The sequence below is a fragment of the Asticcacaulis tiandongensis genome (genome assembly GCF_006475605.1).
Classification (GTDB): Bacteria; Pseudomonadota; Alphaproteobacteria; order Caulobacterales; family Caulobacteraceae; genus Asticcacaulis; species Asticcacaulis tiandongensis.
On the sequence record NZ_ML636837.1, the window covers coordinates 55918 to 113588 of the forward strand.

General features: G+C 57.0%; 46 protein-coding genes (2 of these 46 only partly in view). 21 read left to right on the forward strand and 25 right to left on the reverse strand.

Going from position 1 to position 57671, the window contains the following annotated elements:
- Nucleotides 1–379 carry the 5' portion of a phosphoribosylanthranilate isomerase gene (locus E5201_RS00305; RefSeq protein WP_140984009.1) on the reverse strand. It extends 284 nt beyond the left edge of the window, so only the first 379 of its 663 coding nucleotides appear in the window; the start codon lies at nt 377–379; its stop codon lies off the left edge, out of view.
- A gap of 177 nt (nt 380–556) precedes the next feature.
- On the opposite strand from E5201_RS00305, the gene E5201_RS00310 reads away from it, so the two are divergent.
- Complete coding sequence (locus E5201_RS00310) at nt 557–1504, forward strand: glucokinase (protein ID WP_140984010.1); 948 nt, start codon at nt 557–559, stop codon at nt 1502–1504.
- Nucleotides 1505–1540: 36 nt separating this feature from the next.
- On the opposite strand, the gene mscL is transcribed toward E5201_RS00310, so the two are convergent.
- The 4 genes from mscL to cmk all read right to left on the reverse strand — a co-directional run bounded on the left by mscL (nt 1541) and on the right by cmk (nt 5087).
- Nucleotides 1541–1951 (reverse strand): large-conductance mechanosensitive channel protein MscL, encoded by a 411-nt coding sequence (mscL, locus tag E5201_RS00315; RefSeq protein ID WP_140984011.1) that lies wholly within the window; start codon nt 1949–1951, stop codon nt 1541–1543.
- A 31-nt stretch (nt 1952–1982) separates the two neighbouring features.
- Nucleotides 1983–2279, reverse strand: a complete 297-nt coding sequence (locus E5201_RS00320) for an integration host factor subunit beta (protein WP_140984012.1) — start codon at nt 2277–2279, stop codon at nt 1983–1985.
- Nucleotides 2280–2555: 276 nt separating this feature from the next.
- Nucleotides 2556–4313 carry a 30S ribosomal protein S1 gene (gene rpsA / locus E5201_RS00325; protein ID WP_281280175.1) on the reverse strand — a complete coding sequence of 586 codons (1758 nt, stop codon included), beginning with the start codon at nt 4311–4313 and terminating at the stop codon, nt 2556–2558.
- 132 nt (nt 4314–4445) lie between these two features.
- Nucleotides 4446–5087, reverse strand: a complete 642-nt coding sequence (gene cmk / locus E5201_RS00330) for a (d)CMP kinase (RefSeq protein WP_140984014.1) — start codon at nt 5085–5087, stop codon at nt 4446–4448.
- Between the two features lie 124 nt (nt 5088–5211).
- Here cmk and glmM point away from each other — a divergent pair, with 124 nt between their 5' ends.
- Entirely contained in the window at nt 5212–6555 is a 1344-nt protein-coding gene (glmM, locus tag E5201_RS00335) for a phosphoglucosamine mutase (RefSeq protein ID WP_140984015.1), read from the forward strand.
- 45 nt (nt 6556–6600) lie between these two features.
- On the opposite strand, the gene rhaM is transcribed toward glmM, so the two are convergent.
- A complete protein-coding gene (rhaM, locus tag E5201_RS00340; protein ID WP_140984016.1) occupies nt 6601–6921 on the reverse strand; it encodes an L-rhamnose mutarotase in 321 nt (106 codons plus the stop codon).
- Between the two features lie 21 nt (nt 6922–6942).
- Complete coding sequence (locus E5201_RS00345; RefSeq protein ID WP_246050335.1) at nt 6943–8160, reverse strand: rhamnogalacturonan acetylesterase; 1218 nt, start codon at nt 8158–8160, stop codon at nt 6943–6945.
- A gap of 302 nt (nt 8161–8462) precedes the next feature.
- Between E5201_RS00345 and E5201_RS00350 the strand changes: the two genes are divergently transcribed.
- From E5201_RS00350 to kduD, 6 genes are all read left to right on the forward strand, one after another.
- Complete coding sequence (locus tag E5201_RS00350) at nt 8463–12434, forward strand: beta-galactosidase (protein WP_140984017.1); 3972 nt, start codon at nt 8463–8465, stop codon at nt 12432–12434.
- Between the two features lie 29 nt (nt 12435–12463).
- Nucleotides 12464–13639 carry a beta-galactosidase BglB gene (gene bglB, locus E5201_RS00355; protein WP_246050336.1) on the forward strand — a complete coding sequence of 392 codons (1176 nt, stop codon included), beginning with the start codon at nt 12464–12466 and terminating at the stop codon, nt 13637–13639.
- A gap of 130 nt (nt 13640–13769) precedes the next feature.
- Nucleotides 13770–15359, forward strand: coding sequence for an MFS transporter (locus E5201_RS00360; RefSeq protein ID WP_140984018.1), 1590 nt, complete (start codon nt 13770–13772; stop codon nt 15357–15359).
- 77 nt (nt 15360–15436) lie between these two features.
- Entirely contained in the window at nt 15437–16201 is a 765-nt protein-coding gene (gene lra1 / locus E5201_RS00365; protein ID WP_140984019.1) for an L-rhamnose 1-dehydrogenase Lra1, read from the forward strand.
- Between the two features lie 127 nt (nt 16202–16328).
- Nucleotides 16329–17177, forward strand: a complete 849-nt coding sequence (kduI, locus tag E5201_RS00370) for a 5-dehydro-4-deoxy-D-glucuronate isomerase (protein WP_219993538.1) — start codon at nt 16329–16331, stop codon at nt 17175–17177.
- Between the two features lie 29 nt (nt 17178–17206).
- Nucleotides 17207–17962 (forward strand): 2-dehydro-3-deoxy-D-gluconate 5-dehydrogenase KduD, encoded by a 756-nt coding sequence (gene kduD, locus E5201_RS00375; protein WP_140984021.1) that lies wholly within the window; start codon nt 17207–17209, stop codon nt 17960–17962.
- 59 nt (nt 17963–18021) lie between these two features.
- Here kduD and acnB read toward each other — a convergent pair whose 3' ends face one another.
- The 4 genes from acnB to E5201_RS00395 all read right to left on the reverse strand — a co-directional run bounded on the left by acnB (nt 18022) and on the right by E5201_RS00395 (nt 26376).
- A complete protein-coding gene (acnB, locus tag E5201_RS00380) occupies nt 18022–20598 on the reverse strand; it encodes a bifunctional aconitate hydratase 2/2-methylisocitrate dehydratase (RefSeq protein WP_140984022.1) in 2577 nt (858 codons plus the stop codon).
- 165 nt (nt 20599–20763) lie between these two features.
- A complete protein-coding gene (locus E5201_RS00385) occupies nt 20764–22521 on the reverse strand; it encodes an ATP-binding protein (protein ID WP_181404493.1) in 1758 nt (585 codons plus the stop codon).
- A 73-nt stretch (nt 22522–22594) separates the two neighbouring features.
- Nucleotides 22595–24484 (reverse strand): M1 family metallopeptidase, encoded by a 1890-nt coding sequence (locus E5201_RS00390; protein WP_246050337.1) that lies wholly within the window; start codon nt 24482–24484, stop codon nt 22595–22597.
- 152 nt (nt 24485–24636) lie between these two features.
- Nucleotides 24637–26376, reverse strand: a complete 1740-nt coding sequence (locus tag E5201_RS00395) for a DEAD/DEAH box helicase (protein ID WP_140984025.1) — start codon at nt 26374–26376, stop codon at nt 24637–24639.
- 513 nt (nt 26377–26889) lie between these two features.
- Between E5201_RS00395 and E5201_RS00400 the strand changes: the two genes are divergently transcribed.
- Nucleotides 26890–27390: a hypothetical protein gene (locus tag E5201_RS00400; protein WP_140984026.1), complete on the forward strand. Its 501-nt coding sequence runs from the start codon at nt 26890–26892 to the stop codon at nt 27388–27390.
- Nucleotides 27391–27453: 63 nt separating this feature from the next.
- On the opposite strand, the gene E5201_RS00405 is transcribed toward E5201_RS00400, so the two are convergent.
- On the reverse strand, nt 27454–28563 hold the full coding sequence (locus E5201_RS00405) for an NAD(P)/FAD-dependent oxidoreductase (protein WP_140984027.1): 1110 nt from the start codon (nt 28561–28563) through the stop codon (nt 27454–27456).
- Nucleotides 28564–28653: 90 nt separating this feature from the next.
- On the opposite strand from E5201_RS00405, the gene gcvA reads away from it, so the two are divergent.
- Nucleotides 28654–29616, forward strand: a complete 963-nt coding sequence (gcvA, locus tag E5201_RS00410; RefSeq protein ID WP_140984028.1) for a transcriptional regulator GcvA — start codon at nt 28654–28656, stop codon at nt 29614–29616.
- Nucleotides 29617–29648: 32 nt separating this feature from the next.
- Here gcvA and E5201_RS00415 read toward each other — a convergent pair whose 3' ends face one another.
- Nucleotides 29649–30656, reverse strand: a complete 1008-nt coding sequence (locus E5201_RS00415; RefSeq protein WP_140984029.1) for a cysteine synthase A — start codon at nt 30654–30656, stop codon at nt 29649–29651.
- Between the two features lie 278 nt (nt 30657–30934).
- On the opposite strand from E5201_RS00415, the gene E5201_RS00420 reads away from it, so the two are divergent.
- Nucleotides 30935–31906: a homoserine kinase gene (locus E5201_RS00420; RefSeq protein WP_140984030.1), complete on the forward strand. Its 972-nt coding sequence runs from the start codon at nt 30935–30937 to the stop codon at nt 31904–31906.
- Here E5201_RS00420 and E5201_RS00425 read toward each other — a convergent pair.
- Entirely contained in the window at nt 31896–32738 is an 843-nt protein-coding gene (locus E5201_RS00425; RefSeq protein ID WP_140984031.1) for an alpha/beta fold hydrolase, read from the reverse strand. The genes E5201_RS00420 and E5201_RS00425 overlap by 11 nt on opposite strands.
- A 131-nt stretch (nt 32739–32869) precedes the next feature.
- On the opposite strand from E5201_RS00425, the gene E5201_RS00430 reads away from it, so the two are divergent.
- The gene (locus E5201_RS00430; RefSeq protein ID WP_140984032.1) at nt 32870–33124 is read left to right on the forward strand and encodes a GlsB/YeaQ/YmgE family stress response membrane protein; all 255 of its coding nucleotides are present in this window, start codon (nt 32870–32872) and stop codon (nt 33122–33124) included.
- A 58-nt stretch (nt 33125–33182) separates the two neighbouring features.
- On the opposite strand, the gene E5201_RS00435 is transcribed toward E5201_RS00430, so the two are convergent.
- Nucleotides 33183–34718, reverse strand: coding sequence for a hypothetical protein (locus tag E5201_RS00435; RefSeq protein WP_140984033.1), 1536 nt, complete (start codon nt 34716–34718; stop codon nt 33183–33185).
- Between the two features lie 202 nt (nt 34719–34920).
- Here E5201_RS00435 and E5201_RS00440 point away from each other — a divergent pair, with 202 nt between their 5' ends.
- Genes E5201_RS00440 through E5201_RS00450 form a run of 3 tightly spaced genes read left to right on the forward strand, consistent with a single transcriptional unit; the run spans nt 34921 to nt 36161 of the window.
- The gene (locus E5201_RS00440; RefSeq protein ID WP_140984034.1) at nt 34921–35448 is read left to right on the forward strand and encodes a 6-pyruvoyl trahydropterin synthase family protein; all 528 of its coding nucleotides are present in this window, start codon (nt 34921–34923) and stop codon (nt 35446–35448) included.
- Complete coding sequence (locus E5201_RS00445) at nt 35445–35804, forward strand: dihydroneopterin aldolase (protein WP_140984035.1); 360 nt, start codon at nt 35445–35447, stop codon at nt 35802–35804. Before E5201_RS00440 ends, E5201_RS00445 begins: the two co-directional genes overlap by 4 nt.
- Before the next feature lie 3 nt (nt 35805–35807).
- Nucleotides 35808–36161: a hypothetical protein gene (locus E5201_RS00450; protein WP_140984036.1), complete on the forward strand. Its 354-nt coding sequence runs from the start codon at nt 35808–35810 to the stop codon at nt 36159–36161.
- Here E5201_RS00450 and pseC read toward each other — a convergent pair.
- From pseC to E5201_RS00475, 5 genes are all read right to left on the reverse strand, one after another.
- Nucleotides 36149–37354, reverse strand: coding sequence for a UDP-4-amino-4,6-dideoxy-N-acetyl-beta-L-altrosamine transaminase (gene pseC, locus E5201_RS00455; RefSeq protein WP_140984037.1), 1206 nt, complete (start codon nt 37352–37354; stop codon nt 36149–36151). The genes E5201_RS00450 and pseC overlap by 13 nt on opposite strands.
- Nucleotides 37355–37358: 4 nt before the next feature.
- Nucleotides 37359–38411, reverse strand: coding sequence for a UDP-N-acetylglucosamine 4,6-dehydratase (inverting) (pseB, locus tag E5201_RS00460; RefSeq protein ID WP_140984038.1), 1053 nt, complete (start codon nt 38409–38411; stop codon nt 37359–37361).
- Between the two features lie 63 nt (nt 38412–38474).
- A complete protein-coding gene (locus E5201_RS00465) occupies nt 38475–39254 on the reverse strand; it encodes a WecB/TagA/CpsF family glycosyltransferase (protein ID WP_246050338.1) in 780 nt (259 codons plus the stop codon).
- A gap of 44 nt (nt 39255–39298) precedes the next feature.
- Nucleotides 39299–39961: a YiaD family glycine zipper/OmpA-like lipoprotein gene (locus tag E5201_RS00470; RefSeq protein ID WP_140984039.1), complete on the reverse strand. Its 663-nt coding sequence runs from the start codon at nt 39959–39961 to the stop codon at nt 39299–39301.
- A 171-nt stretch (nt 39962–40132) separates the two neighbouring features.
- Complete coding sequence (locus tag E5201_RS00475) at nt 40133–41824, reverse strand: S1C family serine protease (RefSeq protein ID WP_181404517.1); 1692 nt, start codon at nt 41822–41824, stop codon at nt 40133–40135.
- 338 nt (nt 41825–42162) lie between these two features.
- Here E5201_RS00475 and E5201_RS00480 point away from each other — a divergent pair, with 338 nt between their 5' ends.
- From E5201_RS00480 to E5201_RS00500, 5 genes are all read left to right on the forward strand, one after another.
- Entirely contained in the window at nt 42163–43158 is a 996-nt protein-coding gene (locus E5201_RS00480; protein WP_246050339.1) for an isopenicillin N synthase family dioxygenase, read from the forward strand.
- Nucleotides 43159–43381: 223 nt separating this feature from the next.
- The gene (locus E5201_RS00485; protein ID WP_140984041.1) at nt 43382–43756 is read left to right on the forward strand and encodes a hypothetical protein; all 375 of its coding nucleotides are present in this window, start codon (nt 43382–43384) and stop codon (nt 43754–43756) included.
- Nucleotides 43757–43867: 111 nt separating this feature from the next.
- The gene (gene uvrB, locus E5201_RS00490; protein ID WP_246050340.1) at nt 43868–46012 is read left to right on the forward strand and encodes an excinuclease ABC subunit UvrB; all 2145 of its coding nucleotides are present in this window, start codon (nt 43868–43870) and stop codon (nt 46010–46012) included.
- Nucleotides 46013–46216: 204 nt separating this feature from the next.
- Nucleotides 46217–46621, forward strand: coding sequence for a hypothetical protein (locus E5201_RS00495; RefSeq protein WP_246050341.1), 405 nt, complete (start codon nt 46217–46219; stop codon nt 46619–46621).
- 188 nt (nt 46622–46809) lie between these two features.
- On the forward strand, nt 46810–47346 hold the full coding sequence (locus E5201_RS00500) for a DUF3617 domain-containing protein (RefSeq protein WP_140984042.1): 537 nt from the start codon (nt 46810–46812) through the stop codon (nt 47344–47346).
- Between the two features lie 55 nt (nt 47347–47401).
- On the opposite strand, the gene gltB is transcribed toward E5201_RS00500, so the two are convergent.
- The 4 genes from gltB to E5201_RS00520 form a co-directional block, all read right to left on the reverse strand.
- Nucleotides 47402–51910, reverse strand: coding sequence for a glutamate synthase large subunit (gltB, locus tag E5201_RS00505; RefSeq protein WP_140984043.1), 4509 nt, complete (start codon nt 51908–51910; stop codon nt 47402–47404).
- A complete protein-coding gene (locus E5201_RS00510) occupies nt 51907–53355 on the reverse strand; it encodes an NAD(P)-dependent oxidoreductase (protein ID WP_140984044.1) in 1449 nt (482 codons plus the stop codon). The genes gltB and E5201_RS00510 overlap by 4 nt, the downstream gene beginning before the upstream one ends.
- A 196-nt stretch (nt 53356–53551) precedes the next feature.
- Nucleotides 53552–53785, reverse strand: coding sequence for a hypothetical protein (locus tag E5201_RS00515; protein WP_140984045.1), 234 nt, complete (start codon nt 53783–53785; stop codon nt 53552–53554).
- Between the two features lie 223 nt (nt 53786–54008).
- On the reverse strand, nt 54009–55160 hold the full coding sequence (locus tag E5201_RS00520; protein ID WP_140984046.1) for a DegT/DnrJ/EryC1/StrS family aminotransferase: 1152 nt from the start codon (nt 55158–55160) through the stop codon (nt 54009–54011).
- A 273-nt stretch (nt 55161–55433) separates the two neighbouring features.
- Here E5201_RS00520 and E5201_RS00525 point away from each other — a divergent pair, with 273 nt between their 5' ends.
- On the forward strand, nt 55434–56861 hold the full coding sequence (locus E5201_RS00525; RefSeq protein ID WP_140984047.1) for an aldehyde dehydrogenase family protein: 1428 nt from the start codon (nt 55434–55436) through the stop codon (nt 56859–56861).
- 42 nt (nt 56862–56903) lie between these two features.
- On the opposite strand, the gene E5201_RS00530 is transcribed toward E5201_RS00525, so the two are convergent.
- A protein-coding gene (locus E5201_RS00530; RefSeq protein WP_140984048.1) for a serine hydrolase domain-containing protein crosses the window boundary here: on the reverse strand, nt 56904–57671 show its 3' portion. 372 nt of this gene lie beyond the right edge of the window; only the last 768 of its 1140 coding nucleotides appear in the window; its start codon lies beyond the right edge, outside the window — the gene reads right to left on this strand; the stop codon is at nt 56904–56906.

A 57671-nucleotide genomic window follows, 5' to 3' on the forward strand; every position in this document is an offset into this window, starting at 1 on the left:
CCTTTGCAGATGCTACGTCCGAAGCGTCGGAAACGCTTATAGCCTTTATCAGTGGCGTATTGAAACGCGCATGGATGTCACGCACCCGCTCAGGGGTTTCATGACCGTGCAGCTGAATGACATCGGGTGACAGGGCCTCGATGATCAGCTTAAGGAGAGAATCATCGGGATTGACCATTACACTGACCATCTTTGGTCTTACTGTAGCGGCGGTAGTATAGGCCCGTGCGTTTGTGATCACATTTCGCGCAACATCAATAGGCAAATGGCGCGGGCTTTTGGGGAAAAAGACAAAGCCGAGCATGTCAGCGCTGTCATCTATGGCCCTGTGAGCGATAACATCATCGACTATACCACAAATTTTAACCAATACCGTCATAATAAGCCTTGTTTTTTCTGATAAATGTGCGGCACTTTAATAAAAATCAAGAATTAACAGCTAAACCGTGTTCTGCAAAAGATCAGACCTGCCTCCCCGCCGCGTACAGGGCGGATAAGCTGGCTTAAAAAACAATACCGGAAAACAAAGTCCGGACATACAGGAATAGAGGAAATTATGGCGTCCTGGGTTCTGCTTAGTGACTTATCAAACACGGCGACAATCAGTCTGGCACTGGTGAGGCCAGGGGGACGGCCCGATGCGACCACCCAGTATCCGTGTGATTCGCTTGAGTCGTTTAAGCGATCGGTTGAGGACTTCCTGAAGCTCAATGATGATCCCAAACTGATGGGGGCCGCCGTTTCCGCCTGTGGCTGGGAAACCGAAGCGGGCATATCCATGCCCAACCATCAGTTCCGCCTTCATCGCAACGATCTGCGGGAACTGCTGAATATCCAGCGCCTGCACATCGTCAATGACTGTGTGTCCCGCGCCATGGCGGTGCCGCGCCTTTATGACACCGAGGTTGTCAAAATCTGTGGCGGCGAAGGCGATGAAACCCTCGCCCGCGCCATGATCGGTGCCGGTACGGGCCTTGGTATGGCCGGTATTATTACCGATGAATTCAACCGTGCGACCGTCCTGCCCTGCGAAGGCGGACACACTGATCTGGCGGTGACCAATGATCGCGAACAGGCGGTTTTCGATCAGCTGAGGAAAAAATACGGCCACGTCTCGCGGGAACGCGTCGCGTCCTTACAAGGCCTGACTGAAATCTATTATGCGCTTGGCCTTCTGGGTGAGAACACGGGCCAGACATTGACCGCTGCGGAAATCCTCACCCTCGCCCATAAGGGCGAGGCCCGCGCCGTGGAAACGATTGATCTGTGTACAGGCTGGCTGGCGGCCATGGCTTCGGATGTCGCCCTGATGCTAGGCGCACGCGGGGGGATTTATCTGTCGGGGCACCTGATCAATCATCTTGAGGGGCTGCTGAACTGGCAGACCTTTGCCGACCGCTTTACGGATAAGGGGCGGCTCAGAGCGTTTCTGGAGGATATACCGGTCTATATTACGCGGGTGCCGGATATAGAACTTGTGGGCCTTACGACCCTGTTTGAATAAACAAAAAAGCCGCCGGAATGTCCGACGGCTTTTTTGCTATTTTTCCTGCTTTTTCAGCTGGGCCAGAATATCGGCCAGAAGCTCGATTTCCGTTGGCCCTGCTGGTGCCGCGGGGGCTGCGGGCGGCGGCGGGAAAGCTTTGTTGACCAGCTTGACGACCATGAAAATGGCAAAGCCGATAATCACAAACTGAATGACCGCATTGATGAACAGGCCGTAGGAGATGGCCGCTTCAGCCGTGCCTGCGGCCTCATTGGCCGGCACCATAACCCACTTCAGGTCAGAGAAATCCACACCGCCGGTCAGCACGCCAATCGGCGGCATAATGATATGATCAACCAGCGAGGAAACGATATTACCAAAGGCGGCACCGATGACCACACCGACCGCCAGATCAAGCGCATTGCCGCGCGCCAGAAAGGTTTTGAATTCTGAAATAATGCTCATAAAAAATCCTCAGGACCCATCTACAGCGGGCCTATTCGTTATCGTCGCCGGTCAGGTTCAGACGCTCACGCAGTTCCTTGCCGCTTTTGAAAAAGGGCACATGTTTGGCTGGCACAGATACCGCTTCGCCGGTGCGCGGATTACGACCCGCACGCGCCGGACGCGAGCGCACCGATAAGGCCCCGAAGCCACGCAACTCAACGCGTCCGCCCTTTTCAAGGGTGTCGATCATGGATTCGAGAATCAGGTTTACCACCCGCTCCACATCCTTTTGCGTCATGTGCGGATACTCGGACGCCAATCGCTCAATAAGCTCAGATTTTAACATCGTATCCCCCGGAAAGTGGAGTTTTCGTCGACTCAACATGATTGAAAATGAATGACGGATCAAGGGGTTGTTGGTAAATTAACTTAATGATAGCGCTACCAATTCATAGTTGTGATCAGACGCCACAGCCTTAAACCCTTACAGACTAAGGCTGTGGGCAAAAAATAAGCCCCTGTAGCGGCCAGACAATAAAGTCCTTTTGCTACAGGGGCTTAAATTCAAGCCGGACTATGCGTCCGGTTCAAACTATTCTTTGGTCGACTATTCCTTGGCCAACTACTCCTTGGACTGGCGAAGCGCCGCACCCAGAATGTCGCCGAGCGATGCGCCGGAATCCTGCGAGCCGTACTGCTCAATGGCTTCCTTTTCCGCCGACATTTCCAGAGCCTTTACCGAAACGCTGACCTTACGGGCGGCCTTGTCGACATTGGTGATCTGGGCATCGAGACGGTCGCCGACGGCGAAACGCTCAACGCGTTGTTCGTTACGGTCACGCGACAGGTCAGACTTACGGATGAAGGCCGACACAGGTGCGTCGTCTTCACCGAACTTCACTTCGATACCACCCGAAGTCACTTCGGTTACGGTTACGGTGACAGTCTGGCCCTTCTTGAAGGTGTCGCCCGTCATCGGATCGCCGCCCAGTTGCTTAACGCCGAGCGAGATGCGTTCCTTTTCGACGTCAACGTCCAGAACCTTGGTCTTGATGACATCACCCTTCTTGTACTTGGTGATGGCTTCTTCGCCAGCCACGTTCCAGTCGAGGTCAGACAGGTGAACCATGCCGTCGATGTCGTTTTCAAAGCCGATGAACAGACCGAATTCGGTCGCATTCTTGACTTCACCTTCGATCGTCGAACCGACAGGGTGCTTCGAGAGGAAGTCATCCCATGGGTTGGCCTGAGCCTGCTTGAGGCCGAGCGAAACGCGACGCTTTGCGGCGTCAACTTCGAGAACAACCACTTCAACTTCCTGCGAAGTCGAAACGATCTTGCCCGGATGGACGTTCTTCTTGGTCCATGACATTTCGGAAACGTGCACCAGACCTTCAACGCCTGATTCCAGCTCAACGAAGGCGCCGTAGTCAGTGATGTTGGTGATACGGCCCGAGAACTTGCCGCCGACCGGATATTTCAGGTCAACACCATCCCACGGATCGGACTGAAGCTGCTTCATGCCGAGCGAGATACGTTGCGTGTCGGGGTTGATCTTGATGATCTGAACCTTGACGCTGTCGCCGACGTTGAGGACTTGTGACGGATGCGAAACGCGCTTCCACGACATGTCGGTAACGTGCAGCAGGCCGTCGATGCCGCCGAGGTCAACGAACGCACCGTAATCGGTGATGTTCTTGACGACGCCGTCACGGATTTCGCCTTCGGCCAGCTGACCGACCAGCTCGGTGCGCTGCTCAGCACGGGCTTCTTCGAGGATCGCACGACGCGACACAACGATATTGCCACGCGGACGGTCCATCTTAAGGATGGCGAAAGGCTGTTCCTTGCCCATCAGAGGCGCGATGTCGCGTACCGGACGGATGTCCACCTGAGAACCAGGCAGGAAGCCCGAAGCGCCGTCCATATCAACCGTGAAGCCGCCCTTAACGCGACCAACGATCGTACCCATGACCGGCTCGCCTTTGTTGAACACGACTTCGAGGCGTGTCCAGGCTTCTTCGCGGCGGGCCTTTTCACGGCTGATGACGGCTTCGCCAACAGCGTTTTCAACGCGCTCAAGGAAGACTTCGACGGTGTTGCCGACCTTCAGGCCAGCGGCGTCGGAACCGAATTCCTTAAGGGGGATGCGGCCTTCGGTCTTCAGACCGACGTCAACGATGACGTAATCTTTTTCAACGCCAACGACCAGACCGTGTACGACCTGACCTTCAAGCATGTCGCGGCCGTGCAGGCTCTCGTCCAGCAGGGCAGCAAAATCGTCACGTGACGGATTATATTCGCTCATAAAGTTCTCAGTTTGGTTGGCGACCGGCACGGCGGAATTGACGGGGCACGCATCAGGGCGCGGGACACACATCAGGCCGTAACGGGCGGCTTTGGGATAAAAAGGAGATATTCAGATAGAGTCAGCCGGATACGAGAATCCGCAAAGGCAAGAATCGTGATCCCTGATCATCTTCGATAAGATCGCCGGTTAGATTTAGCTCCTTTAATGGGAGCCACGGCGGTCTTTCACGATACGTCGCGCATGTTCTATGGCGGCCTCTATACCTAAATCGGTGGTATCTAGCAAGACCGCATCTTTGGCCATTTCCAGTGGCGCGGATGAGCGCGACGAATCGCGCTCGTCCCTCAGGCGGATATCGGCCAGAACCTCATCAGGCGTAAGATCGGGCGTATCCTTCACCAGTTGCAGCCAGCGGCGGTGTGCGCGCACCTCAGGGGCGGCGGTGACAAATATTTTCACATCGGCATCCGGCGCAATGACCGTGCCTATATCACGGCCATCAAGTATCGCACCCGAAGGCTGCTGCGCGAAATCGATCTGAAACTGTTTCAGGGCCGTGCGCACCTCAGGAATGGCGGCGACCTGAGAGGCCCACTCGCCGGCCCCTCTGCCGCGAAGTGACGGATTTTCCAGAAGTTCAGGCGTAATATCAGAGGCCAGCGCGGCAACAGCGGCGGCATCGGCCATATCGCCCTGAGCCTCAGCGCGCAGGAAGCCAATGGCGCGATACAGGAGGCCGGTGTCCAGCATCGGCAGGCCATAGTCAGTGGCAATGCGCGAGGCGAGCGTGCCCTTGCCCGACGCAGCGGGGCCATCAAAAGCAATAATCAGCGGCTTGGTCATAATCAGACCGATTACACCGCTTACAGACCTGACGTAACAAAAAAGCACAAAGCTTTAGTCAAATTTTACAATGGGTCTGTTATACAGGCCACCAATTATCATCAGGAAGACCGCAGGAATATCTATGAGCCAACGCAAGTATTTCGGCACCGACGGCATCCGTGGCCGTGCCAATACCTTTCCCATGACCGCCGAGGTCGCTTATCGCGTCGGTATGGCGGCTGGAAAGATGTTCATGTCGGAAAGCGACCGGCGGCATCTGGTGGTTATCGGCAAGGATACGCGCCTTTCGGGCTATATGATCGAACCGGCACTGGTGGCGGGTTTTACTTCTGTGGGCATGGATGTGCGCCTGTTCGGGCCGCTGCCTACACCGGGCGTGGCCATGATGACACGTACCATGCGTGCCGATCTGGGGGTGATGATCTCGGCCTCGCATAATGCCTTTGCCGATAATGGTATCAAGCTGTTCGGGCCGGATGGCTATAAGCTGTCGGATGAGGTCGAGCTTGAGATCGAAGCGCGCATGGACGGCAATATCCTTGAGGGTGTGGCCGATGCCCACAAGCTCGGTCGGGTGCAGCGCGTTGATGACGCCCAGTGGCGCTATGTCGAAATTGCCAAGGCCACCTTCCCGCGCGACCTGCGCCTGAATGGTCTGCGCATTGTCATCGATTGCGCCAATGGCGCTGCTTATAAGGTGGCACCGACCGCGCTTTATGAACTGGGGGCCGAGGTGTTTTCCATCGGCGTGGCGCCTGATGGTGTAAATATCAACGAGAAATGCGGTTCGACCCGCCCTGAAGCCATGATCGAAAAGGTCAGGGAACTGCGCGCCGATATCGGGATCGCGCTCGATGGCGATGCCGACCGTGTGGTGGTCTGTGACGAAAAGGGCCAGATCGTCGATGGTGATCAGATCATGGCCATTATTGCCTCTCACTGGGCATCCAAAGGCCAGCTTAAGGGCGGCGGGGTTGTGGCGACGGTCATGTCAAACCTTGGGTTTGAGCGCCTGATGCAGTCCAAGGGCTTAAGCCTTGAGCGCACCAAGGTGGGTGACCGCTATGTTATGGAGCGTATGCGCGAAGGCGGCTTTAATCTGGGGGGTGAGCAATCCGGCCATGTGATCATGCGCGACCATGCGACGACCGGTGACGGGCTTATGGCCGCGCTTCAGGTGCTGGCCGTGCGCGTGGAGTCGGGCAAGCCGGTCAGCGAACTGGCTCACCAGTTCAAGCCGGTGCCGCAATTGCTGAAGAACGTGCGTTTCAGCGGTGAAAGCCCGCTGAAATCAGAAGCCGTTCAGGCGGCTATCGCTGAGGCCGAAGAACTTTTGAAGGGCGAAGGCCGCGTTCTGGTGCGCCCCTCAGGCACCGAGCCCCTGATCCGCGTCATGGCCGAGGGCGATGACGAAGCCAAGGTCAAGGCCGCCGTTCAGCAAATCGCAGACGCCATAGCCCACTAAAAGAAAAAGCCCCTTCCGATTTTTAACCGGAAGGGGCTTTTCATTTTAAGCCATATGGAACACGTGTTTTAGGTCAGTGGCGACCGGCGAATTATCAGGGTTAGAATCCATGATGTCTGCCATGTAGGCCCACCACTTTTTCATAACCGGATGGCTCGGCAGATCGGCCATGCCATGATCCGCCGTACGCTTAAGGACACCGAATAGGGTCAGGGTTTCCGTATCGAGAAAGATCGAATAGTCCGACACGCCGGCCTCATGCAGCAGGTCAGACAGTTCCGGCCAGATTTCATCATGGCGCTTTTGATATTCGGCCTCAAAGCCCGGCTTAAGCTGCATCTTGAAGGCATGGGTTTGCAAGGTCATGGTGAGATTCCTTTAAAAAGATCAGTTACCTGAAACGGCGGTGACGACTTCGCGCATTTGCGGCCAGTCCGTCGGTTTCAGCTCGAAATTGCGAGGGTCAGCGGGCTTTGCCGGATCAAAGGCCACAAAATCAGGTGCAGGCTTAAGATCAAGGCCTGAGGCCGGATCCGTGATGACGGTGGCGACATAGTTGGCAATAACCCACGCGCCATAGGCATTATGGTGGGTTTTGTCCGCCCCGTTCTGACCGAAGGCCAGAGGGCTGATGTCCGGCCCGAGTGCCTCATAGAAGGTGGTGGTTTGTTGCGTCAGATCAACGAGCGGCAGCTTAAGCTCGGCGGCCACGTCGCGTACCGCCTGATCATACTGACCGTGGGTATTCTCGATCTTACCGTCTTTGAAGAAGCGGCGCGCCACAGGGCTGATGAGCACCACCTGAGCGCCACGTGTCTGGGCGTCCGCAGCAAAGGCCTTAAGCCATGCCGGATAACCGGCTTCGGCGCTGACATAGGTGCGCGGCCACTGCTTTTTCTGGTCGTTATGGGCAAACTGAATGAGGACAATATCGCCTTCGCGCACCTGACTGAGCAGCTTGTCCCAGCGCAGAGAAGTGACAAAGGATTTCATGGTTTCACCCGAACGGGCGTGATTGGCGACCGAAACATCGTTGCTCAGGAAACGCGGCAGCATCTGGCCCCATGAGGCATAATCCGCGCCCCCCTGATCACTTACGGTCGAATCGCCCGCCAGAAAGACGCGACGCGGCTGTACGGCCTCAATGGTGATTGAACGCACCTGAGCAATGTCAGGCCCCGATGCGCTGATGGTCAGGCGGTTGTCCCAGTTGCGGCTGATATTTTCATCTCCGCGCAAGCCGACCTTAGGGGCATTGACATCCTGCTCGGATTTTCCATCCAGAAAGGGCGTGCGCATATTGGCGATAAATTCGACGGTGCGCTTTTCCGAGCGTTTAAGCACGACGGGCGGCAGCATCAGGCGGCGGTCTTCGGACCACAGGCTGGTGCGGCTGGGGCGGTTGCCCGAGTCCAGCTCAATACGCACCCGATAATCCCCGTCGGGTACACGCACGGAGAAAGCCTGTTCATTGCCATTAAGCTGGCTCGTGAAACCGTAACCCGCCGTGTCATTCCACGGCTCGGCCGTCCTGACAGAGATGGCACCGACCGGAAGTGCCTTTTTGGATGCAGCATCGGTGGTGAAGACATAGGTCTGTGTCATAGGTTTCCGGTCATTTTGGGCCGCCTCAGCCAAGGCCGGTAAGGGCGCACCCAGAAGCCCAATCAGGGCTATCGCGGCACATGTCTGTTTCCGCCAATTTGTCTGATTGATTTTGATCATATTGCCGCTTTTCGTGCGCACATCAGTCCCTTTTATGCTCGTTTTTGATATTTTTTCATTGATATGCGCATTAGTCAATGTCATCTTAGCGCCCAAACGGGGGCTGGCCTGCACGGCCCCGCCTGTCCGCATGGACAGATAAAAGCCAGTTACTGGGAACTCCCTGAAGGAAGACCGAATTTATGATCTACTTTGCCACGCGCCCAAAGAGCGTGACCTTGTCGCGAATTGTAAAGTCTCAAACCTCACGTGCCGTGCTGATGGCAGCCTTAATAGGCATGGGCGGCCAGGCGGCGGCTCAGGAACTGGGCATCCCTCAGGCCTCGGATACCGCGCCTTATAATACGCAGGCAGCCACCGCTGCGGCGTCAGGTAAGGTCAGTCAGGTCAATCTGGGCGCAACGGCTGAAAAAGACGGGCCGGTCTTTATTATGACCAGCTTTCTGGCATCGTCGCAGAACACCCTGAGCCTTTTTGCCTCTAATGACGGCATCAATTTCAACACCCTGCGCTCGGAAGCCTTCCAGCCCGAAGAGCGCCTGCTGCGCGATCCGTCGATCATCCGTCATACGGATGGCTATTATTACGTCGTCTATACGACTGACTGGAACGGCAGCGATTTCGGAATCCTTAAGTCAAAGAACCTGAAAGACTGGGAATTCGTCCAGCACGTGCCGGTTAAGCTTGCGGGCGTGAAAAACGTCTGGGCACCGGAATGGTTCCGTGACAAGGACGGGTCACTTAAGGTTATCGTATCGCTTTCCGCTAATGGCACCGAAGGCCCGTTTGGCGCCTATATTATTGAGGCCAATGCCGATCTGACCCAGTGGTCCGACCCGATCCCGATGCAGGGCCTTCAGGGCAACTATATCGACACCTTCGTCATCGCTAACGAAGACGGCAGCGGCTATACCGCCTTTACGAAAAACGAAACCACCAAGTTCATCGAACTGGCGACCGCCAAAACCCTCAAGGGGCCGTGGAAGCTGGAAAAGACCGGCGACTGGGCCGGCTGGGGTGGCCCTTCCGAAGGTCAGGCGCTGGTTAAGCTGCCGGACGGCGGCTGGCGCATCTATTTCGATGACTATATGACCAAGCACTATTGGTATTCTGACAGCCATGACGGCTTCAAGACGTGGACGCCGAAGAAGGAAATCGGCGGCGTATCCGGTTCGGTGCGTCACTTCACCGTCCTGTCGGAAGATCGCAAGGTCTATAACGAAGTCACGAAGCCTGCGGGCACACCCAAGACCATCACCTGGGATGAGCACTCCCTGATGGTTGATGGCGAACGCATCGTCGTCTGGTCGGGCGAAATCCACCCCTTCCGTCTGCCTAACCCGTCTCTGTGGCGCGATGTCATCCAGAAGATGAAGGCCTCAGGCTTTAACGGCGTCGCCTTCTATTTCGACTGGGGTTATCACTCCCCGTCTCCGGGCGTTTATGACTTCTCCAATGTGCGTAACGTAGAGCGTGCGCTGGAAATTGCGGCCGAAGAAGGCATGTATGTCATCGCCCGTACCGGCCCCTATGTGAATGCCGAACTGACCGGCGGCGGCTATCCCGGCTGGATGCGCCGTCAGCGCGCCGAAGCCCGTACCGACGACCCCCTCTATCTGGCGGCCACCGATGAGTGGATGAGCCAGATCAACCCGATCATCGCCCGTCACCAGCTGACGACCGGTGGCGGCACGGTCATCGCCTATCAGCTTGAGAACGAACTGGGTAAGGTTGAGCCTAAGCACGTCCGTCAGATGGAGCATCTGGCGGTCAAGGCCCGTGAAGATGGCATCACGGTTCCGTTCTTCCATAATGCGGCGGGCCGTCTGCCTGACTGGACGCCGAAGAACTCAACGGCTCCGTGGGCGAACCCCGGGCCGACCGATCTCTATGCCTTTGACGGCTATCCCGGCGGCGTCTGTGACGTTCATGCACAACCCGGCACGCCGAATATTGCCCCTGACTGGGGTATCTACGGCAAGAACATCCCTAAGGTCGGTTCGCTGTCTTCGCCTAACACACCGGGCTTTGCCGCTGAACTGGGTGGTGGCTGGTTCGATTACTGGGGCTCGAACGGTACCTATGAGTGTACCTCAAAGCGTCAGGGCGTTGGCTATCAGCGCGTGTTCTATGGCACCAACCTGATCAACCGCATTACCATCCATAACGCCTATATGACGTTTGGCGGCACCTCATGGGGCTGGCTGGCAGGGCCTGTGGTCTATACCTCTTATGACTATGGCGCGGCGATTTCCGAAGACCGTGGCTTGCGTGACAAGGCCTATGCCCTCAAGCAACAGGGCATGTTCGTTCAGGCGGCTGAAAAAGTGCTGGGCGAAATGGACAAGGGCCCGATCCTCAAGCCGACCAACGACAAGCTTCAGGTCTATCACAACATCAATCCGACGCTCGGCACCCACATCCTGTTTGCCGTGCATAATCCGTCGAATGCCGTCACAGATGACCGCGGCACGTTTGAACTGACGACCAAAGACGGCACCTATACGATTCCGGTGCGCGTCAATGGTCAGGACGCCAAGATGCTTCTGGCATCCTATGCTATGGAACGTCAGCATCTGGTCTATTCCAACTCGGAAATCCAGACGCACTTCCAGCATGGCGAACGCGATGTGGTGCTGCTGCATGGCCGTACCGGCGAGGATGGCGAAACTGTCCTGCGTTACAGCTCTGCGCCTAAGGTCACGGTGCTGTCGGGCAAGGTGTCTTCACGCTTTGACGCCCGCAAGGGCGATCTGCGCCTGAACTATAAGCACGAAGGTCTGGCCCGCGTGCTTGTCACCGGCGGTGGCCGTGCGCCGATGCTTCTGTTGCTCGCTGATGAACAGACCAGCTGGCACTTCTGGCGTCAGGATACCGAAGCCGGTGCCGTGCTTCAGCACACCCCTGCCCTTGTGCGTACGGCTAAAATCGACGGTGGCGCTCTGGCCCTGACTGGTGACACCACCGAAGCCAGCGCCTTTGAAATCTGGGCACCTGCGGCCCTGCAAAGTGCGACCTTCAACGGTGAGGCTCTGGCCCTGACGGCGCAGTCTGACGGCAGCTATAAGACCAATGCGGTCAAGGGGCCGGAGACCATCACCCTGCCGAAGCTGGCCGATCTGAACTGGACGCGTCGCTTCGATTCGCTTGAAGCCAATCCGGCGTTTGATGACTCAGGCTGGATCAAGGCGGATGCCCGCCCGTCTGCCGCCCAGACCTGGACTATGCCCGAACGCGGTCAGCCGACCCTGTCGATGAGCGATTACGGCTTCCACCACGGCGACGTCTGGTATCGTGGCCGCGTCAATATCACCGACCCGAAGAACAACCAGCTTGAGCTGTTCTACGGTGCCGGTGGCGCAGGTATGGTGCAGGTGTGGTTCGACGGCAAATATGTCGGCATGGACGAAATGGACACCGGCCGCTCCTTCCCGGAAACCACCGACAGCGTAAAGCTGACCCTGCCGGTCGAAAAGGCCGGTGAATATGTCATCGCGGTTCAGGTACGTAACAACGGCCATAACTGGAACCTGATGGCCGATGATTACCACCGTGAAGCGCGGGGCCTTATCGCAGCCAACCTGACCTCCAAGGGCGGCAACCGTTTTGCGGTGCCGATCGAGTGGCGCATTCAGGGCAACAAGGGCGGTGAAAAGATTGCTGACCTTGTGCGTGGCCCGATGAACAATGGCGGCCTCTATGGCGAGCGCGAAGGCTGGTATCTGCCGCCAGCGCACGACAAGGACTTCGTCACAGGCTGGGACAAGGTTAAGACGACCGATGCCCCGCCTCAGGCCGGTACATATTGGTTGCGCACGACCTTTGATCTGGATCTGCCGAAGGATCACGACATTCAGCTGGGTCTGGCCTTTGGTGATACCACCAAGCCGCGCTCGGATCGTGACACCCGCGTTCTGATCTTTGTCAACGGCTGGAACATGGGTCAGTTCATCTCGCACATCGGCCCGCAACGTACCTTCGTCATTCCGCCGGGGATTTTGAACCCGAACGGTGAAAACACAATCGCGCTTGCCGTCACCACTGACGGCAAGCCGGAAAATGCCCTTGAGCCGGTCGAACTGGTCAATCTGCGCACCGCACGTGGCGGTGTGGAGCTTGAGATCATGCCCGCCTCACGCTATCTGCAACGCTAAACTGTCCTCCTGCTGCGAAGTATTTTACTATGTCTGTGAACACCAAGAACCAGATCCTGACACCAACCGATCCGTTCAACATTCATCCGCTGTTGCAACATCAGTCAGCCGCGCTTGGGGCTGACCGCAATGACTACCTCAGCGCGATCGATGGTCTGATCGACAATCTGGTCAATATCGAGGACACCTCGGGTGAGTTCCTGCTGCGACTGACCGATGGCCGCGTGATTGACACCAAGGCCTGGCACGGTTTTGAGTGGACGCAGGGCATTGGCCTTTATGGCATGTACAAGATCTGGGAGATGACCGGCGATAAAAAAGCCTGGGACATCATGATCAACTGGTTTGAAGACCGGTTTGCCGAAGGCTCACCATCGCGCAACATCAATACGGTCGCGCCGTTCTTAACTCTGGCCTATCTTTATGAGCGCACCGGTGATCGCCGCTATCTGCCTTATCTCGATGTCTGGGCAGAATGGGTTTATAACGAACTGCCGCGCACCGAAGAAGGTGGCTTCCAGCACATCGTCTATAACAGCGTCAATAACCAGCAGATGTGGGACGACACCCTGATGATGTCGGTTGTGCCGCTGGCCAAGATCGGCCTGCTGCTCAACCGTCCGCATTATGTCGAAGAGGCCAAGCGCCAGTTCCTCATCCACATCAAGTATCTGACCGATCGCAAGACCGGCCTGTGGTTCCACGGCTGGACCTTCGATGGCCGTCACAACTTCGCCAACGCCCTGTGGGGCCGTGGTAATTCGTGGGTCACCATTGTGATCCCTGAGTTTATCGAGCTTCTGGACCTGCCGAAGGACGACGCCTTCCGCATGTTCCTCATTGAGACCCTTGAGGCTCAGGTCAAGGCGCTGGCCAAGGTTCAGGCCCCGTCGGGTCTGTGGCGCACCATTCTTGATGACGAAACCTCATACGAAGAAGCCGCCGCTTCGGCTGGTTTTGCCTATGGTATCCTCAAGGCCGTACGTAAGGGCTACATCTCGAAAGAGTACGAAGCCATCGGCATCAAGGGGGCCAAGGCCGTCCGCGCCCATATCAATGACGCGGGCGAACTGACGCAGGTGTCGTTCGGGACACCGGTATTTAATTCGATACAGGAATATAAGGACATCCCCCTGACCTCTATGCCCTTTGGTCAGGCCATGGCGCTTCTGACCATGGGTGAGTTCCTGTATCGCTTCATCTAAACGACTGATTTTCCCGCCTCTTGCCAAAGGGGCGGGAAAATCCGTTTTGGCACTAAGCCGGACTTCCTGACGGCGACCTCAGGAGGTTTACTCGCTACCAAAGCACAATGGCCGCCGGGAGAGACTAAAGATGGCACCATCTGCCGTTCGTACACCTAAGTGGTATAATTACTGGGGCTGGGGTTCCGGTGACATGCTGGGCGCAGGCGCTCAGGCCGTCATCACCGGCTGGCTGTTCTATTTCTTCGTCACCTTCTGTGACCTGAGCGCGGTTGAGGCCGGTCTGATCCTCGGTCTGCCGCGTCTGCTTGAGGCCATTACGTGCCCGCTGATCGGCTATATTTCCGACAATCTGCGCCATACATGGATCGGTCGAAAGATCGGGCGGCGAAAGATATTTTTGCTGATCACCATACCGCTTCTGCCGTCTTTTGCGCTGCTGTTCATCACGGGCCAGAGCTTCTGGTATTACCTGTTCATCTTCATTTTCTTTGAGTTGCTCTACACCATGTTCCTCATTCCGTGGGAAACACTGGCTGCAGAAATGACCAAGGATTACAAGGAGAAGGCGAAATTTGCCGGTGCGCGTATGATCATTGCGCAGTCTTCGGCCATTCTGGCGTCTTACCTGCCCGCCTTCCTGATCCAGCAACTGGGCGGTGAGGATTCTCCGAGCACCTTCCTGATCATGGCCACCATCTTCGGTGTGCTGTTCTCGCTGGTGGTTATTCTGGTGGTCATTTTCTCATGGGAGCGGCCCTACACGCAGGACGAACTGGACTATAAGGACGACTCCTTCTCGCTGAAGAATGCCGCCAATATTCCGGTCAATATGTTCCGGGATCTGTTCTCTACGCTGCGCATCAAGGCATTCCGCCAGCATCTGTCGATCTATCTCGGCGGTTACCTGTCGCAGGATATCTTCAACACGGCCTTCCCGATCTTTGTGGCGACCGTTCTGCTGGGTGCCACGGCTGTTATCTCACAGCTGATGACCGTCATGTACATCGCCCAGCTTGTCTCGGTGATCATCGCTATTCAGATCGTCATCAAGACCGGCCCGACCACGGCTTATCGTATTGCCATTGGCTTCGTGATTGCCGCCCTTTTGTTGTATGCCGGTTTCTATGTATCGCAACCTGAAGGCTTCTCTGCCGGTCTGAATGCGCTTGACGGCAACCTGTTTGCGGCCTTCAGCGCATCGAACTTCGGCCTGATCTTCTGGCTGTTTGTGCCTATCATTCTGGCCGGTCTGGGTCGTGGTACGCTGAACTTCGTGCCCTGGTCAGTTTATAACTACCTGCCGGACGTGGACGAAGCGGTGACCGCTCAGCGCCGCGAAGGAATCTTTGCCGGTGTTATGACCTTCACCCGTAAGGCCGCCCAGTCTGCGGCTCTGATCGCAACCGGTTGGATTATTGATGCAGGGGGTTATATTTCACCTTCGAGCGTGCCCGCCGGTACAGTCGTCACCCAGACCCCCGAAGCCATCCACACCATCGTCTATGTGATGATTGGTGGCCCGATCCTGATGATGGTTCTGGGGGCGTGGATTTCGTGGTCATTCAAACTCAATGCCAAGACCCATGCGGTTCTGGTGCACGAGGTTGAGCGTCTGCGTGCCGGTGAAACCCAGCCTGAAACGCCTGAGTCAGGCAAGATCGTCGAAGATCTGACCGGCTGGAAATATGAAAACCTCTGGGGCCGTGGCAGGTCATAGGCATTGCCACCCCTCAGGTACCACTCTATGACACTTTATCCTGATATATGGGCCTCAGGGCCGAAGAGAGCATCAAGATGTTATTAAAAGACAAGGTATTACTGGTCACTGGCGCTTCAAAAGGCATTGGCGCGGCTATCGCCGTCGGGGCCGCCCGTCAGGGCGCAAAAGTAGGCATCAACTACGGCGGCGACTCTGCCGCCGCCGAAAAGGTTGTCGCCGAAATCAAGGGTTTCGGTGGTGAAGCCTTCGCCCAGAAAGGCGATGTGTCTGATCCCGCCGTGGCTCAGGCCTTTATTGCCGCCGGTGTCGAAGCCTTTGGCAAGGTCGATGTGTTCGTGAACAATGCGGGCATCTGCCCGTTCCACAGCCTGCTGGAAATGCCGGTTGAGGTCGTGGACCGCACCATCAAGGTTAACCTCAACGGCGCCTATTACATGGTTCAGGCCGCCGCCCAGCAAATGGTCAAGCAAGGCCACGGTGGCTCGATCATCGCCGTGTCGTCGATCTCGGCACTGGTCGGCGGTGAATACCAGACCCACTATACGCCGACCAAGGCGGGCGTGCTGTCGCTGATGCAATCAACCGCTATCGCGCTTGGCAAGCATGGCATCCGCGCCAATGCGGTTCTGCCCGGCACCATCCTGACCGACATCAACAAGGATGACCTCGCCGACGTCGAAAAGCGCACCTATATGGAAAAGCGCGTGCCACTCGGTCGTCTGGGTGCGCCCGAAGACCTCGCCGGGCCAGTCATCTTCCTTGCGTCGGACGAACTGGCGGGTTATGTCACAGGGGCATCCCTGCTGGTCGATGGCGGCATGTTCGTCAACCTGCAATAAACCGATATTATAACCGGATGCGCATGCCCCTACCCGCGTCGCCATCCGGTTAATTTCACCGCCTGAGCCCCGCCTGTTTTATCCGGCGGGGTTTTTTATGAAAGGGCCTGTCATGTGCCAGAACACTCTGTACCATAAGACCTATCATGCCACCCATCCCGACTCGATGGAGTTTGCCGATACGCAGGACCTGCGCGACAAATATCTGCTCGACAATATCTTCAATGCCGATCAGGTCACCCTTAATTACACCCATTTTGAACGCTTTGTGGTCGGCGGGGCGGCACCGGTTAATTCGACCCTGAAGCTGCCGGATCAGACGGAGCCAGCTTCGGCGGCGGGTCATCCGTTCCTTGAGCGCCGCGAACTGGGCGTCATCAATGTCGGCGGTGGCACGGGCGTGGTGAGCGTCGATGGCGTGGAATACGCGCTGGCACAAAAGGACGGGCTTTATATTCCGTCAGGCACAAAGGAAGTGCTGTTCAGATCGGATGAGGCGGCCAATCCGGCGCTCTATTATCTGACCTCAACGCCGTCTCACGCCCACTATGAGACGGTGAAGATTTCGATTGATCAGGCCGTGCCGCTTGAGCGCGGATCGCTTGAGCAATCCAATGAACGCGTCATCTATCAGTATATCGTACCGACCACCGCGAAATCCTCACAGTTGCTGCTGGGTCTGACGATCCTGTCGCCCGGTTCGGTATGGAACACCATGCCGCCGCACCTGCATGATCGTCGCTCCGAGGTCTATTTCTATTTCAATCTCGGTGAAAACGACCGCGTCTTCCATTTTATGGGAGAACCTGATGCGGCGCGTCATATCGTCATGAAAAACAACGAAGCTGTTGTCTCCCCGCCATGGTCAATCCACATGGGGGCTGGGACGTCGAACTATGCGTTTATCTGGGCCATGGGCGGGGAAAACCTCGACTATACCGATATGAATGTGCTCGATATCTGCCAGCTTGCCTAATCTCTGAAGTATAAAAAGGAACATCTCACATGGCTAATCCGTTTGATCTCACCGGCAAGGTTGCCATAGTTACCGGCGGCAATAAGGGTCTGGGTCAGGGCATCGCCATCGCGCTGGCCGAGGCCGGTGCCGACATCGCCGTTGTGTCCACCCGTTCGGAAACCGAAACCGTCGATAAGGTAAAGGCACTGGGGCGTAAGGCCATCCATATCGCCGCTGATCTGACCTCAACCGAGCCTGTGGCCCGTATTCTTGAAACCACCCTCAAGGAACTGGGCGGGCTGGATATTCTGGTCAATAATGCCGGTATGATCCGCCGTAACGACAGTGTTGATTTCACCGAAGCCGACTGGGATGCGGTGATCGACCTCAACCTCAAGAGCGTCTTCTTCCTGTCGCAGGCCGCTGGCAAGCACTTCATCGCTCAGGGCCGTGGCAAGATCATCAATATCGCCTCCATGCTGTCCTTCCAGGGTGGCATTCGCGTGCCATCCTACACGGCCTCTAAGTCCGGTCTGGCCGGTGTCACCAAGCTTCTGGCCAACGAATGGGCGGCCAAGGGTGTAAACATCAACGCCATCGCTCCCGGCTATATGGCGACCGACAATACCGCCGCCCTTCAGGCCGACGAAGCCCGTAACAAGGCGATCCTCGACCGCATCCCTGCGGCACGCTGGGGTGAGCCGTCCGACATGGGCGGCGCGGCGGTGTTCCTTGCCTCTTCGGCATCGGATTACGTCAATGGTGCGATTATTCCGGTCGATGGTGGCTGGCTGGCGCGTTAATCAGAACAAGCTTCAGCTATTAAAAAACCCTCCGGTTCACACCGGAGGGTTTTTCTATTCTAGACGGCCTCGGCGACCCTGGCATATTCCTCGATCTGGTCGAAGTTCATGTAGCGGTAGACTTCGGAACCCTTGGCGTTCAGCACGCCCATATCGGCATGATATTCCTCAACGGTGGGCAGACGCCCGAGTTTCGAGGCAATCGCCGCCAGTTCGGCAGACGACAGGAAGACGTTGGAATTCTTGCCCAGACGGTTCGGGAAGTTACGTGTCGAGGTAGACACCACGGTCGCCCCTTCGCGCACCTGTGCCTGATTACCCATACACAGGGAGCAGCCCGGCATTTCCATACGCGCACCGGCCGTACCCAGGACGTTGTAGTGGCCTTCCTTGGTCAGTTCAGCGGCATCCATCTTGGTCGGCGGGGCGACCCACAGACGCGTCGGGATGTCCTTCTTGCCGTTCAGCAGCAAAGACGCCGCGCGGAAGTGGCCGATATTGGTCATGCACGAACCGATGAACACTTCGTCGATGGCCGTACCCTGAACCTCGGACAGAAGACGGGCATCGTCAGGGTCGTTCGGCGCGCACAGGATAGGCTCATTGATGTCGTTCAGGTCAATCTCGATGACATGGGCGTATTCGGCGTCCGTATCGGCCTCAAGGAGGTTCGGATTGGCCAGCCAGTTTTCCATCGCCTCGATGCGGCGTTGCAGGGTGCGGGCATCCTGATAACCGTCAGCGATCATGTTCTTCATCAGAACGATGTTCGAGGTCATATATTCGATGATCGGCTCAGGGTTGAGCTTAACGGTACAACCGGCTGCCGAACGTTCTGCCGAAGCGTCGGTCAGTTCAAACGCCTGTTCGACCTTAAGGTCAGGCAGGCCTTCGATTTCGAGGATACGCCCTGAGAAGGCATTGACCTTACCGGCCTTGGCGACCGTCAGCAGACCGGCCTTGATGGCATAGTAAGGGATGGCATGGACCAGATCACGCAGGGTGATGCCGGGCTTCATTTCGCCCTTAAAACGCACCAGAATGGATTCCGGCATATCGAGCGGCATAACACCGGTCGCGGCCCCGAAGGCCACAAGGCCCGAACCGGCAGGGAACGAAATCCCGATCGGGAAGCGGGTGTGCGAGTCACCACCGGTACCTACGGTGTCCGGCAGCAGCAGACGGTTAAGCCATGAGTGGATCACCCCGTCACCGGGACGTAAGGCCACGCCACCACGGTTCGAGATAAAGGTCGGCAGTTCGCGGTGCGTCTTAACGTCCACCGGCTTCGGATAGGCAGCGGTGTGGCAGAAGGACTGCATCACCAGATCGGCCGAGAAGCCAAGGCAGGCGAGGTCTTTCAACTCATCGCGTGTCATCGGGCCGGTTGTGTCCTGAGAGCCAACCGTCGTCATCTTGGGCTCGCAATAGGTCCCCGGACGGATACCCTGACCTTCGGGCAGGCCACAGGCGCGACCAACCATCTTTTGCGCCAGCGTAAAGCCTGCCGTCGAACCGGCGGGCGGCACGGGCAGACGGAAGGCCTCGGATGGGGCCAGACCGAGCGATTCACGGGCCTTGGCCGTGAGCGAGCGCCCGATGATCAGGTTGATACGGCCACCGGCCTGAACCTCATCGAGGATGACGTGGGATTTCAGGGCAAATTCGGCGACCGTCTGACCGTCTTTTTGCACCTTGCCTTCGTAGGGGTAAATATCGATGACATCGCCCATATTGAGCGCGGTCACATCGACTTCGATCGGCAGGGCACCGGAGTCTTCCTGCGTATTGAAGAAGATCGGCGCGATCTTGCCACCAAGGGTCACACCGCCGAAGCGCTTATTGGGTACGAAAGGAATGTCCTCACCCGTCGCCCAGATCACCGAATTGGTCGCCGACTTACGCGACGAGCCGGTACCGACCACATCGCCGACATAGGCCACCAGATGGCCCTTGGCCTTGAGGTCTTCGATGAACTGGATCGGGCCGCGCTTGCCGTCTTCCTCAGGCGTAATGCCGTCACGCTTGTTCTTGAGCATCGCCAGATAGTGCAGCGGAATGTCAGGGCGCGACCATGCGTCCGGTGCAGGCGACAGGTCATCGGTATTGGTTTCGCCGGTGACTTTGAAAACGGTGACGGTGATCTTGTCGGCCACCTTGGGGCGCGAGGTGAACCATTCGGCATCGGCCCATGACTGTACCACCGCTTTGGCGTTGGCGTTGCCGCCCTTGGCCAGTTCCGACACGTCATGGAAGAAGTCGAACATCAGAAGCGTCTTCTTGAGGGCTTCAGCGGCAATCGTGCCGACAACAGCGTCCGTCAGAAGGTCGATCAGCGGCTTAACATTATAGCCACCGACCATCGTCCCCAGAAGCTCGGTCGCGCGTTCGCGGCTGATCAGGGCTACCGGAAAATCACCATGCGCCACCGCCGACAGGAACGACGCCTTAACCTTGGCGGCATCGTCCACACCCGGCGGAACGCGGTAGGTAATCAGATCGAGCAGAAAATCCGCTTCGCCAGGCGGGTTCTTGATCAGTTCAATGACTTCAGCGGTTTGTTCGGCTGACAGGGCCAGCGGCGGGATGCCCAGCGCAGCACGCTCGGCAACATGTTCACGATAAGCGGAAAGCATGGATGGATATACCTTGGTGGGAGAATTATCTTTCACCGAGCCTCTAATGCAGATGCAGGCAAAAGCCTAGTGCCAGCAGCGAAAAAGACGACCGGACGGTGATTTATTTTTAATATCTGAATGACGAATTTCACATATGAAGCGGCGTTTTTTCTGTGACGCCGCCTATGCGCCCGCCCCCGCCGGCAGGGCCACTCTGGCCTCCGTCTCTGTCGGCAGAATGTCTGCCAGTTCGACATTGCGCAACAGGGTATCAATCAGCCTTGAAGGGTCAATCGGCTTGGTCAGGACATCATAGACGCCAATATCCGCCCAGGCCTGCATATGTTGCTCAAGGGCATTGGCGGTCAGGGCGACAACCGGCGTCTGACGATTAGGGCCATTGGTGTCACGCAAGGCCATGGTTGCTTCGATACCGCCCATGACCGGCATCTGCATGTCCATCAGGATCAGGTCAAAGGGCTGGTTCTGGGCAATCTCAAACGCCTCTGCCCCGTCACCAGCCATGACACATTCCCAGCCCAGTGGCTGAATGAACAGGGAGACGATGCGCCGGTTGACTTCATGATCGTCGACAATGAGCACACGGCGTTTCGCAGGCGTTGCGACGGCTTCGGGTACGGTTTCCACCTCATCACCCGCCTCGCCGGTATCGGCCATCTCATAAGGCAGGATCAGGCAGAAGGTAGAGCCCTGACTTTCGACGCTGGTCACTTCGATTTCACCGCCCATAAGCTGTGCCAGACGCCGCGATATGGTCAGGCCCAGCCCCGTCCCGCCAAACCGGCGGGTGGTCGTGCTTTCGGCCTGCTCGAAGCTTGAGAAAATATGCTCAAGGCGGTCTGCGGCAATACCGATGCCTTCGTCACTGACCTCAAAGCGCAACCAGCCGCCTTCGCAGGATATTTTCAGCCGGATGGTGCCGTGCGGCGTAAATTTAATGGCATTGGACAACAGGTTGAACAATATCTGACGCAAACGCAGAGGGTCGGTCATGATAAAGGGCGCCAGTTCCGCCGCCTGAATGACCTCAAGCTTGAGGCGCTTTTCACGCAGTTGCGGTGTCCACAAACGCACCAGTGCCCGCACCATGGCCTTAAGGTCAAGCGGGGCCTTTTCGACCGTCATGCGTCCGGCTTCGATCTTCGACAGATCAAGCACGTCATTGACCAGCCCCAGAAGCACTTCGCTTGATTGGGTCAGGAGGCTGACATGCTCTTTCTGCTGGTCACTGAGCGAGGTCCGACGCAGCAGATTGGCCGCCGAGACCACAGCATTCATGGGCGTGCGGATTTCATGGCTCATGACCGCCAGAAAGGTCGATTTGGCTTCACTGGCTTTTTCAGCAATCGTGCGTGCTTCCTGAAGATCGCGCATGGCCTGACTCGATTGCCGCACGGCCAGCGCCAGATTGGCCAGAAACACGATGGTGCCGATATTGACCATCAGCAGGCTCCAGCGGTGGGCTCCGTGATCAAAGATCGCTGAAATCGAAGGTAAAATTAGCAGATAAAGCGCATGCGGCACGACCGCCGCAAACAGAAGGCGCTTTTTGGGATACATCTGCATACTGACATGCAAAAGCGCGCCGCAGATGGCGATGACCGCAAACAACCGCCCCTCTTCGCCACCTAAAAACCATGTATAGGCCGCCATTGAGGAAAAGATGATGACGCTCACCGCCACAGAAACGATCAGGCGGATTTCCAGCGGCCGGTGAGGTTGGCGGTTGAGCGCCAGACATTCGGCGAACAGGCGCTGATCGATAATTTGCGAGATGAAATAGATACCGATCCAGATCAAAGGCCAGACGGAGGGATGCAGCAACATCGCCGTAAAGCACACAAAACCAGCCAGTATCATGCGCGTGACAAAGCCACGCACACGGGAAGCGGCAATAGTGGTAAATCCGTTCGGAACCATATCCATCCTTCGTTGCGGCTGAGAATAGACCGCAAAGTTTAAGGATTGGCTGCGTAACAGGCTGAAAAAAGTCTTAACTGACGATCTTGTCTACCGTGTCGCGGGTCACCTGATGATAGCCGGGGCGGGCCTTGGCATAGACTCTGCGGGCCATTTCCACGCCCCAGCCCGGTTGCGCCATAAGTTCCGTATACAGAGGGGCAATGAATTTACGCCGCCCCTGCGTGGTCAGGAAGGTTTCCAGAGACGGCAGGGCGGGTTCATAATGGCGCGCAATAGCGACCTTAAGCCAGGCAAAGCGGATTTCCGAATTGCCGCTATTGGTGAAATTAAACGCCTTATCGAGCGCCTCCATCTGATTTTCACTCAAATCCGAGGGCAGGGATTTGAGGAAATGCAGCCAGGCCTGCGTCTCCCAGTCAGAGGTGCGCAGCATGTCAGGTTCCACGCCCTGAGAAAAGGCTGCCGCCTCCCCCTCAACCAGTTTCAGGACACGCGACACAGGGGCCACCGCATTATCCGGCAGGCCCGGTTCATAGAGCCATGCCTGTATCTGAAGGCGGTCTTCCAGCGCCCGGTCATTTCGCAACAGATGTTCCCGCAAATCGGCCAGAAACGCCTCTGTGGTCATGCTTTTGAAGGCGTAGCGCTCGAAATAGCCTTTGAGGTAGGCATCCAGACGCTGACGGCCAAACTGCGCCTCAAGCATACGCAGGAAGGCGGCACCCTTTTCGTAAGGTACCTCGGAAAAACCTTCGTCAGGATGACGGCCCTTAAGACGAATATGCAGCTTTTGCAGCTCTTTTTCCTTAAGACCGGAAAGGGTTTCCTGTAGCTCGGCATAGCCCAGAGCCTGAAGCATCAGGGCGCGTTCCTTGCCGTATATTTCTTCCATGATGCGGTTTTCGAAATAGACGGTGAACCCTTCATTGAGCCAGAAATCATCCCAGGTGCCGTTGGTCACGAGATTGCCCGACCAGGAATGGGCCAGTTCGTGCGCAATCAGCGACACCAGAGATTTATCACCGGCCAGTATGGTAGGGGTGGCAAAGGTCAGGCGCGGATTTTCCATGCCGCCATAGGGGAAGGACGGCGGCAGAACCAGCACGTCATAGCGGCCCCAGCGGTACGGGCCATAAAGCTTTTCGGCGGCCTCGAGCATCTTTTCCATGTCTTCGAATTCAGACGCCGCTGCGCGTATGGTCACGGGTTCGGCATAGACGCCCGTGCGTTTGCCGACATTTCTGAATTCAAGATTACCCACCGCCAGCGCGATCAGATAGGGCGGAATGGCCTCATCCATTTTGAAGCGATAGGCCCGCATCCCCGACTGTCCGGCGACCGCCTCACCGTCCGGTGTCAGCATGTCGGCGCTCATGACCGCCTTGAGGCCGCGCGGCACATTAATCGTGGCCGTGTAGGTCTGACGCACCATCGGGGAATCCTGTGTCGGAATCCAGGTGCGGGTCAGGATGGACTGGCCTTGCGAAAACAGGAACGGATGCTTGCCGCCCGCGGTCTGGGACGGCTCAAGCCATTGCAGGGCTTCGGTATCGGCCGTTGTCTGATAGCTGACAATGACCTTTTGTGCGCCTTGCGGCAGGTCGATAATCAGTGCGCTGCCCTTGACGGCATCGGCCTTGCCTATGCTGAATTTAAGCGGCGCACCAGACGCATCGGTGACCCGCAGAATATCCAGCGCCTTAATGTCGAGAATGACCTGACGGGCCGAGGCGTCGGTTTCCAGCGTCAGGGCCACCGTGCCTTTCAGCACCTTCGCCTTGAAATCGGCGGTCAGATTGAGATCAATATGGCGCACACGCGCCGTATTCGGTTTGGCATAGGAATGGACATCAACCGCCGCATTGGCCAGAACCAGCGGGCCGGAGCCCTCGGCAGGGGCGGGCTTTGAGGGCTGACAGGCGACCAGAAGCATAAACGACGCCAGAAGAGCAAAAAACACACCGGATCCGCACAAAAGAGGCCTGATCCTTATGTCGCTCATCTGTTCATCCCCAAAAAGTCATTTTTCGTATCCGTTACAACGCCAAAGGGCGCTAACCGATATCCATTGGGATACCAGTTAGCGCCCTTTGCGTCAAACCGTGGGGTCTGTTAGGCCTTTTGGGCGCGGCGCTTGAATTGTGCGCCTTCAGAACGGGCACCTACCGGCTCGGAATGATGGGCCGAATGATGGGCTCTCGGCTTGGTGTTGGTTTTCTTACCACCCGTGAATTTACGGGCCTTGTCCGGACGTCCGCGCGCTTCGGTGCGGCCACCGTCGTTACGCGAGTCCGTGCGCGTGCCTTCGTAACGGCCTTCCGTGCGGCCTTCAGGGCGACCTTCACCCGCCGCACGGGGCTTACGCTCACCGCGGTCTTCGAAGAAGCGTTGATCGCCGCGCGCATCGGATTTGAACGGCGCTTTTTTGAAAGGCTTGTCAGCCTTTGTGGGTGCCGGACGCTCAGCGGCCATCGGGTCGTAGCGTTCCTGACGCGGGGCGCGTTCGGCAAAAGGCTTGCCGCCGCCACGGCCTTCCCTGCGATCGTCGCGCTGCGGGCGGTCGTCACGGTTCGGGCGGTTCGGACGGTTGCGCGAACGCTTATGGACGCGCTCGGCATCAGGGTCCGTATGACGGGCTGATTTTTCAACGATGCGGTCAGGCGTCTTTGGCTTTTCTGTCTGGCCCGAAGCGGTGATAGCTTCGTCAAGAAGGTGCAGGCTCTTGTCCTTGCGACGGTCAAAAGACGGGATGGTCTGACGCGTAATGCGCTGAATGTCCTTCAGCAGCTTACGTTCATCGTCGGCCACCAGCGTGATCGAGATACCCGAACGACCGGCACGGGCGGTACGGCCGATACGGTGGACATAGGCTTCGGGGACGAACGGCAGTTCGTAGTTGATGACGTGGCTGACTTCGTCAACGTCGATCCCGCGCGCTGCGATATCGGTCGCCACAAGCGCGCGCACACGACCGGCGCGGAAGGCCTGAAGGGCGCGTTCACGCTGGCTCTGGTTCTTATCGCCGTGGATCGAGGCGGCTTCGATGGCACCGGCCTGAAGATAGGCGGCCACACGGTCAGCGCCACGCTTGGTGCGGGTAAAGATCAGGGTGCGGCTGAAGGCATCATCCGCATAAAGCTCGCTCAGGAGGGCGCGCTTGTACTTTTGTTCAACGAACATCACCTGCTGCGTCACCTTTTCGGCGGTGGTCGCTTCGGGGGTGATTTCAACACGCTTCGGGTCGGTCAGCAACTCAGAGGCCAGACCGGCAATTTCCTTAGGCATGGTGGCCGAGAAAAACAGGTTCTGACGACGGGCGGGCAGACGCGACGCGACCTGCTTGATCGGCTTGATGAAGCCCATGTCGAGCATCTGGTCGGCTTCATCGAGCACGAAATGCTCAACCGATTTCAGATCAATCGTCTTCTGTTCAATATGGTCAATCAGACGGCCCGGTGTCGCCACCAGAATATCCAGACCACCGGCCAGAGCCTTATATTGCGGGCCGTACTTCACGCCACCGAAGATGGTCGCGATCTGAAGGCCAAGGCCCTTGGAATAGGTCTTGAAGCTTTCGGCAATCTGGGTCGCCAGTTCGCGCGTCGGCGAAAGCACCAGCACGCGGCAGGTACGGGCGGCCGGCATCTGACGGTCGCTGAGGATATGGTGCAGGATCGGCAGGGCAAAGGCCGCTGTCTTACCGGTACCGGTCTGGGCAATACCCAGAAGGTCATGCTTTTTAAGCAAAACAGGAATAGCCTGCGCCTGAATAGGCGTAGGGGTGTGGTAACCCGATTTATCAAGGGTGGCCAACAAGGTGGCGCTCAGGCCAAGATCTTTAAACGTGCTCACGTGCGGCTTTCAAAAAGGCGTATAAAACGCTGCAAAAGAAAGGAGGAAGCGCGCAGGCGTAAACCTACGGCGGCGACCCCCGGCCCCGAATGTTCGGGGTGGTTAAGGGGTGAGGCCAGCGCGTGGTCTTAAGCTCTCGGATGTTGGTCTAAAGATAGCCGCGCCGAAGACATGGCGGGCATCTGACAAAGTCTGGCGGAATGGCTATAACTGAATAGCTGCCAATCCTCACGCGGCCAGACGGCAAGCAAAACTATTTTGCAACTGCGAAGACGAGCCTTCTGCGTCAGAACAGAGCAAAAGTCAAGCGCTTTCGAAATGGCGCCTTCACTCTTTTTCAGCGCTGCGCACGGTTTTCTGGCCATGCTTTAAAGCTTATTTCATTCCTTAGGCCTATAGAGGCCGCACACAGACTGGGGCGCATATGACCTCAGACATTAAGTTAAACAGGGAAAGCTTTTGTAAACCCTGTTGCGTATATAGTTTTTTATAGAAACTCAGGAAAACCTTCTCATGCCCGCACTCACTGAGCGGCCTGCATCAACGGTGATAAAAACCATAGCGACAGGGCATCGTGCTGCCCCTGCGCCAGATAGTGCCCCAGATAGTGCTGTTGAGATTATCCAGCCCTATGATCAGTTTATGAACCGGCGGGTCGAGCCACGTTTTGATTCTGACGCACGCGGCTGCCTTCTGTTCCTGTCACGCAGTGAGACCATCCCTTGTAAGATCGTCAACCAAAGTGCCTCAGGGGCGCAGGTTCTGTTTGACACCATCGGCGATGTGCCTGCCGAGCTTTGGCTGATCGACCTTGATTCAAATACCGCCAAACGTGGCAGCGCGGCCTGGAGCACCCCGCATAAGATGGGGTTAAAATTCAACCTCATCCAGCGGCTTAGCCTCACGGCCCCACGCCCGCCCAAGGTACCCGAAGACGTGTATCGCGCCTGGCTGAACCTTTCCGGCGCCAATATCCCAAAACCGGAGCAGGATGACGTTCTGTTTCTTGACTGATTTACAGATACAAAAAACCCCGCCGGAATACGACGGGGTTTTTTGTTGCGTGAGGCTTAAGGCTTACTTGACGCCCAGCTTCTTTTGCAGGTCCGACGATGAGGTCGTGTACTGGAAGCGCAGTTTCTTTTCAGGGAACACATAACGGAACACCTGCTGTGCCGCCAGCGCGCCTTCATGGAAGCCTGACAGGATGAGCTTCAGCTTGCCCGGATAATGGTTGATATCCCCGATAGCGAAAATCTGAGGCGTCGAAGTCTCGAACTTTTCGGTGTCCACCGGAATAAGGTTTTCATGCAGGTTGAGGCCAAAGTTTGCCACCGGCCCCAGCTTCATGGTCAGACCGAAGAACGGCAGGAAGGCGTCGGCTTCGACGTGAATTTCATTACCGTCATTGTCCTCAATGGTGACCGATTCCAGATTATGGCCGGTTTCACCCTTGAAGGCGGTGGCCTGACCGATGACCAGATCCATCTTGCCATCCGCCACCAGTTGACGCATCTGGGCCACGGTGTGCGGGGCGGCGCGGAAATCGTCGCGGCGGTGCACCAGCGTCAGGCGCTCAGCGATCGGAGCCAGATTGACCGTCCAGTCGAGCGCCGAGTCGCCCCCACCGGAAATGACCACGCGCTTGCCACGGAAGGCTTCCATCTTGCGCACAGCGTAATGCACGCCCTTACCGGCACCGATATTCTCAAAACCTTCGATACCGGGAATCGGTGGCTTTTTCGGCTGGAACGAGCCACCACCGGCGGCAATCAGGATCGTGCGGCCAATGATGGTCGTATTCTGATCGGTGGTTAGCTTCCACTTGATGGAACCATCTTCCTGCTCAAGCTTTTCGATAGCCACAGCCATTTCGCTTAAGTGATATTTGGCTCCGAACGGCTCGATCTGCTCGAGCAGGCGATCGGTAATCTGCTGACCGGTGATAATCGGCCAGGCCGGAATGTCGTAGATCGGCTTTTCCGGATAAAGTTCGGCGCACTGGCCGCCCACCTTATCGAGAATGTCCACCAGATGGGCCTTGATATCCAGAAGCCCCAGCTCAAACACAGCGAACAGCCCGACAGGCCCTGCGCCGATAATGATGGCGTCGGTTTCCCATGACTGTCCCGGCTCAAGGACTTCGATCCGCTCAGTGGGGGACGATGAAGGGCTGGTCTCGCTCATTTTTTTCTCCGAAACACTCACAGATTAGTTTTATTAAACAAAAGATGGCTTATATAAATGGCTTAACTGCCATTTGTTTAGATTTATCACATGTCCCGCGACCGTTTGCCGCCCCTGTCGGCGCTTCGAGTGTTCGAAGCCGCCGCCCGCCACGAAAGCTTCAAGCACGCGGCGGAGGAACTTTTTGTCACCCCCGGCGCTGTGTCGCAGCAGATTCGCCTGCTTGAAGAGCATGTGGGGGTTGAACTGTTTGTTCGCGATGGCCGTCGCGTCGTTTTGTCCGATGCCGGCCGCGCCTCTGCGCTGATTCTCAAAGAAGCCTTTGAAAAGATGTTCGAGGCGACGCGCGTGATGAAGCAAACCCAGCAAAAGGGCCGCGTGACCGTCTCGGCGGCCCCGAGCTTTACCGCCAAGTGGCTGATGCCGCGTCTGGGCGATTTCTCGCTGGCCAATCCCGATATTGATGTGTGGATCTCCGCCGACATGTCGCCGACCGATTTTGCGGTCTCCGACATCGATCTGGCGATCCGTTACGGCAACGGGAACTATAGCAACCTGCATGTCGAGCATCTGCTGGAAGAATCGGTCATTCCGGTCTGCTCGCCCGCCCTTTATGACGCCGCCCCGATCCGCAAGGCCGCCGATCTGGCGCACCACGTGCTTCTGCATGATATTTCCGCCGACACCGACCCGTCCTGCCCCGACTGGGCCATGTGGCTTAAGGCGCATGGCGTTGACGATGTCGATGCCGCGCGCGGCCCGCGCTTCAACCAGAGCCATATGGTCATTGAAGCCGCCGTTGCCGGTCGCGGCGTGGCGCTGGCCAAACGCACCATTGCCGAAGCCGACCTCAGGGCCGGACGCCTTAAGGTGCTGTTCAACGAAAAAGATGCGCCGGTAAGCTTTGGCTACTATCTGGTCTGGCCGCAGACCCGCGACCCGTCTCTGGCACAGACCCGTTTCATGGACTGGTTGCGCCAGCAGGCAAGCGGTGACACACCCGCCAGTGCGCGCACGCAGGACCGTCCGGTCTTTGCCGCGCAAAACATCTGACGGGGTATCAAGGCTCTGCATATTTACCTGTTTCAGCCTTCTGACCAGGGCGGAACGGGCAGGCCTTTTTCACGCAGGAATTCGGCGTTGAAAATCTTTGAGGCGTAACGGTTGCCATAGTCCGCCAGAATGGTGACGATAGTCTTGCCCGGCCCGAGGTCTTTGGCCAGCTTTATGGCACCGGCCACGTTCAGCGCCGATGAGCCGCCGACCACCAGACCTTCGTGGCGATCAAGGTCATAGAGCACCGGCAGCCATTCCTCATCACCTACGCGATAGCTGTAGTCCGGCGTAAAACCCTCAAGATTGGCCGTGATGCGGCCCTGACCGATACCTTCGGTAATTGAGCTACCTTCGGATTTCAGTTCACCAGTGGTGTAATAGCTATAGAGCGCCGCCCCGTAAGGGTCCGCCAGAGCGATCTTGATATCCGGATTAAAGCCCTTAAGACCCGCCGCGATACCAGCCAGAGTCCCGCCGGAACCGACCGCCGCAACAAAACCATCGACCTTGCCGCCGGTCTGTTCCCAGATTTCAGGGGCCGTGGCATCGATATGGGCCTGACGGTTGGCGACGTTATCAAACTGATTGGCCCAAATGGCCCCGCCGGCTTCGGTTTTCGCCAGTTCTTCAGCCAGACGGCCTGAATAGCGCACATAGTTGTCAGGGTTGGAATAGGGCACGGCATCAACCTCAATCAGTTGCGCCCCCAGAAGACGTATCGCGTCCTTCTTTTCCTGAGACTGGGTGCGCGGAATAACGATGACCGCCTTATAGCCCAGCGCATTGGCGACCAGCGCCAGACCGATGCCGGTATTACCCGCCGTCCCTTCGACAATGGTGCCACCGGGACGCAGCAGACCTTTGGCTTCGGCGTCACGGATGATCCACAGGGCGGCGCGGTCCTTGATAGACTGACCGGGATTTAGGAATTCGGCCTTGGCATAGATCTCACAGCCCGTTTGCTCGGACGGCCCCTTGAGCCGGATCAGCGGTGTATTCCCGATAAGATCAAGTACGGACTGAACGGTTTTCGCCACGCGAAGTCTCCTGTTGGAACGCCTAATTCTGACACATAGCTGTTGCGCTGTGTGCGCCCTATTGGATTTGCCTGACAATCCCAAACGATAGATTCTAATCGCGGGGTTTAGCCACACTTAAAGCCCTGAGTTGCGCCTTATAAGGCAGGGGTTTGCGCACGGTCAACGGCGGGGGAAAATATTTGAGAATCATTAGCATGACGTATAAAGCGCTTGTCGGGCCTTACCCGCCTGCCCTATAGCAGGGGCCGGTTCACGGTTTGGGATAATCTGGTTTCATGGCGGTCTTCACACCCGTATCACTTGAGGAAGCGCGCGATTTTCTGTCGGCCTATGATATAGGCACGCTGATCCACCTTGAGGGGATCGAAGAAGGCGTTTCAAATACCAATTTCAAGGTTGAAACCACCTCTGGCCTTTATGCGCTTACCCTTTTTGAAGCTGCCACCGATGAAAGCGCCCTGCCCTATTTCATGGACTATACGCTGCATCTCGATCAGAAGGGCTATCCTGCCCCCGGCCCGGCGGTGATGAAAAACGGCGCGACCATAGGTGAGCTTAATGGGCGCAAGGCCGCCCTGATCAAGTGGCTCCCCGGTCGATGGCCGCGCAACCCCGATGTGCGCCATGCAGCCTCAGCGGGTGAATATCTGGCCAAGCTGCACAAGGTCGGGGCCGATTTCCCGCAGGTGCGCGAAAACACCATGGGCATCGCCTATTGGGACGGCCTGATTGAGCGCTGTGAACCGAGAGCCGCACAATCGGCCCGCGCCGAAGCCATACTTGAGGACTTCCGCGCCGAAGTCTCATGGCTTAAGGCTCAGTGGCCGGACGATCTGCCCAAGGGCGCGATCCATGCCGACTATTTCACCGACAATGTGCTGATGAGCGATGAGGGTCAGGTGACGGGGGTCATCGACTATTATTATGCCTGCACCGATTCATACGCCTATGATCTGGCGGTATCGCTCAATGCCTGGGGCTTTACACCGGGCGGGCAGCCGATCCCTGAGATGATCTCGGCCTTTATTACGGCTTACAATGCCGAGCGTCCGCTGAGCGATGGCGAAATCGAAGCCCTGCCGTTGATGGCGCGGGGGTCGGCGGTGCGCTTTACCCTGACCCGCCTTTATGACCTGCTGAACCATGACCCAAGCTGGGTGGTGAAGCCCAAGGACCCCGAAGCCTTTTATCGCCGCCTCGAATATCATCGCGGGATTAAAAGCGGGCGGGAGTATTTTAGCCTTTAAGAAATCGGTCAATCGCTGCCACCACTTCGGGCTCATCGAGCATGGGCGCATGGCCCCTGTTGGCGATGGTGACCCCCTGACTGTCGGGATGTTCGGCCAGCATCCGGTCAAACGTCGCTGCTGACAACAGATCAGACAAGGCCCCGCGTATCACCAGAACCGGCGTGTGACCTATGCCTGCCCATAAGGGCCACAGGTCAGGCGCGACGGCATTGCTTTGCGGCTTGAGCCCTAAGGCGATGGCCGGATCATAGTCCGGCACGATACGCCCGTCTTTTGCCTTATAAGTGCGTTGCGCAAACGCCGCCCAGTCGTCTGGCCCGTAATCGGGAAAGGCTACGGCATTGATGGTTTCGGACGCTTTCGCCGCCGCATCCCATGTCTCAGCTGGCCCGCCCTTACCGGCATATCCGGCGATGCGCGCCAGACCTTCGGGGGCAATCTCAGGCCCGACATCGTTCAGCACCAGCCGCTCTATGCGCTGCGGCGCCAGGCTTGCCATGATCATGCCCATCAGCCCGCCCATAGAGGTTCCGATCACCGTCACCTTTTCGATCCCCAGATGATCCAGAAGGGCGAACATATCCGCGACATAGACCCCGAGAGTATAGCGCGCAGGCTCATTATCCCACGCGGATTGTCCCCGCCCGCGCTGATCCGGTACAATGACGCGATAGTCGGGCGACAGATGCGCCGCCAGATATCCGAAATCCCGATGGTTCCGCGTCAGCCCGTGCAGGCATAAAACAGGATGGCCGTTCTCTGACCCTGAGACCTGTGCGTACAACTCAAGTACGCCATCGGCGCTTTGGTAAGTCAGCGGTTTTGACATGGTCTTCCTCCGGAAAAGGTAAGCTTTGACCTATATTTCCATAGCGGCTTCCGCATGGAAATCCTATTTTTTGCAACCTAACTTTCCTCAGCGGCGGGTTGTCCGCGGACTATGTTTTTCAGGAGGTACCAATGGAAGGTATGGGTTGGATTGCGGCCATCATCATCGGGGCCATCGCGGGCTGGATAGCCGAGCAAATCATGAAATCGGATCAGGGCCTGTTCCTGAACATCATTCTGGGCATTATCGGCGCGGCTGTTGCCAATGGCCTGTTCTCGATCATCGGCGTAAGCTTCGGTGGTATTGTCGGCAATCTGGTGGCAGGCGTTATCGGTGCCTGTATCCTTATCGCCCTCAGCCGCATGATCCGTGGCAAGCGGGCTTAAAAGCGCTGAATAATGAAAAACATCCCCCTGCGACTCACGCATGGGGATGTTTTATTTTTCAGAAGTCAGGATAGGTTTCAACCACGCCATAGGTCTCAATCATTGTCCTGACGTCCGGTCGCGCCAGAACCCTTTTGCGCATCGCCTCCCTTTCAGCCGTCAGAACAGGCTGATGAGGCTGCGGCAGATTAATCTGGGCATAGGCCAGTGCCGCAGTCCTTGTGTCCGTGTGTTTCAGGGCCTCTATAAATGCCGCCGCCAATACGGCTTCGTCTCCGGCACATTCCAGCGCCCTTAAGGTCGGGCCTAATCCCTCTTTTTGATTTTTGGCTATGTGTTTTAGCGCCGCCTTCATCTGACCCTTGCGACCAAGCTGTCCGTAGGCGCAGGCCTTGATACTTTCGCGCACCATACGGCCATAGGAACTGACGGTTTTAGGCACAGGTTTGATTTCAGCCAGCGCCAGATCAGGCTTGCCCAGCGAGTCGTACAAACTCGCCAGATTAAGGCCCATGCTGACAGACGTGCCGGTTGTCGCCTGTTCAATATCCCGCGCCATTATCTGGGCGCCAACAGCCTCGACCTCCATGCCCTTGCTCAGGAACACATCAGACTGAAGATTATAGACCCACGGCAGATACTCGGTTTCATCGGTGTAGGCATCTTCGCCGACCTTCTCGAGAATAGTGTCTATGATCTCTCCGGCCTCAGTCACCTTTCCGGCCTCATAAAGGCTTGAGGCAAGGCGATAAACCGCCTGCATCTCATTTGGCTTCTCACCCACAAGTACCGTGTGGCGGATCAGATCGTTTTCCAGTGCCACCGCATAGTCAAAATCATCGGGACGCGCCTCGACGAAACGCCTGTACCTGCGGTCCATTCTGGTAACCTGTATCCGCCAGGGCGATGTGAACGGCAAAAGGGTCATCGCCTTTTCATCCTCGCCCTGATCCGCATAAAGCTTAAACAACGTAAACCAGAAAGTTTCGGATTCAAACGCCGGATCCTCTGAGCGATAATCGGCTACCCTCAGCGCCTCTAGTAACCGCCTTTGCCTGACCTTTTCGTCTTTGAAGTCGCCTGACAATTTCAACAGATTGAGAATATATTCACCGTTGATCTCATTCAGGTCGTTTGGGCGACCTTCAACATAGATGGTGAACGCGTCCACCGCCTCTTCCGGCTTTTCCAATGCCATAGATACGCGCGCCAAAAGGCGCCAATACAGGCCGTCACGTGCCTCAGGGGCTATTCGAGCGGCTTCCATAAGGGCCGCATAGGCCTTCTTGTGGTTACGCTCCGCCATCTCAATCTGGGCCAGCAGGTAATGGACGCGGTACTGATCCACGGGTTTCCAGCCGGCATAGGCATCCTCTTTGAGCACCTCAAGCAGGAACTCCCGCGCCCAGCCCGTATCCCCATAGGATACGGCCGACAGAGTCGCTCCAACGACACTATAGACCGTCAGTTCTTCTTCCGCTTCATCAGCGGCAGTCACTTCTGTGGAGACGTCAGATGCCGCAACGCCTGACGGTGCCCCCGCCACCACAGCCAGCGCCACAACCATGGCCGCAAGCCCCTTGATCGATTCCATTATGCCCGTTCCCCCCACTGCTACTTACAACCCACACTTACCACCACAAATAGCAAACGCATACCACCCTGCCCACTTAAGAATTTCATTTTCGGGAAATGAGATCAGGCACAAACCCTGCCCCTTTACCTTCCGTGATTTGACTTGAAACCGGTTTTGCGCTTTTAGCTGCACCCAGTTTTCCCTCAGGGCCATATCCCAAGTGCAAATTCAATTCACCCGCCGTTTCAGCATGGCGCACCGCCTGCTCGCCGACCGCACCTCAAAGTGCGCGACGCCGCATGGCCATAATGAATTTGTCAAAGTGACCCTTAAGCCCAAGGCGTCGGCTGCGGTGAAATGGGGACAGGCGAACTATGCCTTAAGCTTCGATGCCCTGAAACGTGACTGGCACCGCTTTGTCGATGAGGCGCTCGATCACGCTTTTCAACTCGGGGCAAACGATCCGCTGATTGGATTTTTTCAGACCCACGAACCGGACATCGTACCGCGCCTGCTGATCATTGACGGCGACCCGACCACCGAAGCCGTTGCGCTGGCGCTTTATTATAAGCTGAATGCCATTCTGGCCCGTCATGTGCCCGATTTTGAATGCGTGCGCTTCGAGATCGAGGAAACCCCGACCAACAGCGTCATACTGACGCCCGAAGACCTTGTGGACGGGCCGCAACTCGGTCAATGGTGTCACAGGGCCGATCTTAGCCTCAACGATCTCTCAGGTGCTGCATGAGCTTAACGACGCGTCTTGTCTTTGTCGAAGGTCTTCGCGTCGAAGCCGCCATCGGTATCTATGATTATGAGCACGGCCGCACCCAGCCCCTGATTATCGATGCAGAGGTCACTTTAGGGCTGCACCCGATTACCGGCCTGAAAGACACGTTCAACTATGAACTGTTTGGCCTCAGGGCCAAGGAAATCATCAGCGCCGGTCATATCAAGCTGGTGGAAACCTTTGCCGAAGATCTGGCTCAGGCGATCCTTGACGAAGCGGGTGTAAAGCGCGTGCATATCCGTGTCTCCAAACCCGAAGCCCTGAATGATGCCGATAAGGCCGGTTGTGCCGTTACCTTTGAGAAGGATCAATAAGCCGTGACGAAACGAAAGCTCGACCCCCGCCTCATCCCTTTTGTCAATTACGGCCTGTTGTTCTTTTTTCTGGCCACCGCAGGGTTCAGCGCTGTTTTAGCTATCACGCTGGTCTATCTGTTTCAGGACGACGCCAACGATCTGACGCGGGATCATTTCACGTTTCAGAAGCGCACCTTCTGGATCGGTATTCCTGTGTTGCTGATTACGGTCTTAAGCTTCCGTTTCGGCCTGCCCTATATGGGCTATGCGCTGGGGGCGGCTCTGTTCTTTTGGTCTATCGGGCGCAGCGTTGTCGGAGCCAACCACCTGTACCGCAACCGGCCCTATCCGACCCCTGAAAGTTATCTGGTCTGAGCCAGAACCGCTTTAAGGGCTGTGACCACCCGTGCCGGATCAGCATCCGTCATATCGGGAAACAGCGGCAGCGACAGGGTGCGCCGATAAAAGGCATCTGCGCCGGTTAAGGTGCGCTGACCCATCTGGCGCTCAACCCAATAGGGCTGACGATGCACCGGCACATAATGCACCTGTGTGCCAATGCCCTGTTCACGTAAACCGGACATGACCGCCGCCCGCGTCATACCGATGGTGTCGAAATCAATACTGACGGCCATCAGATGAAACGCGGCCTGACAGCCCTCGGCCTCAGGCGCATGGCTTAGGGGCAATTCGGCCTCGGCCAGCAAATCCCGATAAAGCCCCACCAGATGCCGGCGGCGTTGTATGAACCCTTTAAGTTTGGCGAGTTGTGCCACCCCTACTGCACAGTTGATATCCGGCAAGCGGTAATTAAACCCAAGCGCCTGCATCTCATAGACCCACGATCCGTTGTCGTCGCCGTCACCAAAGCCCAGTCCGGTGAAATGATCGGCCTGCCGCTCAAGACCATGACTGCGTAACTGACGTAAACGCGCGGCCAGTTTGGGATCGTTAGTGGTGATCGCCCCGCCCTCACCGGTCGTCAGGGTTTTAACCGGATGAAAGGAAAAACAGGCCATGTCCGACGCCACACCTGAGCCGACCGCCCCTTGCGGGCCGTGTGATCCCAGCGCATGACAGGCATCTTCGATAATAAAGGCGCGCTCTCCGGCACAGATTTCGGTCATCAGAGACAGATCAACGGTGCGTCCCGCATAATGCACCGGAATGACGCCGGCAAAACGATGGCCCTCAAGCCCTTGCACGACCGCCAGCGCTTCAAGGAAGCTTTCATCGGTCATCAGCCCTGTGTCGGGATCGACATCGGCGAAGACGACCTGCGCCCCGCAAAAGGCCACGGCATTGGCCGTCGCCACAAAGGTCAGGGACGGGACAATCACCACATCCTCAGGCGTCAGGTTTTGTGACAAGACCGCCAGATGCAGCGCCGCCGTCCCATTAGCCACCGCCACGGCTTCGTGCGCGCCTACGGTTTCGGCCAGTTCACGTTCGAAGCGCTCAACCCACGGCCCCGTCGTCAGAAAATCCGATCTCAGGGCAGCTATGACATGGTCGATATCGCTCCGATCAATCGACTGGCGGCCATAGGGTAAAAAATCCTCAGCCATGCGCCTATTCCAGATAGGCAGGCATGAGACGCCGGATACCTTCGGCATCGAGCCGTTCCGTGTTCAGGTCGCTGGCATAGGCGAAACCTTCCTCGACCTTGCGCACGCCCTTTAGGGTTTCGACCTTTGCCCGCGGATATTCATACAGGATAGGTTCGATCAGATAACGGTCCTCAAGTTCCCAGGTGGTGCGCGCATCATCGGCGCTGATCATGGCCTCATGCAGCTTTTCGCCGGGCCGGATACCAATAATTTTCTGGTTCAGGTCAGGGGCCATGGCGGTGGCCAGATCGGTCACCAGCGTCGCCGGTATTTTCGGCACAAACACTTCGCCGCCGCGCATGATCTCAAGGCTTGAGAGGACGAAATTGACACCCTGACTTAAGGATATCCAGAACCGTGTCATGCGCGGATCGGTAATCGGCAGCTCCGATGCCCCCTGTTTAATCAGCTTCTGGAAAAACGGCACGACGGAGCCACGCGAGCCCACGACATTGCCGTAACGGACGACCGAAAAGCGCGTGCCGATATCCCCCGACAGATTATTGGCCGCCGAAAAAATCTTGTCCGAGGCCAGCTTAGTCGCGCCATAGAGATTGACCGGCGAACAGGCCTTGTCGGTCGATAGCGCCACAACCTTCTGCACCCCGTTTTGCAGACAGGCCCAGACGACATTTTCCGCGCCGTTAATATTGGTGGCAATACATTCTGACGGATTATATTCTGCCGCTGGCACCTGCTTGAGGGCGGCGCCGTGGATCACAATATCCGCGCCGCGAAAGGCCATGACCAGCCTTTGGCGGTCACGCACATCACCAATAAAAAACCTCAGGCGTGCCAGCAAATCCGGTGGAAACTGTGCCTCAAGTTCGGCGCGCATTTCATACTGCTTAAGCTCATCACGCGAAAAGATGATGACCTTTTTCGGTGCATATCGCGTCAGGAGCGTCTGCACCATGCGCTTGCCAAACGATCCGGTACCACCGGTGATCAGCACCACCTTATCCTTTATCGGATCGGTTTGCGGGGCAAAGGTGCGTAAGAGGGCTTCGGTCATAGATACTCTGGTGACAGATTAAGCGGGTGGTGGGGATGGTGAGCCTAGCCGCTAAATGAAAGGTTAACGTGATTCCTTCCGCCGGATATCCCGCAAGGCTTCGGGAATAAGCACCCACGGTTCAAGGAAATAGCGCTGAAACAGCCGTTTGGGATCATGGAAAAAGCGCACCAGCCATTCCACACCCAACCGTCCGGCCCAGCGCGGCGGCGTATAGGTTGCGCCCGCCTCATAATCAAAGGCCCCACCGACCGGCAGGATGGCACAGTCAGGCAGCGCTTCGAGATTATTCAGAATCCACAGTTCCTGACGCGGCATTCCCATGCCCACCAGCAATATGTCCGGCTTTTTGGCCGCAATATCCGCCAGAACCTCTATATTTTCCGGCCCCGACATATCAAAATAGCCGTGCCGGACCTCAAGCTGTGCCTCAGGGTGGCGCGACATAATGGCTTGCCTTGCCGGTTCGGCATATTCCGGCGCGCCACCGAGATGATAGACCCGCCACCCATTGACTACGGCCCGCCGCCAGAAATCTTCGCGGAAATCGAGATAGGTCGACCGATGCGCCCGCGAGACCTCGTGCCCCAGCGCTTTTGCCCAGGCAATCATTGGCGTTGAATCAATCTCAATCAGATCAGCCTTAGCGTAAAAGGCGCGCATATCGGCCCGCCGCTTATAGAAATAGAGACTGTGCAGATTGTGATTGGCGACAATCGCCTGTTTCCGCTGCGCTACCGTTGCAGTGACAAAGTCCATAACCTGCTCAGGCGTCACGATATCGACGACGGCCCCCAGCAGAGGCAGACGTTCTATAGAGTAAGGGCGGCATGAGGTGTTCATGCCGCCCTTACTAGCATCAAAATGCTTTCAACCTTTTAACCGGATCAGGTCACCGGACGCAGGGTGATTTCCACGCGACGGTTCTTGGCGCGGCCATCGGCGGTCGAATTCGAAGCGATGGGTTGTTTTGAACCCTGACCGGCAACGTAGATACGCTGTGAGGCGACGCCACGGTTGACCAGATAGGACGCCGTTGAATTGGCACGGTTCTCAGACAGAGGCTGGTTGATCGCATCATTACCGCTAGAGTCGGCATGGCCAACAATATCAACATAGGTTGAAGGGTAACGGCTCAGAACATCAGCCACGTCATTCAGCACTGGATAGAAACGGGTGTCAATCGAAGCCGAATTGGTGGCAAAGGTCACATCGGACGGCAGGTTCAGGACGATATTGTCACCGTCACGGTTGACGTCAACACCGGAACCGGCCAGTTCACGGCGCAGTTCAGCCTGTTGCTTGTCCATATACTGGCCAATGCCTGCACCGGCCAGCGCGCCGATACCGGCACCGATGACGGCGTTCTTACGGCCTTGCTCACCCTTGTTGGTATTGGTCGCGTAGCCAAGACCAGCACCGGCAACCGCGCCGATAATGGCGTTGGTCTTGGTGTTGTCACGCACCACCTGACCGGTGTGCGGGTCGGTCGTCGTACAGGCGGCTGTCATAAGCGCGATGCCCGCCGCCGCAAAAAGAAATTTACGCATATGTGTTCTCCATAAAAATTGCAGCCCCCCGTCAGAATCAAAAATCTCTGCAGGGTCACAATGTCTTCAATATGCCTTCTAAGATGAACCTAAAATGAAGGCGATAAATAGCCAATGCTCACAAAATAAACACGGTATAAACAAACCATAAGACCCTTATGGGTCTCTTATTTAAACACGGGGTTTTTCATCAATGCGTTTGCAGCGCCAGACGGTTTGTGAATCCGGATTACCGGTAAGATAGCCCCGCGCCAGCGCTCTGACCTTTTTCAGGTTATCCTCGAGGGCCTGAGCCTGCGCCGCATCATTGCCCGATGCACAGCGCAAAGCCCCAAGGGCGGTGCGTTGCGCCACATAGGTGCGATAGGCCGTCGCCTCCAGCCGGTAATCACTGCGTTTGAACGTCTGCCCGTCCTTTGAAAGCTCAAGCTTCGCCGCGACGGGTTCTGAGTCTGACACCGTATAGCGCAGTAAACTCCCGTCCCCCTGACGCTCATAGGGGGTGCGCCCGTTAACACAGGCACGCGAGCCATCAAACTCGAATTCAATTGGCCCGGCATCGCTCAGGGGGCGGTATGACGCGGCGACATCCACCTCACAACTGAGGCGAAGGGCGGTCGCAGGGTGCGTCACAATGGCTTCAGGCTTCGGCACGGTCAGACGCTTATAGATCGGACTCTCGCGGAACAGGAACCCAAGCGCCAGCAACACCACTGCCGCCGCCAGCACCAGCCAGCCCCACGGGAAGGGCGGCTTGAAACGATGACGCTCATGCAGTGCCTTACGTAAGGTGAGTGGTGCGTCTTCGGTATGTGGATGACCGGGCACAGGCATATCGCCACGCTCCCGATGATGGCGGCGCTGAATGATCAGCCAGATCAGGATCAGCACCAGCACCGACAAAAGTACCAGTGCCGCCAGTTGCAACTGATCCATCAGGGCGTTCATCTGCTCGGCCTTGCGCTGCTCCTCAAGCCGCTTGAGCTGGGCTTCCTGAACAATCGCCAGTGCGCGGCTCAGGTCATCGTCCTTGACGATCTCATCGGCGGTACGGGCATAGCAGGGATCGGTCGTCGTCAGGGGCTTGAGGCCCGCTGAGGACAGGAATGTATTAAGTGCGGCGACATGGGTAGCAACATATTGCCCGGCGGGTACGTCCATATCGCCGGTTTCCGACAAGGTCGAGGCCGCTGACCAGGTATTGACGCCCACGACTTGACCACACTCATCCAGAAGCGGCCCGCCGGAATTGCCCGGATTGATCGGAGCGGTATGAAACAGCGTATCCACACGGCTGCCGTCAGGATTGGTTGAGGCAAACAGGGCAATAGACCCCTGAGTGACGTAGGCGTCCGCCGGTTCGAGCAGTTCTAACCCGCCACGCTTCAGAAGACGGTCGGTTACCCCCGGATAACCCATGGCGACAATGCGCTGGTTTTTTTGCGGCGTCAGCGACAGGGTCAGGGGATCAATCTCAAGGCCATCGGCGCGCAGCAGCGCCAAATCACCCTCAACCCACTGACGGACAAGCTTGACCTGACGGTAGGGGCTACGTGCATCCTTATGCGGCACAATATAGATTTCGGATGAGGTCGCTTCGGGCGGGGTTTCAATCACATGATAGTTGGTGACAATATATCCGGGCGCGACGACGAAGCCTGAGCCCATGCCCACGGCCTCAAGTGGCACACCGCCATAGCCGCGATAAACCACCAGAACCCGCACCACTGCCTGTTCGGAATGTTTCAGCGCTTCGGTGGAATTGACCGGTTGCAGGGCCGGATCAAGGCCCTCGATGACCATATTGCCCGATGCGGGTTCATCCGGCAGGAACTGCGCCGACACCGGCAGGGCCACAAGCATGGCGGACACAGCTAAGCACACCGCTGAAAGCAGGCTGATGGCACTTCGTCTATCCAAAATAATCCGTCTGTGACTGTCTATGTGGCCGCCCACGCGCCCAAACCCCTTGAACCGATATGCCGCCTATCTCAACTATGACCGGGCGGGCCATGCAACTAAAATCCACAGCAAAGCCTATATCAGACGCCATGTGTGATACAATTGCGCATATTACATATCCGGACACATATCTGGCTGCGGCATAATAGCACCCTGACAGCCTTCTGGCTCATAAGCCGTTTTCCTTTTGCCATAAACTTCGGATATAAAAACCCGATCTTCCAATGGTTCGGGTTCCCATGTCTGATACGGCTTTTTACGATAATGCGCCTTTGTCGACCGCGTCGGCCATTACCCCTGTGCCACTGGCGCTTTATCAGAGCGATAGAGCCGCCTTTGCGCAAACCCTTGGGGCCTCTTTTGAGCGTTACGGCTTTGCCATTCTGACCGGTCTGTTCGACAGCGAAGGCGCGGGGCTTGATAAGGCGCTGGTTGATAAGGCCTATGCGCAGACCCGGGCTTTTTTTGACCTGCCCGCAGCCAGCAAGTACGAATATCACGAAGCCGGTCACGGCGGTGCGCGCGGCTATACGCCTTTCGGCGTCGAAACCGCCAAGGGTTACAAAGCCCACGACCTGAAAGAATTCTGGCATATGGGCCGCGACCTGCCCGAAGGCCACCCGTACCGCGATCATATGCGTGATAATCTGTGGCCCGAAGAAGTTTCGGAATTCAAACCGGCCCTTCAGGCGCTCTATGCGGCGCTGGATGATCTGGGTAAAAAAGTGCTTTCGGCCATCGCGCTATATCTGAACCTCGCGCCTGACTTCTTTGATAATAAGGTGGCGCTTGGTAACTCCGTCCTGCGCCTTCTGCATTACCCACCGGTCACCGAGGCCGGTGACAGTGTCCGCGCCGGTGCGCACGGGGACATCAATGCTATTACCCTACTTATGGGGGCCGAGGAACCGGGCCTGCAACTGCTTGATCGTGACGGCAGCTGGCTGCCAGTCACTCCGCCGGAAGGGGCTATTGTTATCAATATCGGTGACATGCTGTCACGCCTGACCAACCATGTCCTGCCCTCCACCATTCACCGTGTGGTTAATCCCGCCGAGGCACGAAGCGGCTTCTCGCGCTATTCCATGCCGTTCTTCCTGCATTTTGAATCGCCTTACCTGATCGAGACGCTGGAAAACTGCGTGACGACAGAGCGTCCGGATCAATATGCCGGTCAGGCCATCACGGCCTATGATTTCCTGATGCAAAGGCTGCGTGAGATCAAACTGGCCTGATAAAGCGGTGCCAATTTCAGAAACCAATTCATATTTTTCGTCTGTTTTTTCAAAATTTTTATGGCGACTCTTTGCCGTTAAGATTTGCACCTTGTCTGACAAGGTTTTTCCGGTCACGCCATTAATATGGGTTAATAATATGAAAACCTTGATTTAACTCAAGATTATTCATTTTCATATATCACCGTTTTCATCCTGAAGAACATCTGGGAGTAAAAAGGTAATGAAAAAGACAATTCTGGTGGCCATGGTGGCTGGCTTCTCTATGGTTTCGGCGCAAGCGTTTGCCGCTGAGTGCACCGACGAACAACAGGCCGAAGCGGGCATGGTAGCCGCTTCGATCAGCAAGAACGCGGTTTCAAAGGTTGTACCGGTCACCGGCAAGCAGATGGTCAACATCAGCGCCTGTGATGTGCGTGCGGGCACCTACTCCATTGAATACAAGTATAATTTCCTCGGGGCCGATGGCCTCTACTGGATCGAAGCCAATGCCCGTTTCGGTGCCGGTGGCTCGAATTCCTCGGTTAAGGTGACCAAGGCCAGCCCGAACATGGCCGCGGCTGAAGCCAAGGCTGGCGTCAAGCTGGCGTCCAACTAAACGCAATAAGACAACAGGCCGGAAAAACCGGCCAATCGTCAGGACTGAAAAAACCCTCCGGTTATTGCCGGAGGGTCTTTCTTTTTTGCACAACCGCTCTATCTTGTGTTCATGACACGTTCTTCTCTCCCCCCCCCGCTCACACCAATGGGTGCGCAGGATTTTCCAACGGCCCTGTGGACCCCGCACCGGCCCGAACGCCCCGAAAAATCCGAAGGCGGCAAGCGCTTTGTGCTGCATTCGGCCTATGAGCCCGCCGGAGATCAGCCCGCGGCCATTACCGAGCTTGTCGCCGGTGTTCAGGCCCGCGAACAGGATCAGGTGCTTCTGGGGGTTACGGGATCGGGCAAGACCTTCACCATGGCCAAGATCATTGAGGCCACCCAGCGTCCGGCGCTTATCCTCGCGCACAACAAGACGCTGGCGGCGCAGCTTTATTCTGAATTTAAAGCCTTTTTCCCCGAAAACGCGGTCGAATATTTCGTTTCCTACTACGACTATTATCAACCCGAAGCCTATGTGCCGCGCACCGATACCTATATCGAAAAAGACTCCTCGATAAACGAGCAAATCGACCGTATGCGCCACGCCGCTACCCGCGCGGTCCTTGAGCGCGATGACGTCATCATTGTCGCCTCGGTATCTTGTATTTACGGTATCGGCTCGGTCGAAACCTATACGGCCATGACCTTTGAGTTAAAGGTCGGTCAGATCATCGACGAAGCCCAGTTGCGGGCCGATCTGGTGGCCCTGCAATACAAGCGTAACGATCAGGCCTTTGAACGCGGTACCTTCAGGCGTCGCGGCGATGTTATTGAAATCTTCCCCGCCCACTACGAAGACCGTGCCTGGCGCGTGTCCCTGTTCGGGGACGAAATCGAAGCCCTGACCGAATTTGATCCGCTGACGGGCAAGAAAACCGCCGATCTGCAAGACCTCAAGGTCTATGCCGCCAGCCACTATGTCACGCCCCGCCCGACACTGCGTCAGGCCATAGACCGCATCAAGGCAGAGTTGCGCGTCCGGCTTGAGCAACTGCACGCCGAAGGCAAGCTGCTTGAGGCCCAGCGTCTGGAACAACGCACGACCTTTGACCTTGAGATGCTTGAGGCCACCGGTGCCTGTGCAGGCATTGAAAACTATTCCCGCTATCTGACGGGACGGAATGCCGGTGATCCGCCGCCGACCTTCTTTGAATATCTGCCGGAAAACGCGCTTTTATTCGTCGATGAGAGCCATGTCACCGTGCCCCAGATCGGCGGCATGTACAGAGGCGACTTTGCGCGTAAGTCCACCCTGTCGGAATATGGCTTCCGCCTGCCCTCCTGTCTCGATAACCGGCCTCTCAAGTTTGAGGAGTGGGACGCCATGCGCCCGCAAACCGTTTCGGTGTCGGCCACCCCCGGCAAGTGGGAAATGGCGCAAACCGCAGGCGTCTTTACCGAACAGGTTATTCGCCCGACCGGCCTGATCGATCCGCCGGTGGAAATCCGCCCTGTGTCGAAAGACGGAGCCAATCAGGTTGATGACGTCATTGCCGAGGTGCGTGCTGTCGCCAAGAACGGCTATCGTTCGCTGGTCACGGTGCTGACCAAAAAGATGGCCGAGAACCTGACCGACTATATGCACGAACAGGGCATTCGTGTGCGTTATATGCACTCGGATATCGAAACGCTGGAACGTATTGAGATCATCCGCGATCTGCGTCTGGGGGCCTTTGATGTGCTGATTGGCATCAATCTGCTGCGCGAAGGTCTGGACATCCCCGAATGTGGCTTTGTCGCCATACTTGATGCCGACAAGGAAGGCTTCCTGCGCTCGGAAACCTCGCTCATCCAGACCATTGGCCGCGCCGCACGTAACGTCGATGGCCGTGTCATTCTCTATGCCGACAAGATGACCGGCTCGATGGAACGGGCGTTGGCGGAAACCGCCCGCCGTCGTGAAAAGCAACTGGCCTATAATACCGAACACGGGATTACACCGGAATCGGTTAAACGCGGTATCAGCGATATACTTGATAGTCCCTACGAAAAGGCCGACAGGGTTCAGGTTCCGCTCGGGGTCGCCGCCGGTAAGGATGCCAAACCGTTTCTTGGCTCCAACTTTCAGGCGACGCTTAAGGATCTTGAGAACCGTATGCGCGAGGCCGCCGGTAATCTTGAGTTCGAAGAAGCCGCGCGTTTGCGCGACGAAGTTAAGCGTCTCAAACTGCTCGATCTTGAATTCGCCAGAGATCAGCTGGGCGGCGACTGACCGCTCAGTCCATGCCGATGCTCCTGAGACACACCCCTGTGGCATGAACACGCCATATTGATATGCACACGCGACAAAGCCGATGGATTTTTTATTCAACCTGCGGCACCTTTGTTTATACTGTGCATCAGGTCTGTAACCGGCCTAAAACCGGCCAGACCCACAGATGCACCGGATCAGTTTAGGGCAAGTTCAGGTGATCCAATGCGTAGACCTAAAGTGCGTGCAATACCGCCGGAAGTCGTAGCCGCGTCTCCTGATCCCGTGCCTGATGTGTACCTAGCGGACGGAGATGAAGCCATGAATGTCGTGCCTGTATCCATTCCCAACCATATGCCCAGTGTTCAGTCGCTGGTGGATGCCACTACGATTGCGCGCGAGAACCGCACCGAGCGGGTGAACCGGCTTCAGGAAGAAGCGCGGTCTCTGGCCCGCGAACAGATTGCCGAGCTTGAGGTGCTGATTGATGCCACAGCCCGCATGGCCTTTGAAATCTCGGACGGGGGCGATGCCTATGCGGTAGGCGCACGCGAAATTTGCCGACGACTCGCCGATGAGTTGCCGCGCACGCTTCAGACGCTGCAGATGGTCAGCCGCAAGAGCATCTGATTGCCGCAAATAGTCAGCGGTAACCACAATCGACTCGCACATCCTGTTTTTTTTCCTTACATATTTGCTCCGTTACCGGACAAGGTGACGCAAATAATGCAGAAAAAAGGGTGTGCGGCATGGTCAGAGCCAGAGCTAACAAAAGGATTTCTGTAGCCGTATGCCTTATAGGCGCGGGCGTAGTGCTTATGGCCTGTTCTCCCAAAGCGCCTGAGCCGGAACCCGAGCCGGAACCGGAACCCGCCCCTGTCGTCACCGCCCCGCCGAAACCGCCCGCTGAGCTGCCCACCCGGTCGCCCGGCCTTTGGCAAATGACCCTGAGCGAAGAAGGTTCAGAAGATCAGGCCCGGACTATGCGTATCTGCACTAATGCCGATATGGAAAAGCAGCTAGGCATTACCGGCGAGGACCTGTCGGGGGACAAATGCGAACGTACCACCGTAAGCAAGCTTGAGGACGGTTCATGGGGCTTTCTGGCTGAATGTAATATGGGCACGGGCGGCCTGACCGAGATGTCGGGCAAGATTACCGGTGACTATACACGCGACTATAGCATGACCTTGCGGTCGCAAACCTCCGGTGCCGCGGTTGAGCACATGAACCGCGTCGTCAACATGACGATCAAAGCCAAACGTCAGGGCCCCTGCCGTAAGGGACAGGAAGCCGGTGATGTAATCCTCTCGACCGGTGAGACCTTTAATTTGATCACCATATCCGGCCAGTAGGCCAGACATAATGGAATTAAAAAACCCCGCTTCGTTATGAAGCGGGGTTTTTATTTTAGGCAACGCTGGCCTGACGTTTGGCCTGAATGGCCAGTATTTCGTTCGGCATGACCTGAACGAAAGCGGCCAGTGTGTTTTCCCAATCATCCAGAAGCGCCTTGGCGCGTGGTGACTGTGTGGTGGCCAGATGCTCGGCAATCAGGTCATACAGTTCGCCCTGATCGGCATCGGGCACGGCGCGCAAGGTAATGCCTTCTGGGTTGATGTGATGGCCCAGTGTGCCCTCTGGGTCCCAGACATAGGCAACCCCACCGGTCATACCGGCACCGAAGTTACCGCCGACAGACCCAAGGATGATCACCTTACCGCCGGTCATATATTCGCAGGCATTAGCCCCTGCGCCTTCGATGACCGTGGTGGCTCCTGAGTTACGCACCGCGAAGCGTTCGCCAACCGAACCGGCGATAAACAGCTTACCGGAGGTCGCCCCATACAGAATGGTGTTACCCGCCAGCGCTTGTTTCTCCTGCCAGACACGCGGGCGAATAACGATCTTCGCCCCAGACAGGCCCTTGCCAACATAGTCATTGGACTCACCGATCAGGTCAATATGCAGCCCCTTGACAGCAAAGGCCCCAAGCGATTGACCGGCTGAGCCGCGCAGTTGCAGCGTCAGATGGCTATCGGCCAGCTTATCGCCAAACTTGCGCACCAGCATAGACGAGGTGCGTGTTCCCACGGCGCGCATGGTGTTGCGCACCTCATAGGTCAGGGACATCTTCTCACCGCGCTCGATCAGCGGGCCGGCATCCTTGACGATCTGTGCGTCAAGCGTATCGGCCACTTCGTTGATTTCGTGCGCCAGCGTCACCGGTGCCGCCGGATCACGCTCGACACGCACTAGAAGCGGGTTGAGATCAAGGTCATCGAGGTGCGCACCGCCGCGTGACACCTGACGCAGCAGGTCGGTACGACCAACCGCCTCATCCAGCGAACGCAGACCCATGGCCGCCAGAATTTCACGCACTTCTTCGGCGATGAAGGTGAACAGGTTGATGACCTTTTCCGGCGTGCCGGTGAACTTGGCGCGCAGACGCTCGTCCTGTACGCAGACACCGACCGGACAGGTGTTCGACTGGCACTGACGCACCATCAGACAACCCACTGCGATCAGCGAGGTCGTGCCGATACCGAATTCCTCGGCCCCGAGCATGGCGGCAATCACGATGTCACGGCCGGTCTTCATACCACCGTCCGAACGCAGACGAATCTGGCCACGCAGGTTATTCAGCGTCAGCACCTGATGGGCTTCGCTGAGACCGATTTCAAACGGCAGACCGGCGAATTTGATCGAGGTCAGCGGCGATGCCCCCGTGCCGCCGACATTGCCCGACACCAGAATCGCATCGGCCTTGGCCTTGGCAACACCGGCAGCCACCGCGCCGATACCCGATTGCGACACCAGCTTAACCGTGACACGGCAGTCAGGGTTGATCTGCTTGATGTCATAGATCAGCTGCGCCAGATCTTCGATCGAATAGATGTCATGGTGCGGCGGTGGCGAGATCAGGCCCACGCCCGGCGTCGAGTGACGCATACGGGCTATGAATTCAGTGACCTTGAAGCCCGGAAGCTGGCCACCCTCACCGGGCTTGGCACCCTGTGCGACCTTGATTTCGACTTCACGGCACTGATTGAGATATTCTGCCGTAACGCCGAAACGACCCGAAGCAATCTGCTTGATGGCCGAGTTCGGGTTGTCGCCGTTTGGACGGCGGACATAGCGTTCAGGGTCTTCCCCGCCCTCACCCGACACCGAACGCGCACCAATGCGGTTCATGGCGATATTCAGCGTCTCATGCGCTTCGGGGCTGAGCGCGCCCAAAGACATGCCCGGCGTCACGAAACGCTTGCGGATTTCGTTGACCGATTCGACCTCATCGAGCGGCACAGGCTTGTTCTTCGGTGCCCAGTCCAGCAGATCGCGTGGTGCCGTCGGGGCGGTTTTCAGAATCTTGCCGACCAGATCGGAATAGGTCTTATAGACCTTATAGTCACCGCGTGTGGTCGCATCCTGCAACAGGTGGATCAGCTTCGGCTGATAATAGTGAGTCTCACCACTGGCGCGGAACTTATAGAAACCGCCGATGGGGATAGCCGGTGTCTTTGAGGCCCACGCCGTCAGGTGCAGGTCACGCAGCTTGGTCTCGATACCGGCCAGACCAATACCGGAAATGCGCGAGGTCACGCCGGGGAAGAATTCAGCCACCAGCGCCCGCGACAGGCCCAGCGCCTCGAACTCATAGCCACCGCGATAGCTTGAGATAACCGAGATGCCCTTCTTGGCGAGGATCTTGAGCAGACCCGCCTCGATGGACTTTTTGTAGTTGCCGATAACCTTGGTGACCGGCATCTGACCATAACGGCCCTGCGCATGACGCGCCTGCAACAGCTCAAGCGACAGATAGGGGTTGACCGCCGTGGCCCCCACACCGACCAGAACCGCAAAGCTGTGCGAATCCATGGCTTCGGAAGACCGGACAATGATCGACACGAAAGAGCGCAGACCCTTTTGCACCAGACGCGCATGGACGCCCGCAGCGGCCAGAATGGCCGGTACGCGCATGCGTTCAGCGTTAGAGGCTTCATCGGTCAGCACGATCATGCTGGCGCCGCCTTCGACCGCGACCACGGCTTCGTCACGCAGGGAGTCGAGCGCCACACGCAGACCCTTGCCTGCCTTCGCGTCGTCTTCCGGCAGCGGGAAGGTGCAATCAAGCGTCGCGACCTTGCCGACCGTATCCATGGCGATCAGGCGCTCATACATGCCCGTGGTCATGAACGGGCTTTCCATAACCAGCACATTGGTCTGGGCTTCGTCTTCGGCCAGAATATTGCCGAGGTTCTTGAAGCGTGTTTTCAGGCTCATGCCCGATTCTTCACGCAGCGGATCGATCGGCGGGTTGGTAACCTGCGCGAAGTTCTGACGGAAGAAGTGCGACAGCGGACGCCACTTTTCCGAAAGCACAGCCAGAGGCGTATCATCGCCCATCGAGCCAATGGCTTCCTTGCCGTCCTTGGCCATGGCATCAAGAACGGTATCAATATCCTCAAGGGTGTGGCCACCGGCGATCTGACGACGATCGAGTTCCTCGCCATCATAACGGCGCGGCTCTGGGCCATCCTCGATAACCGTTTCCAGTTCGATGATGTTCTGAAGCCAGCCGGTGAAGTCGTGCTTGGCCGACAGGGTGTCGAGGATTTCGGTTTCCGAATAGAGCTTGCCGGCCTCAAGATCGACGGCGATCATGCGGCCCGGTGCGATCATTGAACGCTTGGATACACGCTCATCGGCCACGCCGGTCATACCGGCTTCGGAACCGACAATCAGCAGACCATCATGGGTTTCGGTAACCCGCAGCGGACGCAGACCATTGCGGTCCTTACCGGCAACCACCCAATGACCGTCGGTGGCACAAAGGGCTGCCGGGCCGTCCCACGGCTCCATCACCGCGTTACAATAGGCATAGAGCGCCCGGTGGCTTTCCGACAGGGTTTCAGTGTGCTTCGACCAGGCTTCGGGCACCAGAAGCGCCTTGGCCATGGGGGCCGAACGACCGGCACGCACTACCAATTCATAGACGTTATCAAGCGCTGCCGAATCCGAACCACGCGGCTGAATGACCGGCTTAACGTCCGCAGCGCTGTCACCGAAGGTCGCCGCCGCCATGCGGATTTCATGCGACTTCATCCAGTTGACGTTACCGCGCAGGGTGTTGATTTCCCCGTTGTGGGCCAGCATGCGGAACGGCTGGGCCAGACGCCACTCAGGGAAGGTATTGGTCGAGAAGCGCTGGTGGAACACGGCGACGTTGGAAACGAAGCGCGGGTCTTTCAGATCAAGATAAAAATCATCGACCAGCTCGGCGCGGAACATGCCCTTATAGATCAGGGTGCGCGACGAGAACGAACAAAGGTAGCAATCGAGGTTCGCTTCCTCGACACGCTTTTCGATGCGGCGACGGCAGAGGAACATGGCGCGTTCCAGCGCCTCGCCCTCAAGCCCGTCAGGGGCCGCCATCATGATCTGTTCGATTTCCGGACGCGTCGAATTGGCGCGTGTCCCCAGATGGCTTACATCAACCGGGGCCTGACGCCAGCCATAGAGATAGAAACCCGAACGCAGGATTTCCGATTCAACAATGGTACGGGCCGCTTCCTGCGCGCCGATATCCGAGCGCGGCAAAAAGACCTGACCGACCAGAACCGGGCCGGGACGCGGGGTGTGACCGATATTGCGGACCTGCTCACGGAAAAAGTCCTGCGGCACGCTGAGCATGATGCCTGCACCGTCGCCTGACTTACCGTCGGCATCAACCGCACCACGGTGAAACAGGGCCTTAAGCGCCTTGATCGCCAGCTCAACCACGTCGCGACGGGCGCTGCCATCAATCGAGCAGACTACACCCACGCCACAGGCATCGATTTCTGACGCCGGATCATAGGCATGGCCTTCGATCAGGTTACGGCGGTTGCGATGATAGAGTTCGTAAGCAGATGTCATTGAGCAGCCTCCAGAGCGGACGCGGAGAGTTGGGATTGGATATAGTAATGGATGTCAGCAGCGGCATCCTGACCTTCGCGCACGGCCCAGACGACCAGTGACGCGCCACGCACGATGTCACCGGCGGCAAAGACACCCGGTACGTAGGTCTGGAATTCACCGGCCTGCACCTTGATGGTGCCCCACTGGCTGATTTCCAGTTCCGGCTGGTTGAACATCACCGGAATGTTCTCAGGCTCAAAGCCAAGCGCTTCGATAATCAGATCAGCCGGAAGATCAGCTTCGGCACCGGGGATATCTTCGATACCCTGACGCCCGTGGGCATCCGGTGTCGTCAGGCGCATGCGCTGAATGCGCAAGGCCGTCACATTATCGGCATCGCCCATAACCGCCTTGGGGGCCGCCAGCCATTCAAAGCTGACGCCTTCTTCCTCGGCATTATAGACTTCGCGTTCCGAGCCCGGCATGTTGGCGCGGTCACGGCGATAAACGCAGGACACTGACTTCGCGCCCTGACGCGTCGCGGTACGCACGCAGTCCATGGCCGTGTCACCACCGCCGATAACCACAACGTGCTTGCCTGCGGCATTGAGGTGGGCTTCGGACACCGGATCGGCCTCATAGCCAAAACCCTGACGGTTGGCCATGGTCAGGTAATCCAGCGCAACCACCACGCCCTTGGAGCCGCAGCCCGGCACGCTCAGGCGACGGGTCTTATAAACGCCGGTCGCAATCAGGATGGCGTCATGCTTTTCGCGCAGGTCCTCAAAGGCTACATCTTCGCCGATATCGCAGTTAGAGACGAATTCGACACCTGAGGCCTTGAGGCGGTCAACCCGACGGGCGACCACGTCCTTTTCCAGCTTGAAGGACGGGATACCATAGGTCAGAAGCCCGCCCGCACGGTCATAGCGGTCATAGATGGTGACCTTATAGCCCTGCGTGCGCAGACGATCAGCCGCTGCGATGCCCGCAGGCCCCGCCCCGATGATGCCGACGCTCTGGTCGCGCTCTATGGCCGGACGGATCGGCTCGATCCAGCCGTTTTCAAAGGCCATGTCCCCAAGGAAGCGCTCAACCGCCCCGATGGTGACGTTTTCCCAGCCTGATTGCTCAAGTACACAGGAACCTTCACACAGACGATCCTGCGGACAGATGCGGCCACAGATTTCCGGCAAGGCCGAGGTCGCTGAAGACAACTCATAGGCCTGCTGATAGCGGCCTTCAGCGGTCAGGCGCAGCCAGTCAGGAATATTGTTCTGCAAAGGACAGCCCGACTGACAGAACGGCACACCACATTGCGCGCAGCGCGATGCCTGCGTGGACGCCTGATCCGGTTTGAAATCCGAATAAATTTCGCCAAAGTTGGTAATGCGAGCCTTCGCATCCGCCTTTTGCGGTGTTTTTCTGACTTCAACGACGAAACGGTTCGTCTCCAGCGCCATGTCGTAACCCTTCTGTTCGGGCTTCCAGACCTTTTACAGACGAGACGTCTGAAAGGCACGCCCGTCGGTCTGGTTGCAATTGATACCACAGTGTGGCAGCGCGAAATAATCAGTTTATTGTTATGTGAAGTTTACAGGAGAAACCGCCCGCGCTGCCGGAAACGGTTCGCCCCTACGCTCCAGGAACCAGACACGCTTATGCGTGAATAATAATCTGGCTGATGCGTTTGGAGGCGGGTCGCTCTGTGTCCTGCTTCGTGCCCACATTGAGCCCGATAATAATCTTGCCGACCAGCAGAGTGACAAAGGCGGTAATCGCATTCAGGCTGATATCGCGGGCCACAATACGACGCACACCGGCGGATTTACGGGCGGTAATTACCGCCTGCACCATCGGGCTAATCGTTACTGTAGTCAGCGGCAGGGCCATGAATTGCGTACTTAACCGTTTCAGTTGTAACAACACGAGGTTTGCGCCCGAAACATCCTTCACCGCTTTTGATCGCTGGCGTGACGTTCGACACACTTTTCCCGTATTGGCGCTATGTGCGCGAAAATTTACAGAATTGCACGTGTTTTTTGCGTTTAACGCCGAAAAAATGAACAAAACACTTTTCAACCTGTTGCGAACTTTCGCGCATATATTTGAAAAATCAGGCAAATGCCTTGACGGCTGAGATGATTTCGTCCTGTGTTTCAGCACTCAGGTAAGGGCTGAACGGCAGGCTGATGACGGTTTTTGACTTGGCTTCGGACACCGAAAGATCACGTGGGCCAGAGGTAAAGGCCGCATAGCCCGGCTGCTGGTGCAGGGGGATGGGATAATAGACCGCCGACGGAATACCCTTATCGCGTAAGGCGGCTTGCAGGCCGTCACGGTTCTCATGCTCGATGGTGTATTGCGCCCAGGTCGAGATAAAACCCGCCTTCACATAGGGTACGCTTGTGACGAAGCCTTCAAGGCCCGCATTATAACGTCTGGCGACCGCCTGACGCAGTTCGATCTCTTCGGCAAAGATGGCCAGCTTTTCCACCAGCACCGCTGCCTGAATCGTATCCAGACGCGAATTCATGCCGATACGCACATTAAGATACTTGGCTTCGTGGGCAAAGTTCGCCGCATCCGCAGCGGTCGCCCCGCCATGAACGCGATAGGAAATCAGACGATCGAGAAGCGCCTCATCATTGGTGACTACCGCGCCGCCATCGCCATAACAACCCAAGGGCTTGGCCGGATAGAAGCTGGTGGCCGTTGCCTTGGCCCAGTTGAGCGATTGCTTGCCGTCAATCGTGCCGCCAAACCCTTGTGCCGCATCAGATACCACCGGCAAACCATATTTTTCGGCAATCTTCGCAATCGCCGGATAGTCAGCGGGTTGGCCAAACAGATCAACGGCAATGATCGCCGCAGGCTTCAGACGGCCTTCCTTGATCACCACCTCAATGGCCGCCTCAAGTTTCACCGGATCGATATTGTAGGTTTTAGCGTCGATATCGACAAATACTGGTTCAGCGCGCGTCATTGGCACTACTTCGGCGGTGGCGACAAAGGTAAAGGACGGCACAAACACCGCATCGCCCTCTCCGACCCCAAGCGCCAGCAGGATAAGCTCGATGGCATCGGTTCCGTTGGCACAGGACAGGGCGTGTTTCGATTGCGCAAAGCTGGCCAGATCGGCCTCAAAGCGTTTGACCTCAGGCCCCATAATATAGGCGCCGTGATCAAGAACCCGCTTAACGCCCGCCTCAATGGCCGCGCCAATGCGTTCGCGTTGTGCCCCAAGATCGATGAAAGGAATGGCCATGAATTTACCTTTACGGAACTGTGTCTATTTCGCCTTTAGTCGCCTAATGTCGCCTGCGCATCTCAAAAGGCATTACCCAAAGTTTCATAAGTATGAAATATGCCGCACACACAGACTAATTAATTGATATTGTCCGACATAAACCTATATATGCGGCAATGGTTTTTACGTTCAGGTCGCGCGCGAAAAAGCGGGCTTGAATTTCGCGGCGTATTTGCGTCATATGCGCGCCACGTTAGCGCTAACATTTCTATTATCGACAGGAGAGATACCTTGGTTTACGGCAATCTGATTAACGGCGAATGGGTCGAAACAGGTGAAACCTTCAACAACCTCAACCCGTCCGACACCAATGATATCATCGGCGTCTACTCCAAGGCCGGTGAGGCCGAAGTCAAGGCCGCTATTGCCGCCGCTCGTGAAGCGCTGAAGACATGGCAGTATTCCACACCCCAGCAACGTTTTGACGTGCTCGACAATGCCGGTACGGAAATCCTCAACCGTAAGGCCGAACTGGGTGCGCTCCTGTCGCGCGAAGAAGGCAAGACCCTTGCCGAAGGTATTGGCGAAGTTACCCGCGCCGGTCACATCTTCAAATATTTCGCCGGTGAAGCCCTGCGCGCCCACGGCGAAGTGCTCGATTCCGTCCGTCCGGGCGTCAAGGTCGAGATCACGCGTGAGCCGGTCGGCGTCGTAGGCCTGATCTGCCCGTGGAACTTCCCTATTGCTATTCCGGCATGGAAAATGGCGCCGGCCATCGCTTTTGGTAACACCGTCGTTTGTAAGCCTGCCGAACTGACACCGGGCTGCGCCTGGGAACTGGCGGATATTCTGAACCGCGCCGGTCTGCCCAAGGGCGTGCTGAACGTGGTCTTCGCCCGTGGTTCGGTTGCCGGCCCGCTGCTCATCGACGGCACGGATGCCATTTCCTTTACCGGTTCGGTGCCAACCGGCACCCGCGTGCGTGATCAGGCCGTTGCCAAGGGCAAGCGCATTCAGGCCGAAATGGGCGGTAAGAACCCTGTCATCGTTCTGGATGACGCTGACCTCAATGTTGCGGTTAACTCGATCCTCAACTCAGCCTTCTTCTCAAGCGGTCACCGCTGCACGGCCTCGTCGCGCATCATCGTCACCGAAGGCATTGCCGATCAGTTCGTTGCCGAACTGGCAAAAGCCGCAAAGGCCATCAAGGTCGGCGACAGCCGCGCCGATGGCGTTCAGATGGGGCCGATCGCCTCTCAGGAACAACTGGATATCGCCCGTGACGCCGTCGCCAAGGCCCGCGAAGATGGTGCTGAGATCCTGTCGGGTGGCGAAGACCTGACCTTCGGCACACCGGGCTATTATTATGCGCCAACCCTGATCGATAAAACGACACCGGACATGCGCATCAACAAGGATGAAGTCTTCGGGCCGGTGGCTTCGGTCATTCGCGTCAAAGACCTCGAAGAAGCCATCAAGGTTGCCAACGACACCGAATTTGGTCTGTCAGCGGGCATCATCACCACCTCGCTGAAGTCGGCTGAAACCTTCAAGCGTCGTTCGGAAGCCGGTATGGTCATGGTCAATCTGCCGACCGCCGGTGTTGATTATCACGTTCCGTTCGGTGGCCGCAAAGCCTCGTCCTACGGTTCACGTGAACAAGGCGCCTATGCCAAGGAATTCTACACCATCGTCAAGACCGCCTATACGTCTGCCTGATAACTAAACCCTTCCCTCTCCCCTCAGGGGAGAGGGAAAACTTTACAGCCCCGCGTACAGGGCCTCAATCAGGCCAACCGGACGCGGATCACCAATCAGATAGGGCGACTGTCGCGTCATCACATAGGCCGCCGACAGCTTGCGCTCAGGATCGGCGAACAGGCATGACCCGCCCCAGCCGGAATGGCCAACGGCATTCTCATTCGGCCCATAAATATCTATCCCACGATTCCGCAGGAAGCCCGCCGCCCAAGACAGGGTAAAGGGCAGCACCTTATCCGGCCCATAGGTTCGTTCACGCGACGCCTCCGTTAAGGTCGCTTCGGAAATCACCCGTGTTCCGCCAATCACCCCGCCGGTAGCGATGATATTCATATATTTCGCCAGTGCCTCTGCGGTCGCATGGCCATTGGTTGACGGAATTTCCATCCGTCGCCAGTCTTCGTTGCCCTTACCCGCCGGTGAAGACCCCTTGTCAAAAAAGGCCGCCTTTTTGATGGCATCAATCGTCCCGAGATTAGGGGCTGCGGTCGGTTTTTGCATTTCCGCAATCCGGTGGGCCTCGCTATCGGGGGTGCCGATCATCAAATCAAGACCGAAGGGTTGAGCTATGTCTTCGCGCAAGGCCGTACCTAATGAGCGCCCATCGGCGCGGCGGAATATCTCCCCCATCAAATAGCCGACCGTTATCGGATGATACCCCGATCCCTCGCCCGGCGTCCACAAAGGGGCCTGCGCGCACAGGGCGTCAAGGGTCGCGTCAACATCAAACCATGTCGTCGGATCAATCGGAGGAGAGAAGCCTGACAG

What these genes read in the sequence shown, in the direction of transcription:
- E5201_RS00310 (WP_140984010.1), top strand. Translation starts at nt 557, where the DNA reads ATGGCGTCCTGGGTTCTGCTTAGTGACTTATCAAACACGGCGACAATC.
- mscL (WP_140984011.1), bottom strand. Translation starts at nt 1,951, where the DNA reads ATGAGCATTATTTCAGAATTCAAAACCTTTCTGGCGCGCGGCAATGCG.
- E5201_RS00320 (WP_140984012.1), bottom strand. Translation starts at nt 2,279, where the DNA reads ATGTTAAAATCTGAGCTTATTGAGCGATTGGCGTCCGAGTATCCGCAC.
- rpsA (WP_281280175.1), bottom strand. Translation starts at nt 4,313, where the DNA reads ATGTGTGTCCCGCGCCCTGATGCGTGCCCCGTCAATTCCGCCGTGCCG.
- cmk (WP_140984014.1), bottom strand. Translation starts at nt 5,087, where the DNA reads ATGACCAAGCCGCTGATTATTGCTTTTGATGGCCCCGCTGCGTCGGGC.
- glmM (WP_140984015.1), top strand. Translation starts at nt 5,212, where the DNA reads ATGAGCCAACGCAAGTATTTCGGCACCGACGGCATCCGTGGCCGTGCC.
- rhaM (WP_140984016.1), bottom strand. Translation starts at nt 6,921, where the DNA reads ATGACCTTGCAAACCCATGCCTTCAAGATGCAGCTTAAGCCGGGCTTT.
- E5201_RS00345 (WP_246050335.1), bottom strand. Translation starts at nt 8,160, where the DNA reads ATGACACAGACCTATGTCTTCACCACCGATGCTGCATCCAAAAAGGCA.
- E5201_RS00350 (WP_140984017.1), top strand. Translation starts at nt 8,463, where the DNA reads ATGATCTACTTTGCCACGCGCCCAAAGAGCGTGACCTTGTCGCGAATT.
- bglB (WP_246050336.1), top strand. Translation starts at nt 12,464, where the DNA reads ATGTCTGTGAACACCAAGAACCAGATCCTGACACCAACCGATCCGTTC.
- E5201_RS00360 (WP_140984018.1), top strand. Translation starts at nt 13,770, where the DNA reads ATGGCACCATCTGCCGTTCGTACACCTAAGTGGTATAATTACTGGGGC.
- lra1 (WP_140984019.1), top strand. Translation starts at nt 15,437, where the DNA reads ATGTTATTAAAAGACAAGGTATTACTGGTCACTGGCGCTTCAAAAGGC.
- kduD (WP_140984021.1), top strand. Translation starts at nt 17,207, where the DNA reads ATGGCTAATCCGTTTGATCTCACCGGCAAGGTTGCCATAGTTACCGGC.
- acnB (WP_140984022.1), bottom strand. Translation starts at nt 20,598, where the DNA reads ATGCTTTCCGCTTATCGTGAACATGTTGCCGAGCGTGCTGCGCTGGGC.
- E5201_RS00385 (WP_181404493.1), bottom strand. Translation starts at nt 22,521, where the DNA reads ATGGTTCCGAACGGATTTACCACTATTGCCGCTTCCCGTGTGCGTGGC.
- E5201_RS00400 (WP_140984026.1), top strand. Translation starts at nt 26,890, where the DNA reads ATGCCCGCACTCACTGAGCGGCCTGCATCAACGGTGATAAAAACCATA.
- E5201_RS00405 (WP_140984027.1), bottom strand. Translation starts at nt 28,563, where the DNA reads ATGAGCGAGACCAGCCCTTCATCGTCCCCCACTGAGCGGATCGAAGTC.
- gcvA (WP_140984028.1), top strand. Translation starts at nt 28,654, where the DNA reads ATGTCCCGCGACCGTTTGCCGCCCCTGTCGGCGCTTCGAGTGTTCGAA.
- E5201_RS00420 (WP_140984030.1), top strand. Translation starts at nt 30,935, where the DNA reads ATGGCGGTCTTCACACCCGTATCACTTGAGGAAGCGCGCGATTTTCTG.
- E5201_RS00425 (WP_140984031.1), bottom strand. Translation starts at nt 32,738, where the DNA reads ATGTCAAAACCGCTGACTTACCAAAGCGCCGATGGCGTACTTGAGTTG.
- E5201_RS00430 (WP_140984032.1), top strand. Translation starts at nt 32,870, where the DNA reads ATGGAAGGTATGGGTTGGATTGCGGCCATCATCATCGGGGCCATCGCG.
- E5201_RS00435 (WP_140984033.1), bottom strand. Translation starts at nt 34,718, where the DNA reads ATGGAATCGATCAAGGGGCTTGCGGCCATGGTTGTGGCGCTGGCTGTG.
- E5201_RS00445 (WP_140984035.1), top strand. Translation starts at nt 35,445, where the DNA reads ATGAGCTTAACGACGCGTCTTGTCTTTGTCGAAGGTCTTCGCGTCGAA.
- pseC (WP_140984037.1), bottom strand. Translation starts at nt 37,354, where the DNA reads ATGGCTGAGGATTTTTTACCCTATGGCCGCCAGTCGATTGATCGGAGC.
- pseB (WP_140984038.1), bottom strand. Translation starts at nt 38,411, where the DNA reads ATGACCGAAGCCCTCTTACGCACCTTTGCCCCGCAAACCGATCCGATA.
- E5201_RS00465 (WP_246050338.1), bottom strand. Translation starts at nt 39,254, where the DNA reads ATGAACACCTCATGCCGCCCTTACTCTATAGAACGTCTGCCTCTGCTG.
- E5201_RS00470 (WP_140984039.1), bottom strand. Translation starts at nt 39,961, where the DNA reads ATGCGTAAATTTCTTTTTGCGGCGGCGGGCATCGCGCTTATGACAGCC.
- E5201_RS00475 (WP_181404517.1), bottom strand. Translation starts at nt 41,824, where the DNA reads ATGCTTGTGGCCCTGCCGGTGTCGGCGCAGTTCCTGCCGGATGAACCC.
- E5201_RS00480 (WP_246050339.1), top strand. Translation starts at nt 42,163, where the DNA reads ATGTCTGATACGGCTTTTTACGATAATGCGCCTTTGTCGACCGCGTCG.
- E5201_RS00485 (WP_140984041.1), top strand. Translation starts at nt 43,382, where the DNA reads ATGAAAAAGACAATTCTGGTGGCCATGGTGGCTGGCTTCTCTATGGTT.
- uvrB (WP_246050340.1), top strand. Translation starts at nt 43,868, where the DNA reads ATGACACGTTCTTCTCTCCCCCCCCCGCTCACACCAATGGGTGCGCAG.
- E5201_RS00495 (WP_246050341.1), top strand. Translation starts at nt 46,217, where the DNA reads ATGCGTAGACCTAAAGTGCGTGCAATACCGCCGGAAGTCGTAGCCGCG.
- E5201_RS00500 (WP_140984042.1), top strand. Translation starts at nt 46,810, where the DNA reads ATGGCCTGTTCTCCCAAAGCGCCTGAGCCGGAACCCGAGCCGGAACCG.
- gltB (WP_140984043.1), bottom strand. Translation starts at nt 51,910, where the DNA reads ATGACATCTGCTTACGAACTCTATCATCGCAACCGCCGTAACCTGATC.
- E5201_RS00510 (WP_140984044.1), bottom strand. Translation starts at nt 53,355, where the DNA reads ATGGCGCTGGAGACGAACCGTTTCGTCGTTGAAGTCAGAAAAACACCG.
- E5201_RS00515 (WP_140984045.1), bottom strand. Translation starts at nt 53,785, where the DNA reads ATGGCCCTGCCGCTGACTACAGTAACGATTAGCCCGATGGTGCAGGCG.
- E5201_RS00520 (WP_140984046.1), bottom strand. Translation starts at nt 55,160, where the DNA reads ATGGCCATTCCTTTCATCGATCTTGGGGCACAACGCGAACGCATTGGC.